The sequence below is a fragment of the Peribacillus sp. NPDC055009 genome, assembly GCF_053608705.1.
This window is the reverse complement of sequence record NZ_JBSGVZ010000019.1, coordinates 57,672-99,855: the sequence shown is the minus strand read 5'-3', so window position 1 is coordinate 99,855 and position 42,184 is coordinate 57,672. Positions and strand designations below refer to the sequence as shown.

Annotated in this window: 39 protein-coding genes, 9 tRNA genes and 1 rRNA gene (1 of these 49 running past the window's edge); 40 read left to right on the top strand and 9 right to left on the bottom strand. The window is 41.3% G+C overall.

Features of this window, described 5'->3' with window-relative positions:
- Positions 1-121 precede the first annotated feature (121 nt).
- From rrf to rocF, 11 genes are all read left to right on the top strand, one after another.
- Positions 122-237, top strand: a 5S ribosomal RNA gene (gene rrf / locus ACWF5P_RS22395).
- Between the two features lie 45 nt (positions 238-282).
- A tRNA-Asn gene (locus tag ACWF5P_RS22390) sits at positions 283-357 on the top strand.
- Between the two features lie 3 nt (positions 358-360).
- Positions 361-433 (top strand) — tRNA-Thr (locus tag ACWF5P_RS22385).
- A 31-nt stretch (positions 434-464) separates the two neighbouring features.
- A tRNA-Glu gene (locus ACWF5P_RS22380) sits at positions 465-539 on the top strand.
- 17 nt (positions 540-556) lie between these two features.
- Positions 557-632, top strand: a tRNA-Val gene (locus tag ACWF5P_RS22375).
- 15 nt (positions 633-647) lie between these two features.
- A tRNA-Thr gene (locus tag ACWF5P_RS22370) sits at positions 648-723 on the top strand.
- An 18-nt stretch (positions 724-741) separates the two neighbouring features.
- Positions 742-825 (top strand) — tRNA-Tyr (locus tag ACWF5P_RS22365).
- Between the two features lie 104 nt (positions 826-929).
- Positions 930-1,004, top strand: a tRNA-Gln gene (locus ACWF5P_RS22360).
- A 3-nt stretch (positions 1,005-1,007) separates the two neighbouring features.
- A tRNA-Gly gene (locus ACWF5P_RS22355) sits at positions 1,008-1,079 on the top strand.
- 21 nt (positions 1,080-1,100) lie between these two features.
- A tRNA-Ala gene (locus ACWF5P_RS22350) sits at positions 1,101-1,176 on the top strand.
- Between the two features lie 207 nt (positions 1,177-1,383).
- On the top strand, positions 1,384-2,286 hold the full coding sequence (gene rocF / locus ACWF5P_RS22345; RefSeq protein ID WP_101225658.1) for an arginase: 903 nt from the start codon (positions 1,384-1,386) through the stop codon (positions 2,284-2,286).
- Positions 2,287-2,423: 137 nt separating this feature from the next.
- Here rocF and ACWF5P_RS22340 read toward each other — a convergent pair whose 3' ends face one another.
- Entirely contained in the window at positions 2,424-2,609 is a 186-nt protein-coding gene (locus ACWF5P_RS22340) for an aspartyl-phosphate phosphatase Spo0E family protein (RefSeq protein WP_101225659.1), read from the bottom strand.
- Positions 2,610-2,781: 172 nt separating this feature from the next.
- Here ACWF5P_RS22340 and sigW point away from each other — a divergent pair, with 172 nt between their 5' ends.
- From sigW to ACWF5P_RS22305, 7 genes are all read left to right on the top strand, one after another.
- Positions 2,782-3,345: an RNA polymerase sigma factor SigW gene (gene sigW, locus ACWF5P_RS22335; protein ID WP_048685727.1), complete on the top strand. Its 564-nt coding sequence runs from the start codon at positions 2,782-2,784 to the stop codon at positions 3,343-3,345.
- A 16-nt stretch (positions 3,346-3,361) separates the two neighbouring features.
- Positions 3,362-3,985 (top strand): zf-HC2 domain-containing protein, encoded by a 624-nt coding sequence (locus ACWF5P_RS22330; RefSeq protein ID WP_452445307.1) that lies wholly within the window; start codon positions 3,362-3,364, stop codon positions 3,983-3,985.
- A 204-nt stretch (positions 3,986-4,189) separates the two neighbouring features.
- A complete protein-coding gene (gene cdaA, locus ACWF5P_RS22325) occupies positions 4,190-5,014 on the top strand; it encodes a diadenylate cyclase CdaA (protein WP_034304935.1) in 825 nt (274 codons plus the stop codon).
- Positions 5,007-6,371 (top strand): CdaR family protein, encoded by a 1,365-nt coding sequence (locus ACWF5P_RS22320; RefSeq protein ID WP_101225661.1) that lies wholly within the window; start codon positions 5,007-5,009, stop codon positions 6,369-6,371. Before cdaA ends, ACWF5P_RS22320 begins: the two co-directional genes overlap by 8 nt.
- 56 nt (positions 6,372-6,427) lie before the next feature.
- On the top strand, positions 6,428-7,777 hold the full coding sequence (gene glmM / locus ACWF5P_RS22315; protein ID WP_101225662.1) for a phosphoglucosamine mutase: 1,350 nt from the start codon (positions 6,428-6,430) through the stop codon (positions 7,775-7,777).
- A 464-nt stretch (positions 7,778-8,241) separates the two neighbouring features.
- Positions 8,242-10,044: a glutamine--fructose-6-phosphate transaminase (isomerizing) gene (gene glmS / locus ACWF5P_RS22310; protein ID WP_101225663.1), complete on the top strand. Its 1,803-nt coding sequence runs from the start codon at positions 8,242-8,244 to the stop codon at positions 10,042-10,044.
- 358 nt (positions 10,045-10,402) lie between these two features.
- Positions 10,403-10,774 (top strand): iron chaperone, encoded by a 372-nt coding sequence (locus ACWF5P_RS22305; RefSeq protein WP_230178737.1) that lies wholly within the window; start codon positions 10,403-10,405, stop codon positions 10,772-10,774.
- 138 nt (positions 10,775-10,912) lie between these two features.
- Here ACWF5P_RS22305 and ACWF5P_RS22300 read toward each other — a convergent pair whose 3' ends face one another.
- Genes ACWF5P_RS22300 through ACWF5P_RS22290 form a run of 3 tightly spaced genes read right to left on the bottom strand, consistent with a single transcriptional unit; the run spans position 10,913 to position 14,399 of the window.
- Entirely contained in the window at positions 10,913-11,947 is a 1,035-nt protein-coding gene (locus ACWF5P_RS22300) for a sensor histidine kinase (protein WP_452445306.1), read from the bottom strand.
- Positions 11,944-12,618: a response regulator gene (locus ACWF5P_RS22295; protein WP_434168260.1), complete on the bottom strand. Its 675-nt coding sequence runs from the start codon at positions 12,616-12,618 to the stop codon at positions 11,944-11,946. The genes ACWF5P_RS22300 and ACWF5P_RS22295 overlap by 4 nt, the downstream gene beginning before the upstream one ends.
- Before the next feature lie 23 nt (positions 12,619-12,641).
- Positions 12,642-14,399 carry an ABC transporter ATP-binding protein gene (locus tag ACWF5P_RS22290; RefSeq protein WP_452445305.1) on the bottom strand — a complete coding sequence of 586 codons (1,758 nt, stop codon included), beginning with the start codon at positions 14,397-14,399 and terminating at the stop codon, positions 12,642-12,644.
- Positions 14,400-14,781: 382 nt separating this feature from the next.
- Between ACWF5P_RS22290 and ACWF5P_RS22285 the strand changes: the two genes are divergently transcribed.
- The 17 genes from ACWF5P_RS22285 to ACWF5P_RS22205 all read left to right on the top strand — a co-directional run bounded on the left by ACWF5P_RS22285 (position 14,782) and on the right by ACWF5P_RS22205 (position 34,523).
- Entirely contained in the window at positions 14,782-15,480 is a 699-nt protein-coding gene (locus ACWF5P_RS22285) for a response regulator transcription factor (protein WP_452445304.1), read from the top strand.
- On the top strand, positions 15,473-16,561 hold the full coding sequence (locus tag ACWF5P_RS22280; protein WP_230178727.1) for a HAMP domain-containing sensor histidine kinase: 1,089 nt from the start codon (positions 15,473-15,475) through the stop codon (positions 16,559-16,561). Before ACWF5P_RS22285 ends, ACWF5P_RS22280 begins: the two co-directional genes overlap by 8 nt.
- Before the next feature lie 83 nt (positions 16,562-16,644).
- Positions 16,645-17,523 (top strand): M15 family metallopeptidase, encoded by an 879-nt coding sequence (locus ACWF5P_RS22275; RefSeq protein WP_452445303.1) that lies wholly within the window; start codon positions 16,645-16,647, stop codon positions 17,521-17,523.
- Positions 17,520-18,020, top strand: a complete 501-nt coding sequence (locus tag ACWF5P_RS22270) for a VanZ family protein (protein WP_230178723.1) — start codon at positions 17,520-17,522, stop codon at positions 18,018-18,020. The genes ACWF5P_RS22275 and ACWF5P_RS22270 overlap by 4 nt, the downstream gene beginning before the upstream one ends.
- Before the next feature lie 232 nt (positions 18,021-18,252).
- Positions 18,253-19,422 (top strand): ATP-grasp domain-containing protein, encoded by a 1,170-nt coding sequence (locus tag ACWF5P_RS22265; protein ID WP_452445302.1) that lies wholly within the window; start codon positions 18,253-18,255, stop codon positions 19,420-19,422.
- A gap of 13 nt (positions 19,423-19,435) precedes the next feature.
- A complete protein-coding gene (locus ACWF5P_RS22260) occupies positions 19,436-21,130 on the top strand; it encodes a methyl-accepting chemotaxis protein (RefSeq protein ID WP_452445301.1) in 1,695 nt (564 codons plus the stop codon).
- Positions 21,131-21,451: 321 nt separating this feature from the next.
- Positions 21,452-21,652 carry a cold-shock protein gene (locus tag ACWF5P_RS22255; RefSeq protein ID WP_034304915.1) on the top strand — a complete coding sequence of 67 codons (201 nt, stop codon included), beginning with the start codon at positions 21,452-21,454 and terminating at the stop codon, positions 21,650-21,652.
- Positions 21,653-22,133: 481 nt separating this feature from the next.
- Positions 22,134-22,505, top strand: coding sequence for an ArsR/SmtB family transcription factor (locus tag ACWF5P_RS22250; RefSeq protein WP_101225672.1), 372 nt, complete (start codon positions 22,134-22,136; stop codon positions 22,503-22,505).
- Positions 22,498-24,621 (top strand): heavy metal translocating P-type ATPase, encoded by a 2,124-nt coding sequence (locus ACWF5P_RS22245; protein ID WP_434168269.1) that lies wholly within the window; start codon positions 22,498-22,500, stop codon positions 24,619-24,621. The genes ACWF5P_RS22250 and ACWF5P_RS22245 overlap by 8 nt, the downstream gene beginning before the upstream one ends.
- Before the next feature lie 52 nt (positions 24,622-24,673).
- On the top strand, positions 24,674-24,823 hold the full coding sequence (locus tag ACWF5P_RS22240) for a hypothetical protein (protein ID WP_157831163.1): 150 nt from the start codon (positions 24,674-24,676) through the stop codon (positions 24,821-24,823).
- A 70-nt stretch (positions 24,824-24,893) separates the two neighbouring features.
- Entirely contained in the window at positions 24,894-26,159 is a 1,266-nt protein-coding gene (gene hflX, locus ACWF5P_RS22235) for a GTPase HflX (RefSeq protein ID WP_434168270.1), read from the top strand.
- A gap of 711 nt (positions 26,160-26,870) precedes the next feature.
- Entirely contained in the window at positions 26,871-28,229 is a 1,359-nt protein-coding gene (locus tag ACWF5P_RS22230; protein ID WP_452445308.1) for an NAD(P)-dependent oxidoreductase, read from the top strand.
- A gap of 26 nt (positions 28,230-28,255) precedes the next feature.
- The gene (gene preA / locus ACWF5P_RS22225) at positions 28,256-29,542 is read left to right on the top strand and encodes an NAD-dependent dihydropyrimidine dehydrogenase subunit PreA (protein WP_427575392.1); all 1,287 of its coding nucleotides are present in this window, start codon (positions 28,256-28,258) and stop codon (positions 29,540-29,542) included.
- 14 nt (positions 29,543-29,556) lie between these two features.
- Positions 29,557-30,975, top strand: a complete 1,419-nt coding sequence (gene hydA, locus ACWF5P_RS22220; protein ID WP_101225677.1) for a dihydropyrimidinase — start codon at positions 29,557-29,559, stop codon at positions 30,973-30,975.
- A 42-nt stretch (positions 30,976-31,017) separates the two neighbouring features.
- Positions 31,018-32,496: an NCS1 family transporter gene (locus tag ACWF5P_RS22215; RefSeq protein WP_101225678.1), complete on the top strand. Its 1,479-nt coding sequence runs from the start codon at positions 31,018-31,020 to the stop codon at positions 32,494-32,496.
- A 16-nt stretch (positions 32,497-32,512) separates the two neighbouring features.
- Positions 32,513-32,731 (top strand): hypothetical protein, encoded by a 219-nt coding sequence (locus tag ACWF5P_RS22210; RefSeq protein WP_101225679.1) that lies wholly within the window; start codon positions 32,513-32,515, stop codon positions 32,729-32,731.
- Positions 32,732-32,888: 157 nt separating this feature from the next.
- A complete protein-coding gene (locus ACWF5P_RS22205; protein ID WP_260359292.1) occupies positions 32,889-34,523 on the top strand; it encodes a PucR family transcriptional regulator in 1,635 nt (544 codons plus the stop codon).
- Positions 34,524-34,643: 120 nt separating this feature from the next.
- Here the strand turns inward: ACWF5P_RS22205 and yhfH (ACWF5P_RS22200) are convergent, their stop codons facing one another.
- Genes yhfH (ACWF5P_RS22200) through yhfH (ACWF5P_RS22180) form a run of 5 tightly spaced genes read right to left on the bottom strand, consistent with a single transcriptional unit; the run spans position 34,644 to position 35,462 of the window.
- Positions 34,644-34,784, bottom strand: a complete 141-nt coding sequence (gene yhfH, locus ACWF5P_RS22200; protein WP_072274044.1) for a protein YhfH — start codon at positions 34,782-34,784, stop codon at positions 34,644-34,646.
- A 28-nt stretch (positions 34,785-34,812) separates the two neighbouring features.
- On the bottom strand, positions 34,813-34,950 hold the full coding sequence (gene yhfH, locus ACWF5P_RS22195; protein WP_434168272.1) for a protein YhfH: 138 nt from the start codon (positions 34,948-34,950) through the stop codon (positions 34,813-34,815).
- Between the two features lie 29 nt (positions 34,951-34,979).
- Positions 34,980-35,117, bottom strand: coding sequence for a protein YhfH (gene yhfH, locus ACWF5P_RS22190; protein ID WP_082196596.1), 138 nt, complete (start codon positions 35,115-35,117; stop codon positions 34,980-34,982).
- 29 nt (positions 35,118-35,146) lie between these two features.
- Positions 35,147-35,284: a protein YhfH gene (yhfH, locus tag ACWF5P_RS22185; protein WP_082162914.1), complete on the bottom strand. Its 138-nt coding sequence runs from the start codon at positions 35,282-35,284 to the stop codon at positions 35,147-35,149.
- A 43-nt stretch (positions 35,285-35,327) separates the two neighbouring features.
- Positions 35,328-35,462: a protein YhfH gene (yhfH, locus tag ACWF5P_RS22180; protein WP_137017534.1), complete on the bottom strand. Its 135-nt coding sequence runs from the start codon at positions 35,460-35,462 to the stop codon at positions 35,328-35,330.
- 479 nt (positions 35,463-35,941) lie between these two features.
- On the opposite strand from yhfH (ACWF5P_RS22180), the gene ACWF5P_RS22175 reads away from it, so the two are divergent.
- The 5 genes from ACWF5P_RS22175 to ACWF5P_RS22155 all read left to right on the top strand — a co-directional run.
- Positions 35,942-36,832 (top strand): YegS/Rv2252/BmrU family lipid kinase, encoded by an 891-nt coding sequence (locus ACWF5P_RS22175; RefSeq protein WP_434168273.1) that lies wholly within the window; start codon positions 35,942-35,944, stop codon positions 36,830-36,832.
- A gap of 264 nt (positions 36,833-37,096) precedes the next feature.
- Positions 37,097-39,130 (top strand): Na+/H+ antiporter, encoded by a 2,034-nt coding sequence (locus ACWF5P_RS22170; RefSeq protein WP_260359294.1) that lies wholly within the window; start codon positions 37,097-37,099, stop codon positions 39,128-39,130.
- Between the two features lie 119 nt (positions 39,131-39,249).
- Positions 39,250-39,771 (top strand): GNAT family N-acetyltransferase, encoded by a 522-nt coding sequence (locus tag ACWF5P_RS22165; RefSeq protein ID WP_434168274.1) that lies wholly within the window; start codon positions 39,250-39,252, stop codon positions 39,769-39,771.
- 149 nt (positions 39,772-39,920) lie between these two features.
- On the top strand, positions 39,921-41,306 hold the full coding sequence (locus tag ACWF5P_RS22160; protein WP_434168275.1) for a protoporphyrinogen oxidase: 1,386 nt from the start codon (positions 39,921-39,923) through the stop codon (positions 41,304-41,306).
- A 662-nt stretch (positions 41,307-41,968) separates the two neighbouring features.
- Positions 41,969-42,184, top strand: partial view of a helix-turn-helix domain-containing protein gene (locus ACWF5P_RS22155; protein ID WP_260359297.1) — the start only. 327 nt of this gene lie beyond the right edge of the window; only the first 216 of its 543 coding nucleotides appear in the window; its start codon is at positions 41,969-41,971; the stop codon falls past the right edge of the window.

Genomic DNA, 42,184 nt, shown 5'->3' with positions numbered 1-42,184 from the left:
GCGACATGTGGAGCTGACTGATACTAATAGATCGAGGACTTAACCAACGCTTTTTAAAAAATGAAATACCTTCTTATTATCTAGTTTTGAAGGAATGAAAACTCTTCAAAAATGAATATAGTCTGGCAATGATGGCGAAGAGGTCACACCCGTACCCATTCCGAACACGGAAGTTAAGTTCTTCAGCGCCGATGGTAGTTGGGGGTTTCCCCCTGTGAGAGTAGGACGTTGCCAGGCTGTTCATTTAAATCTTCAAATGGGTTTTAGGAAACATTATATTATTCCGCAGTAGCTCAGTGGTAGAGCATTCGGCTGTTAACCGAACGGTCGTAGGTTCGAGTCCTACCTGCGGAGCCATATGCTTCCATAGCTCAGTAGGTAGAGCACTTCCATGGTAAGGAAGAGGTCAGCGGTTCGAATCCGCTTGGGAGCTTCCCAATCTATCTATGAACACAAAACAGTTCGGCCCGTTGGTCAAGCGGTTAAGACACCGCCCTTTCACGGCGGTAACACGGGTTCGAATCCCGTACGGGTCACCATTTTAAATCATTAATCCGGAGGATTAGCTCAGCTGGGAGAGCATCTGCCTTACAAGCAGAGGGTCGGCGGTTCGATCCCGTCATCCTCCACCATTTTATTCTTTACTTGCCGGTGTAGCTCAACTGGTAGAGCAACTGACTTGTAATCAGTAGGTTGGGGGTTCAAGTCCTCTTGCCGGCACCACTTACAACCATATATTGCGGAGGGGTAGCGAAGTGGCTAAACGCGGCGGACTGTAAATCCGCTCCTTTGGGTTCGGCAGTTCGAATCTGCCCCCCTCCACCATTTTAATAAAATCCTGTGGATCAGTTATATATTCTCTATATTGGGGAATTATATGATTACCACCTTTTTATTTTGTTGAATATTAATTATTGCATATCATATATTGGGCTATAGCCAAGCGGTAAGGCAACGGATTTTGATTCCGTCATGCGAAGGTTCGATCCCTTCTAGCCCAGCCATTTGCGGAAGTAGTTCAGTGGTAGAATACAACCTTGCCAAGGTTGGGGTCGCGGGTTCGAATCCCGTCTTCCGCTTAATATATTTCATATCCCTTAGGGGCCTTAGCTCAGCTGGGAGAGCGCCTGCCTTGCACGCAGGAGGTCAGCGGTTCGATCCCGCTAGGCTCCACCATCAACTACATACACCAAAACTTACGTCTTAAGCCAAAAATGGTTTAAGACTTTTTTTTGTTTAAGGCTAGTTGGGTATACTAATCCCAGGAAAGATCGTTTTTCACCAAAAACATATGTGATAGGAAAACGTGCATCTTTATACATGGAAATGTCGAGTTGAACCAACCGGCATATACGATATAAAATGGTGGAAAGGGGGAATTGTATGTCTATTCAGAAAATTTCCGTCATCGGGTTGCCTATGGACCTTGGTCAAGCAAGGCGAGGGGTGGATATGGGACCTAGTGCCATTCGCTGCGCAGAGATTGTCGAGCGGCTTGAAAGATTGAATATAGAAGTAGAGGATTTAGGAGATATAATTGTGGGGCGTCCTGAAAGTGCAGATGAGCCTGGGACAAATCTAAAAAACTTACAGCTTGTAGCAAAGGGTAACACCCTGCTTGCAACAAAAGTTGATGAAATAATAGAAGGAGGCTCCTTTCCGCTTGTATTGGGAGGAGACCATTCGATAGCCATAGGTACACTGGCAGGAGTCGCAAAGCATTATGAAAAATTAGGCGTGATTTGGTACGACGCACACGGGGATTTAAATACGGAAGATACTTCACCATCCGGGAATATACACGGTATGCCCCTGGCTGTCAGTATCGGGCTTGGACATCCGGACCTAATCAATATCCATGGTTTTGCTCCAAAAGTGAAACCGGAAAACATCGTAATAATTGGGGCAAGGTCATTGGATGAAGGAGAAAAAGAACTTATCCGTGAGAAAGGGATTAAGGTATTCACGATGCATGAGATTGACCGTTTGGGAATGACACGGGTCATGGAAGAATGCATTGATTACCTAAGGGAAAGAACGGATGGCGTCCACCTTTCATTGGATTTGGATGGAGTTGACCCAGCAGATGCACCCGGAGTGGGCACACCGGTGATTGGTGGTATAAGCTATCGGGAAAGTCATTTGGCCATGGAAATGCTTGCGGAATCCAACTTGATTACATCAGCTGAATTCGTAGAGGTGAATCCCATTTTAGATGAGCGAAATAAGACGGCGATCGTTGCCGTGGCCCTAATGGGTTCCCTATTTGGAGAAAAATTATTATAACTGAAAATTAAAAGAAACAGTAACCGGCTTGTAATGGGTTACTGTTTTTTATATGCTAGAAGACGTAGGTTTATTTTCCAGGGTGTATGTAACAGGAACATAGTTATAGATAGATGGTTGCAATCGTATATCCGTGTTCACTTTAGAGCACTTCTGTCTGTGGGATCTCCATTTTTAGTTAAATGGATGTATTGGATGATTAAAGAATCCAGTTTGCTGCTAACTTCAACAACCTCATTATCCACCATCGAAGAACGGGAAGCCAAAAACATCATCTTCTGTCTGTATTGTTCAATATGGTCTAAAATTTGTTCAGCAGTCATATAGAGAATCACTCCCTTGAATTTTACAATTTCTTACTATATAGCCCTGTTTTTTTTTTCTTAAACATAAAATGTAAAACTTTGTTAAAATTAATGTATTAAATTTTTGAAACCTTTTAGCTTACGATTCGTAGTAATCGTATAGCCGCATGAGCGGGGGTAATACCGGAAAATGGATGCACTCATTAAAGAGAGAATTAATCAAGTATTAAAGGGAGACCATAATGCATTTGGGGAAATTGTCGAAATTTACAAGGACAAAGTTTTCCAAATATGTTTCAGGATGCTCGGAAACAGGCAAGAAGCAGAAGATTTGGCGCAAGAGGCCTTTGTAAGGGCCTACGTGAATATTCGGAGTTTCAATATAACAATGAAATTTTCTACATGGTTATATAGGATTGCGACCAATCTTTGTATTGACCGGCTTCGCAAGAAAAAACCGGACTACTATCTAGATGCAGAGGTGGCAGGAACAGAGGGATTGAATATGTATTCCCAAATTGCATCGGATATGGCGAAACCCGAGGAAGAAGTTGAATCTTTAGAACTGCAGGAAACGATTCAAGTGGAAATAATGAAATTGCCCGAGAAATACCGATCGGTAATAGTATTGAAGTATATTGAAGAGCTATCACTAAAGGAAATCAGTGAAATACTCGATTTGCCGGTCGGTACGGTTAAGACGAGGATACATCGCGGTCGGGAAGCCTTGCGTAAACAACTACGCCATTTATAAAAAGAAGGTGAGAAAAATGAACTGCCATGAGGAAATCATTGAATATATGCATGATTATTTAGATGAGGACATCAAACCGGAGCATAAAGAGGTTTTACGGGAGCACTTGAATAACTGTGCTGAATGCCGGGATTACTTTCATGAAATGAAAAAGGCGGTCGCTCTTGTACAAAGCACTTCCCATATAAAGGCCCCGGATGACTTTACATCAAAGGTTATGGCTCAATTGCCAAAGGAAACGAAAACAACAGGTGCCAAACGTTGGTTCAAAAGCCATCCCTTCATGACAGCGGCAGCGATGTTCATCATATTGATGACAGGATCTGTTTTTTCGACTTATAATCAGGACGAACATTTTTCAGTATCAAAGCAGCCTAACTTAGTGGTCGATGGTGAAACGGTGATTGTGCCTGAGGGTGAGACAATCAAGGGAAATGTGGTAGTTCAAAATGGTAACATTCAAATAGATGGTGAAGTAGAGGGAGATGTAACAGTCATAAATGGGCATAAATATATGTCTAAGGCAGGGAATGTGACTGGGAGCATCCATGTTATTGACCAAGCTTTTGAGTGGATGTGGTATAAAGTAAAGGACACTGCAACCTCGTTGGTTCCTGCTAAAGATGAGAATAGGGAATAGAAGCTGGGTGAGGGCACCGTTTTTCATTTAAGGTGACTTCGCCCAGCTTTATTTTTTGGGGGACCATTATTCATGGTTCTTTTTTCCTGTGTAAATTTCTCACACTAGTTTTTAGATGTATCATTTAAAAAATGGTATACTATTAAGGTTATCGTATAAAGATTGTAATTGGTATTTGGAGTAATACTGACTGGAGGAAACAACATGTCTTTAACCAATTTGACTGTTTGGGACTATGTAGTAAATTTCATTGATATTCTCCTTGTATGGTTTGTGATATATAAATTGTTAACTATTATTCGAGGCACGAAGGCTATTCAGCTGCTAAAAGGAATTTTTGTAATTGTCATTGTAAAAAGCTTAAGCAACCTGTTTGGTTTCAATACACTCGGATGGTTAATGGCACAAGTCATGAATTGGGGAGTATTGGCGATTCTCGTCATTTTTCAACCTGAACTGAGAAGGGCACTTGAACAATTAGGACGCGGGAAGCTCTTTGCAAGGGGCACCGTTCCAGAAGAGAATCAGCAAGAGCGTTTAGTCGAGGAAATCCTAAAGGCGTCCACCTATATGGCAAAAAGGCGTATAGGAGCCTTGATTACGATAGAAAAAGGTACGGAGCTTGGGGATTATGTTGAAACGGGGATACCCCTGAAATCCTACATTTCTTCAGAACTGCTCATTAATATCTTCATCCCTAATACGCCGCTCCATGATGGCGCAGTTATTTTGCAAAATAACCAGGTGGCGGCTGCGGCCTGCTATTTGCCATTATCAGAGAGTCCATTCATATCAAAGGAACTTGGTACACGGCATAGGGCAGCCATAGGCATGAGTGAAGTTACGGATAGTCTTACGATTGTCGTTTCAGAAGAAACGGGAGGAATATCCGTCACTAAAAACGGGGAACTTTACCGGGATTTGAATCAAGAATCATTTAGGGCCATGCTTACAAGTGAACTGGTAGTGGAAAACATCAAATCAACTTCCTCAAGCATCTTTAACTGGAGGGGGAAAAAGAATGGATAAATTCACCAATAGCGCTTGGTTTATGAGAATCGTAGCTTTCGCCTTGGCAGCACTTTTGTTCATTTCCATTAACTTTGAGATGGAGTCGGATAAAAAATCGCTTGGTTTATCGACAGCCCCTGAAATCAGTACGGAGACCATCGAAAATGTACCGGTTGAAGTGTACTATGACCGTGAGAATCTAGTGGTGAGCGGAGTGCCGGAGACGGTTGATGTTACGCTTAAGGGAGCAAAAAGCCTCTTGATAAATGCGAAAAATCAAAGGGACTTTAAAGTGTATGTAGACCTTTCCGATCCTGCAATCTCAATGGGGGACAGAACTGTCACATTTAAAATAAGTGAGTTGAATGAAAAGTTAGTGGCGACGATCGATCCGGAATATGCCGAAGTCAACGTTCAGGAACGGGTGACGAAGGAATTCTCCGTTGAAGCCGAGTATAATAGCTCTTTACTTGAAGAGGGTTATACCGCTGGTCAGCCAACAGTCAGCCCGAAAACTGTCAAAATTACGGGTGCTAAAGATGCGATTGAACAAATTTCGTATGTAAAGGCAAACCTTGAAATAAGTAAGGGGCTTAGCGAAACGGTGAACGCCAAGGCTACCGTTAAAGCCCTGGACAGAGACTTGAATAAGCTGGATGTGACGATCGAGCCATCTTCAGTTGCCGTTTCCTTAAAAGTGAGCATTCCTTCCAAGACGGTTTCGATAGAACCGAAGCAAACTGGCAAGACAAAGGATGGCATCAGGATCACAAGTATGAGTGTCGACCCAAAAGAGGTCACCTTATTCGGTTCGGAATCGGAACTGGAGAAAATAGATGAAATAAATCTTCCTGTAAATATCTCGAAAATCGATGGTGATACAGAATTGGAACTCGATCTTAATAAACCGGAAAGTGTACAAAAAATGTCCTTGGGTAAGGCAAAGGTCAAGATTCGCACCGAGAAAGTTGATGTGGATGAAGAGAGTTCAGAGCCAGTCGTAGAAGAGGAAGAACCTGAAACTGAACAAAAACAAGAAGAGCCAGTAGTCGAAAAAGAAGAAGAAAAAGAAAAAGATGAAACGGCTGCCGTTGAGTCCAAAACTTTCAACAATATACAAATTGTGCCTGTGGGCATACAGGATGGCCAAAATGCCGAATTGGAATCCGATGTAACTAGCATCACTTTGCTTGGTGAGGCGGATGATTTGAAGAAAATAACTAAAGACGACATTAATCTTACAGTAGATGTGAGTAATTTAGATGAAGGTACGCATGATGTGGATTTGGCGGTATCAGTGCCTGAGGGAATGGAATGGGAACTGGATTCTGAAACGATCTCGGTCACCATCACACAAAAAGACGAAGAGACATGACCTTGCTTTAACAACATCATTTAATTCAGTAACGATTCGAAGAAGGAGCGATAAAGATGGGTAAATATTTTGGAACAGACGGAGTAAGGGGTATAGCGAATAGCGAATTAACACCGGAGTTGGCATTTAAACTAGGCCGTTTTGGTGGCTATGTTCTTACTAGAAATACAGAAAAACCCAAAGTGCTGATAGGGCGCGATACTCGTATTTCAGGTGAAATGCTGGAAGGTGCGCTTGTTGCCGGTCTTTTATCCATTGGGGCTGAAGTGATGCGCCTTGGGGTCATTTCGACACCGGGAGTTGCCTATTTAACAAAGGCCTTAAGTGCTGAAGCAGGTGTCATGATCTCCGCTTCGCATAATCCGGTAGCGGATAATGGCATTAAATTCTTTGGACCGGATGGGTTTAAGTTATCCGATGACCAAGAAGCGGAAATTGAAGCACTATTAGATATGGAAAAGGATGAACTTCCACGCCCGGTTGGCGGAGATTTAGGCCATTTGAACGATTATTTCGAAGGAGGGCAAAAGTATCTCCAGTACTTGAAACAATCAGTGGATGAAGACTTTACAGGCATTCATGTTGCTCTTGATTGTGCACATGGGGCGACATCTGCCTTGGCCATGCACCTGTTTGCAGATCTTGATGCAGACATCTCTACTATGGGGGCATCGCCAAATGGATTGAACATTAATGATAAGGTAGGTTCCACCCACCCTGAAGCACTTGCTGAATTCTTAAAAGAAAAAGGTGCGGATGTTGGACTTGCTTTCGATGGTGACGGAGACCGTGTCATTGCCATAGATGAAAAAGGAAATATCGTGGACGGCGACCAAATCATGTACATCTGTGCTAAATACTTGAAAGAAAATAACCGTCTGAAACAGGGAACAGTGGTTTCTACGATCATGAGCAACCTTGGTTTTTATAAAGGTCTTGAAGAGCATGGCATACAAAGCGCCCAGACGGCAGTGGGTGATCGCTATGTGGTCGAGGAGATGCGAAAAGGCGGCTATAACCTTGGCGGTGAACAATCCGGACATATCATCTTCCTGGACTATAACACGACAGGTGATGGCTTATTGACGGGTCTACAGCTTGTGAACATCATGAGCGATACCCAAAAAACCTTATCGGAGCTTGCTGGCGAGATGAAGAAATATCCACAAACGCTGATCAATGTCAGAGTTACCGATAAACACGCTGTAACCGATAATGAAAAGGTACAGGAAGTCATCAAGGCTGTTGAAGGGGAAATGAACGGAAATGGCCGTATTTTGGTGAGACCATCCGGTACTGAACCGCTAGTCCGTGTTATGGCTGAAGCACCGACAGTTGAGGAATGCACTAATTATGTAGATCGCATCGTCGCAGTTGTAAGAGCGGAAATGGGAATAAACGAATAACCAATCCTATGCATAAAAGGAACTAAATTTCCTTTTATGCATATTTTTATAAAGAAGTTCTTTTTCGCAGGTCTTGGTAATAAAGAATTGACCTATGTCCCTTATTTAAGGTATGATTATCCTGATTTACAACTCATTTTCTTGAAAATGGTTGTTTTAAAAAGGAGGGTAGGCAAGGAGAAACGGATTCACAAAAGCGCCTGAACTAAGTCTGGACGAGAAATGGCTTAGTTGACGAGGAGGAGGTTTATCGAATGATCGGCGGATACCTCCCGGCTGAAGTGCACAGCCGCAATAATTCCAATCTTAAAACAGTAGGGCAACTTACTGCACAAAGGGTTGGAAATGCACAATGGGAAAAAGTGCTTTAGGGCATTTCCTTTATAAAAATATATTAGAGATGAGGGGGCAGGGATGCCCCCGTGCATTCCTGTTCCCTCGAATCGGTTGGAGGAACAGAAATTATGTGTGGAATTGTTGGATATATTGGACTTAACGATGCAAAGGAAATTTTATTAAAAGGTCTTGAAAAACTTGAATATCGCGGTTATGACTCTTCAGGGATTGCTGTGAGAAATGAAGCAGGCGTGACAATCTTTAAGGAAAAGGGAAGAATCGCGGACTTACGAGCAGCCGTGGATGATAATACTATGGCACAAACCGGAATTGGACATACGCGCTGGGCCACCCATGGTGTGCCAAGCCGTGAAAATGCCCATCCACACCAAAGTAATTCAGGTCGATTGACTTTAGTTCATAATGGGGTCATTGAAAACTATGCGATTCTAAAACGTGAATATTTGAAGGATGTTGCCTTTAAAAGTGAAACGGATACGGAAGTCATCGTTCAACTGATAGAGAAGTTCGTGAACGAGGGCATGGAAGTGGAAGAGGCGTTCCGTCAAACACTCACTCTATTAGAGGGTTCATATGCAATTGCCCTATTGGATGCTGAAAATGATGAAACCATCTTAGTCGCAAAAAATAAAAGCCCGCTGCTGATCGGCGTCGGAAAAGACTTTAACGTTGTCGCTTCGGATGCAATGGCGATGCTGCAAGTCACAGATCAATTCCTTGAACTGATGGATAAGGAAATGGTTATCGTGACAAATGAAAAGGTAACGATCAAGAACCTTTCCAACGAAGAAGTCATGCGTGCTCCATACACTGCTGAACTGGATGCAAGTGATATTGAAAAAGGTACGTATCCTCACTATATGCTCAAGGAAGTCGACGAGCAGCCAGCTGTAATACGTAAAATCATTCAAGCATACCAAAATGAAGAAGGTAAACTTGCAATCGATTATAATATTACTGAAGCCGTAAGTGAGGCTGACCGTATTTATATCATCGCTTGCGGAACCAGCTATCATGCTGGGTTGATTGGTAAGCAATTCATCGAAAAAATGACTGAAATTCCGGTTGAGGTACATGTGGCATCGGAGTTCACTTACAATATGCCGTTATTATCAAAAAAACCGTTATTCATCTTCATTTCACAAAGTGGTGAAACTGCAGATAGCCGTGCCGTATTAGTGTCCATCAAAGCGCTTGGTCATAAAGCCCTGACCATCACGAACGTACCTGGCTCTACATTGTCACGTGAAGCGGATTATACGCTCTTGCTGCATGCTGGCCCAGAAATTGCCGTTGCCTCTACAAAGGCATACACAGCTCAAGTTGCGGTCTTATCCATCCTGGCAAATGTAACTGGCCAATTCCGTAACATGGAGTATGGTTTCGACCTTGTAAAAGAGCTTGGAATCGTAGCGACTGCAATGGAAGCCCTATGTGATTCGAAAGAAGAGATGGAAGAAATTGCTCGTGAATATTTGTCCGTTACGAGAAACTGCTTCTTCATCGGCCGTTCCCTTGACTACTATGTCGTTCTTGAAGGGGCCCTTAAGCTGAAGGAAATTTCATACATCCAGGCTGAAGGCTTTGCTGGCGGAGAACTTAAACATGGAACGATCGCCTTGATTGAAGAAGGTACACCTGTCATAGCACTTGCTACGCAAGCAGGCGTCAACCTAAGCATCCGTGGTAATGTGAAGGAAGTGGTTGCCCGTGGCGCAAACCCTTGCATCATTTCCATGAAGGGGCTTGAAGAAGAGGATGACCGTTTCGTCATCCCGGAAGTGAATGAACTATTAACACCCCTTATCTCTGTTATCCCGCTGCAGCTCATTGCTTACTACGCAGCCTTGCACCGCGAATGTGACGTGGATAAACCGCGTAACCTTGCGAAAAGTGTAACGGTTGAGTAAGTTACAATGAATGCAATGTAGATCTAAATAAAGTTCAACTGTTTATAAAAAGTTGCGAAGCTTTACCCCTTTGGCTATGATTAGCCAAAGGGGTATTTTTAATGTCCAAAACAACGAGAACCTCTCAAGCTGACAAGCGGTTTAAAGCATGCCAAGGAATAGGAAAAGGTGTGCAGTGACAATAAAGTTGTTTAATGCAATCTATCAAATCCATCGGTAGGTAATAACGGCATCCAATAGAGCAATGTTAATGATCTTCCTATGGTGCATTGTTGAAAGAAACCCGTATTGGCATTAAATTTAGGCGATGTTGAAAATGAAGTCTTCATAAAAATTTTTTAATTTAGGGGAGAATGACATGGAAGTCTTTGCAGAATTTTTAGCGAATATTGATAACCCGCAACATAGGGAACGAACGGAAGAGGTCTTGGCTTGGGTAACTAAGAAGTTTCCAAATCTAATGCCGAAAATTGCGTGGAATCAGCCTATGTTTACCGATCATGACACATATATTATTGGCTTTAGCGTAGCCAAACATCATATGGCTGTTGCCCCTGAAAAGGCAGGGATCGATCATTTCTCTGATGAAATCGTGCAGGCTGGCTATGATCACACCAAGCAGCTGGTACGTATCAAGTGGGACAGCCCGGTTGATTACTCATTACTTGAAAAAATGATCGAGTTTAATATTTTTGATAAGGCAGACTGTTCAACTTTTTGGCGGAAATAATAAATTGGATTATTAAGGGTGAAATTAATTTTAATCAAACTTTATACTAAACCATCAAATAGTAATAAAAAACAGCTGCCATTGCAGCTATTTTTTATTACTATGGATTTAAAATAAACTTCAAAATCACAAAGTCCTTCACGAAATAGGAAGCAGAATGGTGAAGGTCGTTCCCTTTTCGAGTTCACTTTTCACGGATATGGTCCCTTCATGCATCTCTATAATTCTTTTCACGATGGATAGGCCTAGACCGCTGCCGCTTTTTGAGCGGTCCCTTGCCAGGTCGGCTTTATAGAATCGCTCGAATATATGGAACTGGTCCGTTTCGGAAATGCCGATTCCATTGTCGGATATCGTTATGGATGCCAGGCTATCAATCTGTTGTAATCGAATCGTGATCTTTCCGCGATGGCGGGTGAATTTGATACTATTGTGTATTAAATTTGTCCATACTTGGCTCATTAAATCCTGGTCTGCAACTATTGGTACTTTTTCTAAGGATATATCCAATTCGAGTTCTTTTTCCAACCAAGCGGGTTCACAAGCCAAAATAATGGTTCGTATTTGCTGATCCACCCTGAAATTTGTCCTTTCAAAAGGATGATGCTCGGATTCAAGGGATGTAAGCTTTAGAAGGTTATCACTTAATTTAGATAATCTCCTGCTCTCTGTCTCTATTATATGAAGATAATGATTTCGTTCTTCGGGTGTCAGCTTATTAAATTGAAGAGCTTGGGCAAATCCTACAATGGAGGTAAGGGGCGACTGTATTTCGTGTGAGACGTTAGAGATGAATTCCTGCCGCATTTCTTCCATTTGCTTCAATTGCTTGGCCATGTGATTGAAGTGGTTAATGATATCCGTCATTTCGTTTTTCTTTTCCATTTTAAAATCCAATTGTACATTATAATCGCCATTTGCTATTTTCCTTAAGGCATCTATGATCTCGAGGTAAATATTTACCCGTTTATTGTGATGGATAGCGCGGATAAGATAACCGATGGATATCATGATTGCGATGCTTGTCATGATAGTGGCCAGAAACCGAACATAATCGGTTAACCTTAAGGGCAATAGTTCAATGATATAATATCCGGCGGAAAAGCAAATTGAAATAAACGTAACAAAAAACAGCGTGCCAAACATTTGTTTGAAAAATCGATTGCTTCTCATCTTGTTATCTCCAAGCGGTAGCCCAATCCCCAAATCGTTTTAATCCGGAAGGGGAATTCCGATTCTGGAAACCGTTCTCGCACTCTTTTAATATGAACATCGACAGTTCGTTCATCACCTTCATAATCATAGCCCCAAATGTCTTCGATAAGATCTTCCCTGGAAAAAGTTTTTCCAGGATAGCTTGCTAATTTAAACAACAATTCGAATTCTTTTAAGGGAATCGTATATTCCAGTTCTTTGAATGAAATTTCATGTGTGTTGCGATTCATCTTTAATTCGCCGATATTTAATGTTTGTGAAATAGTGATTTTATAGCGTTTTAGTAATGCCTTTATTCTCAGAACCAATTCGATCGGTTCAAATGGCTTTACAAGATAATCATCTGCCCCAAGCCCGAAACCTTTTACTTTCTGTGTTGTTTCCCCTTTTGCAGTCAGCATTAAAATGGGGATATCACTAAATTCCCGTAACTCCTTGCATAATTGCCATCCATCCATGTTAGGCATCATAATGTCGATGACTGCCAAATCGATTTTCGCTTTCTCCATTACTTTCAATGCTTGCAGTCCGTCTGAGGCCTCATATAGATCGAAGCCTTCTTTTCTTAACAACAGGTTTATAAGTTCGCGAATATGTGCATCATCATCGACTATCAATATTTTTGTCATCCTTCTTCTTTCCTTTCGGTGAATTAGGCCAGTTCAAGTTTGTTTAACTGCTGTTCAGCGAATTCGCGATATAATGAGTGCGTTTTATATAGCTCCTTATGTGTTCCGCTGCCCGTTATTTTCCCTTTTTCCAGAAAGATGATTTGATCTGAACCAACAACGGTCGATAGGCGGTGAGCAATGACTATTGTTGTTCGGCCTTTCATTAAATCATTCAATGCCTGTTGAACCACTTTTTCTGATTTGCTGTCCAGGCTGGAAGTAGCTTCATCAAGCATTAATATTTTGGGGTTTCTTAAAAATGCACGAGCGATCGCGATTCTTTGTCTTTGACCGCCTGATAATTTCATGCCCCTTTCACCAACCTCTGTATCATATCCGTTCGGCAGATCAGAAATGAACTGATCTGCATACGCCATTTTAGCCACTTGATTTAATTCTTCATCCGTTATATCCCGCTCGATACCATAACAAATATTATCTCGAATTGTACCTGATACAATCGGGCTTTCTTGTGAAACATATCCAATCTGGCTTCTCCATGAAAGGAGTGTGAAATCATTTATGTTTTCCCCGCCTATGGATATGGACCCTTGCTGTGGTTTGTAGAAACGCTCGAATAATGAAAAAAGGGTCGTTTTTCCGCTGCCGCTTGGGCCGACAATTGCAGTGACCTTTCCGGCTTCAACGTTAAAGCTTATATCTTTAAGTACCTGTTCTCCATTATTATAACTATAGTTCAGGTTCTCCACGCTGATTGATTGACCTATATTTTGAACTGGCTTCATTGCATCTTCTTCCTCCACTGAATCCAGAATGGAAATGATGCGCTCTGTTGCACCCGTTGCTTTTTGGAATTGTGTAAAGAAACTGGCTAATTGAGCCATTGGCATGATTATTTGGAAAAGATACATGATGAATGCAACTAGAGCTCCAGCTGTCAGAGCTCCTGAAGAAACGCGCATTCCCCCATAACCTAAAATCAGCACGAGTAATGCCATCATGACAAAACTCATTAGCGGCGCAATCAACGCTTGGATTTTTGCCTCTTTTAATCCGAATTGAAATAATTTATGGATGCCCTTTTTTCCATTTTGATATTCCAAAGCTTCTGCATTCGAAGCTTTAACAAGGCGTATTTCCGTTAGCACCTGCTGAAGGACTGCGGTGAAGCTTGCTGTCTCGTCCTGCATTCCTTTTGAAATTTTATGCATTTTTTTCCCTAATGGCATTAATATCAAAACAGAGAGCGGAATTGCAGTGAACATCAATAATGTCATTTTCCAATCCAGAACGAATAACACGATCATGGAGCCTACGATGGAAATGATTCCAGTAACGAAATTTGAGAGGTGTTCAGAGATTAATCCCTTCACTACTGTTGTATCATTTGTCATTCGGCTGACTGTTTCTCCCGATGGATGTTCATCAAAATAACTCACGGGTAATACGAGTAATTTTTTCCATAGTTGATCGCGGATACCGGCCACTACAGATTGACCGATCCGATTTAATAAATAGATGGAAAATCCACTGGCCAATGCTTGAACGATGATGGCAAGCACGAGAAGTGTGATCCGTTCAGTGCTTAGTGAACTGATTGAAAAATCATTAATTAGATTTTTTGTGAATAGAGGGACCATTAAACCTACACCTGTTGTACCTAGGCTTAATGCTAATGCTAGCCCTATCATTAGTTTAGAAGGCTTCGTTTGTTGAACCAACCGAATGAACTGGCGCCATCCTTTTTGATTTTTTGCTTCTGACATATGTAAATACATCCTTTCTTGGTTTTCATTACAGAGAAGTATATAAAAAAGTTGTGAATTGAATATGAACTACTCTTAGTTATTCCACGAAAATTCTGGTGAACCTTTTCTTTCTATTTTTCTTCAATACTACCGTCACTGTTCTCTGAATGAAAAAGTTTTAAAAATATGAAATGTTAAAGCTGATCAGTAGTGTGTGGCTTTTTCTTCTTAAGATACTATAAAAAAATTGGCCTGAAATATTCAGGGGACTAAGAAGGTAAAGGTATATGAAATTCATGGTTAATGGCAAGGCATATCAGTTATAATGGATCACCAGTAGCAATTTGGAAAATCGGAATGGAATGGAGTACAATTATAGAAATGGGAATATGTAAAAGGGAGTAAGATACAGATGAATCGGATTACCATATTGATAGCTGATGTTGAGGTGGAAATTGCTGACCTGGTCGCTTTGCATTTGGAGAAAGAGGGATATAACTATATCAAGGTATCGGATGGGAAAGAGGCCATTCGTGTTATTAGCGATCAGAAGATAGATTTGGCCATCTTGGATATCATGATGCCGGAGTTGAATGGCTATGAAGTTACCCGTCAAATTAGAGAGAAATATCAAATGCCTATCATTTTTCTTAGTGCAAAAAGTTCCGATCTGGATAAAATCTCCGGATTGGTGATGGGGGCGGACGATTATATGACCAAGCCTTTCAACCCAATGGAATTGGTCGCACGAGTGAATGCGCAATTGCGACGGGCAATGCAGTTGAATAAAGCCTCAAACGAAAACGAATCTATATTGGAAGTCGGCGGTTTGACCATTTATCCGGATCAGCGCAAAGTGATACTATATGATGAAGTCATCGAACTAACTCCGAAGGAATTCGATATTTTGGTTCTCTTAGCCGGTCATTCCCAAAAAGTATATAGTGCGGAAAGTATTTTTCAGAATGTATGGGGCGAAGCGTATTATGAAATGGGCAATAATACTGTCATGGTTCATATTCGTACGCTAAGGAAAAAGCTTGGCGAGGATAAAAATAAAAACAAGTTCATTACGACAGTTTGGGGAGTGGGATATAAATTCAATGGCTGACATGTTACGAAGCTTCCGGGCTAAAATGATTGTATTGCTTGCATTGAGTATGTTGATAGCCGGAACCATTACCTTCCTGATATATAAAAGCCTTCAACTTTATTATCATACGAATGTAAAGGTCGAAGATCCATTGTTCCGTTTGCGTTTGATCATGAATATATATGGAGATCTAAACTTCTTTTTAATCATTTTTATCCCACTTTCGATACTATTCTTCTTTTTTCTTACTAAACCTTATGCGACATACTTTAATAAGATTTCCAATGGAATCAATGATCTCGCAAATGGTGACTTTAAAAGCAGAGTCGACATCTTATCAAAAGATGAGTTCCAGGATATAGCGGAAGATATTAACCGGGCTAGTGAGAAATTACAAGAAGCCGTAGAAAGAGGCGATTTTGCAGAAAGCAGTAAGGATCAATTGGTTCTGAACTTGGCCCATGATTTACGTACACCTCTAACTTCCGTTTTGGGATATTTGGACTTTATCCTTCGAGAAGAAGATTTACCTGCAGAACGAATCAGGCATTTTACGAAGATTGCTTATACGAAATCCCAACGTTTAGAGAAACTTATTGATGAACTTTTTGAAATAACCAGAATGAACTATGGCATGCTTCCATTAGAGAAAAAATCCCTCAACTTAAGTGAATTGCTCATTCAATTAAGTGAAGAACTATATCCACTCTTCGAAAAAAACCACTTGAGTGCAAGATTGACTCTTCCATCGCATTTAGATATTTCAGGTGATGGCGACCTATTGGCACGTGTATTCGAAAACTTATTGACCAATGCCGTACGTTATGGAAACGATGGACAGTTCGTGGATATCCTTGGTTTCACTGATAAAGGGGAGGTTGTGGTGCAAGTTATCAACTATGGAACTTGTATACCTGAGGAAGAACTACCTTATGTTTTTGATATGTTCTATACAAATGATAAGGCGCGGTCCCATAAAGATGGAAGCACAGGTCTCGGTTTATTCATCGCAAAAAATATTGTCGAACAGCATAATGGAACGATATCCGTTAAAAGCGATTCTATACAGACTCTATTTGAAGTGCGATTACCGCAGTGATTTAAGAAAAATTTTATTATTACCCCACTCTTTTTTTAAACTATTTTTCCTAACCTATAGAAAGAAGGTAAGGAGGACTGTTCATGAAGAAGTGGGTTTTTTTGTTTGTTTTATTTTTGCTGTTTGCACGTGAAGTAAACGAATATAAATCTGACGGTGATTTTCAAATTATTGATGAAAGACATGGTCTAAGGGTTCCGAAGGAAAGTGTAACGTTAGAAATAGCTAAGGATCAGGTTTACCAAGGGAATTTGTTATTGGTCAATAAGGAACATCCTGTACAACGGGGAGGGATCAAATCTGATGTGGTTAATCTATTTCAACACAAAGAACTAATAGATGGATATGGTCTGTTGGACAAAAGGATTCGCCTGTCACAGGGTGTGGCAGAGAAATTCTTGAAAATGGTTCGTGCAGCTGAAAAAGATAATGTCCGTCATTTCATGATTAGCAGCGGGTATCGGAATGAAGAGGAGCAAAGTCAGCTCTATCAAGAAAAGGGGTCTGCATTTGCTTTACCAGCTGGTTATAGTGAGCACAACTTAGGGCTATCACTTGATATAGGTTCCACCTTATCAGGTATGAATGAAGCCCCGGAAGGAAGGTGGCTGCAAAAGAATGCTTCGAAATACGGTTTTATTTTACGTTATCCGGAAAATAAAAAGGCTATTACAGGAATTGAATATGAGCCATGGCATTTCCGCTATGTCGGTCTTCCCCATAGTAGAATCATGCAGAAAAAGAATTTTACTTTGGAAGAATACCTTACTTATATAAAAGCGAAAAAGAAAATTGGGGGAACCATAATGGGTGTGGAATATGAAGTCACTTATTATCCTGTATCCTCAAAAAAGACGGTTAAGGTACAGGCCAACGCGTATGAAGTATCTGGAGATAATATGGGTGGAGTCATCGTGACTGCTTTTTCTTCTGTGCATCCACGTGATGGGCAAGAGAAATGAAGAAAATAATAATACAGGATATCATTATTCCAGCTTTGTTTGCTAGTTATATATTTTTGCTAATCAAAGTCATTTTATTTAAGTTTGGCCATATTGATATAACTTTTCTTCTGGAACAGCTTCAAAGTAATCTAAAAAACCCAGCAAATATGAAGGATAGATTATTATTGTTCGGTAATTTAATGCCGCTTAATGAAATAGTGACTGCTGTCCAAAATAGTACATATCACAATATATTCAATTTGCTAGGAAACATCGCATTATTCATTCCTTTTGGTATATTTCTACCCCTCGTTATTGGAAAGGGATATATAAATCTAAAGAGGGCATGCTGTATTTCCATTATAGTAAGTCTTTGTTTCGAAGTCGCTCAGGCTGTCTTTAATATCGGCATCTTTGATGTGGATGATCTTCTATTAAATACGTTTGGCGGAATGCTAGGGTATGCCCTATTCAAGTTAAACATCAAATCGAAAAACCATCAAGTATTATTGTAGATGTACAAGAATGAAGGAGTTCCTTTAACATGAGCATAGGAAAAAAGAGAGCCCGGGGCTAGATCCGGGCTTTTCCCTTGTCCTCAAATAATTTTCAACTTATGTCGAATAGGTAAAAAGATATAGTGATATTTTGATTTTTAATAATAAATACCTATATAAGCTAAAAACTTACCGGTTTTAACCGATTAAATATGGAGATACAAAAAACAGTATAAGTTAGGTGGAAAAAATGATTATTTTGAATGAGTCCATTGTGTCGCCAATTCTTCTAAAGGTGTTAGAGGAAAAGCAGATTCCAGTGCTGGAACAAGGGCAATGGGGAGACACATTAACATCAGAAAAGCTAAACATTCAAAAGGATACAGAATTTTTCAAGTCCATGGAAATGGACAAAAGAATTCTTACAAACTCTGAAAATGGCATAACATTATTAGGGCATTATCAACCGAATAGCAATGAATACATTTGGTCAAAGTTATTGAAGGATAAGAGTCAGGTACGAAATTTGACGAAATCTTTATATCCTGATTTCTATTTCCAAGATATTGATTTATCCATTATAAGTGACCTGGATAAAAATCAAATACCGTTTCCGGTAGTTATCAAACCCAATATTGGCTATTCAAGTGTAGGGGTGCACAAAGTCAAGAATGAGCAGGATTGGGATATAGCCGTGAACCAGCTTAAAGCGGATTTACTTCATTCGGATGGATTATATGATTCAGAGGTGATCGGTTCCCAGACCGTTTTAATAGAAGAGTGGATTCAGGGTGAAGAGTATGCGATTGATGGTTATTACAATCAAGATGGTGAACCGGTCATTTTGAATGTCTTTAAGCGACTATTCAGGGATGATTACGATACTTCCGATCGAATTTATTATACTTCGAAGTTGGCCATTAATGAAATCTATCATGATGCACTGAAGTTCATGAGGAATATCCAAACGGTCCTTCCACTAAGGAATTACCCGGTACACTTTGAAATTCGCAAAAAAGGAAATCGGGTGATACCCATCGAAATCAATCCCTTGCGTTTTGCCGGGGCGGGTACAACGGATCTAGGTTACCATGCCTATGGAATGAATATGTATGAACACTATTTTTCTGGAACGAAACCGGATTGGAATCGGATATTGGAAGAGATGGACGATCATATATATAGCTTTTTCTTTGCAGAGGTTCCACTGGAAATAAATCTGGAAGATGTTGCGCGTATTGATCATGAAGGACTTCGTCATGAATTCGAACATGTTTTGGAATATAGGCAGCTTCCTTTCCCAAATGACCGGAGCATGGCCATCATCTTTTATAGAAGTGAGGATTTGAATAAAAATCTCCGATTGCTTCATTTGGATTTAATACCATATTTGACTATAAAACACCTGGTTTTCAACTAAGGGGGACATGGAAATGAGATTTTCAAAGCTGAATCCTAAAAAATCTCTATTGGCAAAACTATTCTTGTTTTATATTATTCCTTTCGTACTTTTCGCAGGGGCCATGGGCCTTTGCTTTTCCTATATTACTAATAAAATGATCAATGAGAATGTCCTTCCGCAATTCGATGATCGTCTTTCTGAAAATGCCCACAGTTTGGCAGCAAGCCTCAATCCCACTTTGATAAACAAGGCTTCGGTACGGGGAGAAGAGATTAAGCGTGAGTTGGATGCCTTTGTTAAAGATAAAAAGGGAATCGAATATGTTTATGTTTTGAAGCGGGAGAACGATGCCGACATGATCGTAGCCCTGAACGGCAGCGAGGACTACATGGTGGAATCCCCCTTCACGCCGGAACAGGCAAAATCGATAGATGGAAAAAAAGATGTATTAAGTGAAATATATAAAGATAAGTGGGGTACACACAAGTCATACTTTACGCCAATCGATGGAACGGATGCGATTGTCGGAATCGATATGGATGCAAAATTCATTGATGAATTGAAAAGTACAATGATATTCTATAATATCTTATTTCTGGCAAGTGCCATTATATTAGGTGTGTTATGCGCCGTTGTCATCAGGAAAAAGATTTCGGGACCCGTCAATGAACTTGTTGGTTACACGAATGAAATGGCAAAAGGGGACTTAAGTAAATCGATTCCCGTTGTCAGACGGGATGAGATTGGCGATCTGTCAAGTGGATTTGAAGATATGAGATTAAGTTTGGCGCATATTATCCAGAATGTCCGTGAACATGCCCAAACGATGAATCAAACGACAGTGTCCATTCAGCAATCCTTTGAAGAGATGGTGGAATCCTATGGCCAGATAGTGACGGGGACAACGGAAGAAGCAAAAGCTTCGGAAGAACGTGCCCATCATATTGACCGAATTTCCAATATGATCAGTGACTTATCGGATACAATTCGTTTTATGAACGAGCAAACGAATGAAATGAATGAATTTACGATGCATACGAATACACTTGCTGAACAAGGAAGTAAGCAAGTGCAAGATGTAACGGGCCAGATGGATAAAATCATGGAAAACGGCCAAGCGAATAAAGCCAATTTGGTGAGCCTGGAAGAGGATGTAGTGAAGATAAATGAAGTGATTGGTCTAATTAGGGTGATTGCTTCTCAAACGAACCTGCTATCCCTGAATGCTTCCATTGAAGCGGCACGGGCTGGGGATGCGGGCAGAGGGTTTGCCGTAGTCGCTCAAGAGGTGCAAAAATTGGCTGTGCAAACAGATGAATCCATCGATATCATTTCAGAATCCATTATGCGGATTAATGAACAAACAGCCAAAGTCATCCAAAATAATGATGAGAGTTTTCAGGATATATTAAATGGTGTTTCCTTAGTGGAAAACAATGGCGAGATTTTCAATAAGATATTTGAATCCGTAGAGAAATTGGTGAAAGGCACGGAACAATTAGCCGCCCATTCGAAAAAAATCAATGAGTCTTCGGATGAAAGCCTGGCATCCATTCAGGAAATTGCAGCAATTTCAGAAGAAGGAGTCGCAACGACGGAGCAAATCTCGGCAGCTGCCATTCAACAAAGTACCATAATGACTGGATTGAAGGAGCAAAATCAAGATTTAGCAAATGAATCGGCGATTTTAGAAGAAATGGTAGAAAAGTTCATTACCGAAAAATAAATATTTGATGTAATCATCTACAAAAACCTTTCGTTATAACGAGAGGTTTTTGTTTGGATGAATGCATGTAAGAGTTCATGTGTAATAGATAGAGTCACTTTCGTTACTGCTTATTTTTTCATCGAATTGAGAGAGTATTAAAAATTGCTGGAAAAAAGTTTAACCAAACCATTTGCAATCGCTACCATTTAATGTTATGCTTAGTCTTAATTATTTTTGTTCGGTACTAAGGATACTAAAAGTACTACTTTTCGTTTTCGATGATGACTTAGAGCAAGGATAGTAATACATTGTGCTTAGATGCACTAGGAGGCAACAACAATGGAACAAGGTAAAGTAAAATGGTTTAACGCAGAAAAAGGTTTTGGATTCATCGAACGCGAAAACGGAGACGACGTATTCGTACATTTCTCAGCTATCCAAAGCGAAGGTTTCAAATCTTTAGACGAAGGTCAAGAAGTTACTTTTGAAGTAGAACAAGGTCAACGCGGACCTCAAGCTTCTAACGTTCAAAAAGCATAATTTCAAAAACAAAAAAGACGGATCCTTGTTATAGGGTCTGTCTTTTTTTGTTTTGTGAAAATACATAACAAAAAACCCTGCTCAACGATGAGCAGGGTAAATGGTACAAGTAAAGTAAAACGCTTAAAAAGGTTTGACTAAGTATATCATAGTTTTTCTAAAAAATACTAAATTAAATATATTATACTTATCAAGGTACCGATAGGTAATTACTGAAATCATTGGATTGAAGGGGGTAAAGGAATTTATTCCGCTTCTTTTTTTTGCCTGAATATAGGAAAGGGGACATCTCAGCAAAATTCCAGGGGAGCCACTCCGATGTGAAACAAAAAAACGATGGCCCACATATAAAGACATAAGGGCACTTTCATTAACTTTGGGAAGGAGAAAAGATTCTTATACATTCAAACATAGATTTGAATATTCAGGGAATTGTGTTATATTATAATCAAACGAATATTTGAATGAGAGGTGTGAGAAGATGACGGAACTGAAAGATATATGTGATGTTCACCTGCATGATGAAGTGAAGGTTAACCGCATTCAAGTAGAAATGGGCCAGGTGGATATATCCAGCATGTCGAAGCTGTTTAAAGTTATAGGCGATGAAAATAGGGCGAAGATAGCTTATGCACTCTGCACGGACGAGGAATTGTGTGTGTGCGATCTGGCCAATATCATTGGTGCTTCGATGGCAACAACGTCACATCATCTTCGGACCCTTTATAAACACGCAATCGTAAAATACCGAAAAGAAGGAAAGCTGGCTTTTTATTCTTTAGATGATCACCATATAAAGCAATTGATTCTGATTGCGTTAGAACATCAGCAGGAGGTAAGGGTCGATGGCTGAGTCCCCAATGAAAACATATCGTATCCAGGGTCTATCCTGCACGAATTGTGCGGCTAAATTTGAGAACAATGTCCGTGAACTAGAGGGAGTGAATGATGCCAAAATCAACTTTGGGGCGTCGAAGATTTCGGTACAGGGCAGCGCAACCATTGAAGAGATTGAAAAGGCGGGAGCCTTTGATAACCTGAAGATCCGCGGTGAACAGGAACTGGTAACGCAAAAGGAACCATTTTGGAAGCAAAAAGAAAATATTAAAGTGGTGTTTTCGGTTATCCTATTGCTGGCCAGCTGGATATTGGATAATCGATATGCTGATGGAAGCATCATGCCGGTAATCGGTTATGCAGCTGCGATCATAGTTGGAGGATATTCATTATTTTTCAATGGATTGAAAAACCTTGTAAGGCTTCGCTTTGATATGCACACCCTTATGACGGTTGCCATCATCGGAGCGGCCGTGCTTGGTGAATGGGGCGAGGGAGCTACCGTCGTCATTCTATTTGCGATAAGTGAGGCATTGGAAAAATATTCGATGGATAAAGCACGTAATTCCATCGAATCATTAATGAACATCGCACCTAAAGAAGCCTTGATCCTTAGAGGGCATCACGAAATGATGGTTGGGGTTGATGAGATTGAAGTGGGCGACATCATGATCGTTAAACCGGGTCAAAAGCTTGCAATGGATGGCCGGATCATGAAAGGGGCCTCGACACTTAATCAAGCAGCCATTACTGGGGAATCCGAGCCGGTTTTTAAAACGGTTGAGGGTGAAGTGTTTGCCGGAACCTTAAATGGTGAAGGGCTGCTCGAAGTGGAGGTCACGAAGCGAGTCGAGGATACGACGATTGCAAAAATCATCCATCTTGTTGAAGAAGCACAGGCCGAAAAAGCCCCATCCCAAGCCTTCGTGGATAAATTCGCAAAATTCTATACGCCGGCCATCATGCTCATTGCCTTGGCCATTGCCGTATTACCCCCGATTGTGATGAACGGGGATTGGAGTGAATGGATTTACCGGGGATTGGCTGTACTGGTTGTCGGCTGTCCTTGTGCTTTGGTCATTTCCACTCCCATCGCCATCGTGACAGCTATCGGAAATGCTGCGAAACATGGTGTGCTGATTAAAGGCGGGGTCCATTTGGAGGAAGCAGGAGCCTTAAAGGCGATCGCGTTTGACAAAACGGGTACTTTAACAAAGGGCGTACCTGAAGTGACTGATTTCAAGTTGTTATCTGATGTGTTGAATGAACAGGATGTGCTGGCTATCGCTGCTGCTTTAGAAAGCAGATCACAGCACCCCCTTGCCACGGCCATTCTTCAAAAGGCGGAAAACCACGATGTGGACTATCATTCTTTATTGGTAGAGGATTTTACTGCTATCACCGGTAAAGGCATAAAGGGGAAAATCAATCAAGAAATCTATTACATTGGTAAGCCCCATCTTTTTGAAGAAGAGCCAGGTATAGTGTTCTCTGAGGATGTGCTTAAATTAATCAGCGGCTTTCAAAATACAGGGAAAACGGTGATGGTGCTTGGTGATCAAGTAAAGCTGCTGGCACTGATCGCAGTGTCAGATGAAATAAGGGAAAGCAGTAAGGAAGCGATTCGGAAACTGCATGAATTGGGCATTGAAAAAACGATCATGCTGACTGGCGATAATATCGGAACAGCTAAAGCAATTGGAGCGGCAGCCGGCGTTCATGAGATTGAGGCGGAGCTATTGCCGCAGGATAAATTGAACATGATCAAACGATGGAAACAAAAATATGATCGAGTGGCCATGGTAGGCGATGGTGTCAATGATGCTCCGGCCTTGGCAGCTTCCACGGTAGGAATTGCAATGGGCGGGGCGGGCACGGATACGGCCCTTGAAACTGCCGATATCGCCTTAATGGGTGATGACTTATCGAAGCTGCCTTATACAATCCGCTTAAGCCGCAAAACATTAAAAATCATAAAGCAGAACATCACGTTTTCATTGGTGATTAAAATCCTGGCCTTATTATTGATAGCGCCGGGCTGGTTAACACTTTGGATGGCGATTTTTGCCGACATGGGTGCGACGTTATTAGTGACCTTGAACAGTCTTAGGTTGTTGAGAATAAAAGAATAGAATAATAAAAGCTCCCTGGCGCATCTTAAGGTGCACCAGGGAGCTTTTATTTATGAACTTTCCAATTGTTTCATGTGAAACTTTGAAAAAAGCAGTCGGTCCTCTTATTTTTTTGTTGAAAGTAAAAGGAGGTTCAATGAAGAATATTGCTTTGGCAGCAATCGTTATGCAGGCGATGTCTGGTATGCTACAATGTGGCTGACTTTTAGGCAGCATGATAGGTTTGTTTAAGTATAATATAGGGAGTAAGGTATGTACGGAAAGGATTTGAAATGATGGAAATACAGCAAAGGGCTATCTTGGTTGGAGTTAATCTCAACGGTTCAAGGGATTTTGAGTATTCGATGGAGGAATTGGCCAATTTAACGGAAGCATGTGAGGTAGAGGTTGCAGGGACCATCACACAAAATTTGCATCGGGTGAACTCATCACATTTTATCGGTACCGGGAAAATCGAGGAAGTAAAAAATCTCGTTGAGTATAAAGAAGCTAATGTCGTCATTTTTAATGATCAGCTCTCCCCTTCGCAACTTCGCAATCTGGAGAGGGACATGGATTGCAAGGTGATTGACCGGACAATCTTGATTCTGGACATCTTCGCGCATCGGGCGAAAACGAAGGAAGCACAGCTTCAGGTAGAAGTGGCGAAGCTGCAGTATATGCTCCCGCGTCTTGTAGGTTTGAGGGAGTCATTAGGGCGTCAGAGTGGCGGGGTCGGTACAAACAAGGGTGCAGGTGAAAAGCAGTTGGAGCTTGACCGCAGGAGAATCGAGGAAAATATAAGTGTATTGAATAAGGAACTGGAAGACCTTGTTGCACACCGGCAAACGCAGAGGAAACAGCGGAAAAAGAATGCCATCCCTGTCGTATCCTTGGTCGGCTATACCAATGCAGGTAAATCTTCGATCATGAATGCTTTGATCGAAATGTTCCATCCAACAGCAGAGAAGCAGGTGTTTGAGAAGGATATGCTGTTCGCTACGCTTGAAACATCCGTCCGAAACATTCCGCTGCCGGATAATAAGGAATTTTTATTGACTGATACGGTGGGATTTGTGTCTAAATTGCCCCATCATCTCGTAAAAGCATTCCGATCAACACTAGAAGAAGTGGTGGAAGCGGATCTGTTGATCCATGTTGTCGACTTTTCCAATCCAAACCATGAGCAGCAAATAGAGATAACGGATAAGACTTTAAATGAGATAGGCATTAAAGGGATTCCGACGATTTTTGCCTATAACAAAGCGGACCTTACCGATTTGGAAATCCCTAAGGTGAATCGTGACTCTGTATATATGTCAGCAAAAAACAAAGTCGGCATCGAGGAATTGATCGATCAAATTCGCCAGCGTATTTTTGTCGACTATACTCACTGTGAAATGCTGATTCCATATGATCAAGGGCAGCTGGTTTCCTATTTCAATGAAAATGGTCACATAACGGAAACTGAATATGAGGCAAATGGATATCGAATAAAGCTTGAGTGCAAGAAAACGGATTATGAGAAATATAAACGATACGTTATTCATCCGGAATGAGCCTGCCTGTTGATAAATTGTTAACGGTTTGTTGATAAGTGGAAAAGTTGATTTCCGTATGTGGATAACTTTTGTTAAAATGCTTCTGTTCCGCAAAAACAAAGAGAATATCACCATATAATATGTGAATAAGTTGTGGATAAAAGTGAAAAGACCCAGGAAACCTTGAATTGAGTTTCTGGGCTTTTTTTTATGTGGACAAATTGTTGATAAGTAGGTTTTGGAACAAATCATCCAAATAATATCAGGAAGTATGATGAAACGTAAGTTTGAATGTAGAAAAATGACGATGTTTATCATTTATTGTTAGGAAATATAACATGAATATTACATATTGCATATCTAGCATCTGGAAATACTTTACACTTTGTATAATGTAACTTGCTTTTCAACATTATAAAATAAAGAATACTCAATTCTCTGATTTATCATCAGGTTTTGATTTTTTAAGATTAGTAGGGGGGGCTTTTTGTGTTAGAAGGAAGCAGGGATAGAGGAGTGACCAGTGAGAGAATGATAGAAAATAATAAACAAAACGAGAGAATTTTGGCTGGGAAATCGCCATGACTTGTTAGTTGAATAAATTGACGGAAACCATGTTGGCAATCATTTCAATCGTTTAAATATGAGGACAGTAGAGAGAAATGCATGCAATTCCTCCCTTTTTATTTTTCAAAAATAAATGTTTGGAAGGAGAAATAGTGGATGAGTATGACGAGCCCGTTAAAAGGTGGTCTAGAGATTAACTTTCAGGAAGCGGAGAGGGGTTTATCCCCAAGGGAAGCTTTGGAAGAATCGAATCGATGTTTATACTGCTATGATGCCCCATGTATCCAAGCCTGTCCGACGGGAATAGATATTCCAGGTTTTATTAAGAAGATAGCTTCAGGTAATTTTAAAGGGTCGGCCAAGACGATCATGACTGCCAATCCTGTCGGTGCCAGCTGTGCTCGGGTATGTCCGACTGAAGAGTTATGTGAGGGAGCATGTGTCCTGAACCACTCTACAAAGCCAATCATGATTGGCAATCTCCAGCGTTATTCCACAGATTGGGCCATCCAAAATAAACAAGCCCTATTCAAGGCCGGGAAGAAGAATGGCAAAAAAGTTGCCATTGTAGGAAGCGGTCCCGCGGGTTTGTCTGCAGCAAGGGAGTTAGCCTTGCTTGGCTACAGTGTAACCATTTTCGAAGCTGAAAAGAATCCAGGCGGATTAAATACTTACGGGATTGTATCGTTCCGTTTGCCTCAGAGCATTTCTTATTGGGAAGTTGAACAAGTAAAGAGTTTGGATGTTGATATTAAAACGAATACACGGGTCGGAGTGGATGTTTCCGCAAATCAGCTGACTGCCGACTATGATGCGGTCATTTTAGCTATCGGCATGTCCGATGTCCCTAAGCTTGGAATTGAAGGGGAGGATTTGGCAGAAGTTTATGATGCAATCGATTTCGTAAAAGCAACGAAAACAGGAGCAATCACTAATAAATTCATTGGGAAGAAGATGGCGGTGATTGGAGCTGGAAACACGGCGATCGATGCCGCAACCTGTTCTGTACGCCTGGGCGCCGAACAGGTGAGCATTATTTATCGTCGTACCCAAAAGGAAATGACAGCCTATGATTTTGAATATGAGTTTGCCAAACAAGAAGGTGTCGGGTTTCACTGGCTGACTGCACCCTCCAGGATCCTCTCGGATGAAAGAGGTCAGGTTACGGGCATCGAGTGCGTGAAGATGGTGCTTAGCGAGGCAGGGGAAGATGGGCGGCGCCGTCCAGTCCAAATTCCCGGGTCGGAGTTCGTCATACCGGTCGATGGGGTAATTCGTGCTATAGGCCAATCCAGATATATAGGATTGATTGAACAGTTCGGCATTGAACATGATGATGGTGTCGTTACATTGGATGGTGATTCCTATAAGACATCGCATGAAAAGATCTTTGCGTGCGGTGACGTGATCTTCGGAAAAGGCCAAGGTGAGGCAATGGTTGTTTCAGCTGCCCAGCAAGGGAAAAAGACAGCCTATGAAATTGACTCGATTTTGAATTGCGAAGCGGTGGATATTGCTTAATAACTATGAAAAATAGGAGGCTTATCATGGCTGATTTATCAATTGATCTTGCAGGTATTAAATCTCCCAATCCTTTTTGGCTTGCTTCAGCACCACCTACTAATTCAGGTTATCAAGTCCAGCGCGCATTTGAAGCTGGCTGGGGAGGAGCCGTTTGGAAGACATTGGGTGATCCCATCCTGAATGTCTCATCACGTTTTGCAGCGGTCAGCTTTAATGGACAGAGAGTTGCCGGGTTCAACAATATAGAATTGATTACGGATCGTCCGCTTGAAGTGAATCTTAAAGAAATATATGAAACGAAGAAAAGGTTCCCTGATCATGCAATCATTGCATCGGTGATGGTGGAGCCGCAACAGGAAAAGTGGCATGAAATCATCAAGCGCATAGAAGATGTAGGGGTCGATGGTTACGAGTTGAACTTTGGCTGCCCGCACGGTATGGCAGAGCGTGGGATGGGAGCTGCTTCGGGACAGGTTCCTGAACTTGTGGAAAAGCAAACATACTGGGCCAAGGAAGCTGCATCCAAACCCGTCATCGTCAAGCTTACACCGAATATAACCGACATTACGGTTACGGCTGAAGCGGCGGTGCGCGGCGGTGCGGATGCAATAAGCATGATCAATACGATCAACAGCTTGGCAGGAGTGGATATCCATTCATGGAATACGATTCCCCATGTTGGCGGCAAGGGGGCTCACGGAGGGTATTGTGGTCCCGCTGTGAAGCCGATCGCTTTGAATATGGTGGCAGAGTGTGCAAGGAATAATAAGATCAATGTTCCCATTTCTGGAATAGGCGGCATTTCAAATTGGCAGGATACGGTGGAATTTTTATTGATGGGTTCGACTGGCGTGCAAATTTGTACGGCTGCCATGCATCACGGTTTTAGAATAGTAGAAGACTTGATTGATGGACTTTCCAATTACCTTGATGAAAAAGGGATATCCTCCGTGATGGATATTGTCGGTAAGTCCGTACCGCGCTATTCCGACTGGGGGAATTTAGATCTTAATTATAAGGTCGTTGCGCGCATTAATAATGATGTGTGCATTAACTGCAATAAATGCCATATTGCATGTGAAGATACTTCTCATCAATGTATAGATATGTTCAAGGACACGTCAGGCAGCTCCTTTTTGAGAGTGCGCGAAGAAGATTGCGTAGGCTGTAATCTATGCTCGATCGTCTGTCCGGCCGATGGGGCGATCGATATGATCGAATTGACAAATGAATTACCGCCAATGACGTGGAATGAACGCCAATCGTTCCTTGGGGGCATAAGCAGTGAAAGTGTTGATTTCGTAAAATGATGGAGGGTTCTAATATGAAGAAGATCATTAAAAATGGAACGATTGCAACGGCTGCAGATACGTATCAAGCCGATATATTGATTGAAAATGAGAAGATTGCAATGATTGGCAAGGACCTCCCGGCTGAGGGGGCTGAAATCATTGATGCAAAAGGCGCTTATATTTTTCCGGGGGGCATTGATCCGCATACACATCTCGATATGCCGTTTGGCGGGACAACGACAAAGGATGATTATGAAACGGGGACGATTGCCGCTGCATATGGAGGCACGACAACGATCATCGACTTTTGTTTGACCGAAAAAGGGGTGCCGTTAAAGAAAGCGATAGAAACATGGCATGAAAAGGCCACTGGAAAAGCGGCCATAGATTACGGTTTCCATTTAATGATCAGTGAGATTAACGATGATGTATTGGCTGAGCTGCCGAGCATCATCGATAATGAAGGGATTTCTTCCTTTAAAGTGTTCATGGCTTACAAGAATGTTTTTCAGGCTGATGATGCCACGCTATACCGCACTCTGTTGCAAGCAAAGGAACTTGGGGCACTTGTCATGGTTCATGCTGAAAATGGCGATGTCATCGATTATCTTACGAAGCAGGCGCTGGCTGAAGGTAACACCGATCCAATTTACCATGCATTAACAAGGCCTCCAGAGCTTGAAGGGGAAGCAACTGGACGGGCTGCCAAACTTACGGAAATGGCAAATGGCCAGCTCTATGTCGTTCATGTCACCTGTGAAGATGCGGTTGAAAAGATTACTGAGGCAAGAAATAAAGGGGTGGATATTTGGGGGGAGACTTGTCCGCAATATCTGGTTCTTGACCAATCTTATCTTGAAAAGCCCCATTTCGAGGGGTCTAAATATGTATGGTCCCCGCCGTTAAGGGAGAAGAAAAACCAGGAAGTGCTATGGAATGCTTTGAAAACGGGCCAGCTGCAAACGATCGGCTCCGATCAATGCTCTTTTGATTTTAAGGGACAGAAGGAACTTGGACGTGAAGATTTCACGAAAATACCGAACGGCGGGCCAACGATTGAGGATCGCATGAGTATCCTCTTTTCTGAAGGGGTCATGAAAGAGCGTATTACCTTGAATCAATTCGTCGACATGACATCCACGCGTGCCGCCAAGCTATTTGGATTATTCCCGAAGAAAGGTACGATAGCGGTAGGTTCGGATGCTGATATTGTCATTTTTGACCCGAAAGTTGAAAGAGCCATTTCTGCAGAAACCCATCACATGGCTGTAGATTATAATGCTTTTGAAGGTATGGGAATTACAGGTGAACCGGTGTCCGTTTTATCGAGAGGTCAATTCGTCATTAAAGACAAACAATTTGTAGGCGAAGCTGGAAAAGGGCAATTCCTGAAACGGGCAAAATATAATGCGGCGCTGAAGCCGGATACAGGGAAAAAGCTTACAGTCTAACTTTGGTAAGGAATCTTGCAAATTAAATTAGGGGGATTTTCTATGAGTGAGAAGAAAGATTATTTAAAGTCTCCCGATTTGCTGCCTATACCTCATAGTGAGAAAAACATAAGTGCAGCCGGATTTGGTTTCATTTGGGTGGGCATGGCTGTAGTATTGGCTGCCTTCGCAATCGGTGGGAACGGTGTCCAAAGTTTATCCTTAGGCTGGGTCGTTCTTGCAACGGTCATTGCCTGTGTGGTTCTCGGCTTTTTGATGACAATGACAGGGGATATAGGTGTTGAACATGGAATATCATTCCCTGTTTATATGAGGGCGCCGTTCGGTACGATTGGCACCCACATCCCTTCGGTTGTACGCGGTTTTGTAGCGTCATGCTGGTTCGGCTTAAATACTTACTTTGGAGCCACTGCAATGAACGCTATCTTCACAACCCTTTTTGATTTTGATAATTGGTTTATCTGCTTCCTCATTTTTGCCGTTTTACAATTAGTCAACACGGCAATGGGAATAAAGTCGATAGAACGATTCGCCGACTTGGCGGCGCCCGTCATCATTTTAATTTCCGGCTGGATGTATTTCACCCTATCCGATCAGGCTGTAGCCCAAGGAAGAGATGTATGGTCCTGGATTGAAAGTCCGGTCACTGGCGGGGCCGCCGCAACGGCTTTCATGGTCGTCATTATGGCAAATATGGGATTTTGGGGCACGTTGACTGCAGATATGCCAACGCTTTCCCGCTATATTAAGGCACCAAAAAATGAAAAAAATTGGTTCAAGCGCAATAAGGGGCAAATAATTGGGAATATTATCACCTATCCCATCACTCAGACGTTCATGGTGATTATCGGGGCGGTTTCTTATATGGCTGTTTCCAATTATGATCCTGTAGTTGCCATACAGGGATCAGCAAGTGGAATTGCCCTCGGCGTCCTTTTGATCATGATCGTATTTGCTCAATGGTCGACGAATACTACGGCCAATGTCATTCCCGCAGCTACCATTTTCTCCAATGTCATGGGTCCTAAAATGCCATTTTGGGCGGGAGTCGTTGTAGCGGGGGTGATTGGGATAGTAGTTCAGCCATGGAGCCTGTTCGGCATCATAATAGAAGTTTTATTAATAATAGGCGGAATCCTGGCATCCATTGTCGGCATCCTGGTAGCGGATTACTATTTCCTTCGTAAACGGAGAGTGAATGTACAAGAACTCTATGAAAGTGAAGGCCAGTATAAATACTTGAATGGAGTGAATTGGGCAGGAATCATTTCTTGGGTGATTGGAGGAATCGGTGCAACGATTTTTTCAAATTATTCGTTTATTATTGGCTTTCTTCTCGGCGGTGCAAGTTATTTTATATTAGCTAAGTATTGGTGGTTCAAGCGATATGAACAAGCTGAAATCATTGATCCGAGCGATGAGAAATATTTAGGCATTTCCGTCGGCAGGGATTGGATAATTGGGAAAGGTCCAGAACTTGAGGAAGAGATGGCTTTTACGACCGGCAAGGAGAACGTTTGAAAAAGGGGGAATGGAAATGTCCGAATATCAAGACTATCGCTTAGAAAGGGAACAAATCGATTTTTTACTTGAAAGAGGATATCGAATCACCCGGGTTTCCGAAAGTTTAAGTGGAGCCTTTCTCGATTTTGAACTGATTGAAGGAACGAAGCAGGAATGGAAGCAATTGAACATCAAAACCCCGGAAGGAAGGAAATACTTCTCTACATTGCTTTTCAAAAAAAAATTGAATTGAAATCGTCATGTACCGGGCCTATTCCTTACGAATGGGCCCTTTTTGTTCGAGTTTTTTGTAGAATTTTGACGTTAGATTTTCTGACAAGTGTCTGGAGATTTAAGGGTTGTCCGTTTATAATAGATTTTAAAGCAGTTTTATAAAAGGATGTGGCTGGATGAATACATCGATTACAATCGAGGAAATTCTAACACGCAAGCATTTTGATCTGACGGATATAATTGCAGGTAGAAGTGGGATAAAGCGTCAAGTGAAGTGGGTCCACTGCATGGAAGTCACACAAATCAGCCATTTGTTAAATGGAAACGAACTGATACTGACTACCGGTTTAGGGTGGAAAGACTGCGATGACACATTTCTATCCTACTTAAGACAGTTAATTGAATGCGATGCAGCTGGACTCTGTATAGAGATTGGCGCCAACACCATGGCAGTGCCGCAATGTGCCATCGATCTCGCAAATGAACGGCAATTCCCTATCATCCTATTTCATGAAGAAGTCCCTTTCGTAGAAATCACGCAGGATATACATTCCCTTATCATCAATAAACAATATCAGATGATCTCCAACTTAGAAAGCTACTCCCAGCAGTTAAATAAAAATCTCCTCGAAATTGACCATTATGAACCAATTCTAAAATTTCTCCACAGCTATTTAAATGTACAGGTTATTCTTATCTTTAATGAAAATGATATAGCCAGCTTTCCAAAAATAAAGAAAAAAACAACCTATCAAATGGTGGCGGACATATACGAAGAGAAGCGGAACATGGATAAAACCGTTCTTGGACAGCCGATTCGAGTGCTTGGTGAAAATTATGCTGAATTGCTCATATGCAGCAACGGCAGAGAGTTGACTGATTTTGATTCACTGATTTTGGATCGAACGGCTACCGCATTGGCACAGCATCTATTAAGGGAGTTATATATTGAAGAAAAGAAAATGTCGGAAGAAAGTATATGGCTTACAAATTGGATTGAAGGTGAATATAGTGACGAAGCAATCCGGGAGAGGCTTTCCTATATTGATCCGAAAATGCATTTGGATGGCGGAATTGTTTGCATTTGCAAACAACACCCAAAGTATAATAAAAACTCCGCAAAATTAGATGGAACCTATTTTAAGATAATGTTTAGAACTGTTTTTGAACAGTACGGCTTTCAGATATTTTCCATGGAAATACATCAGCATCTTGTTTTTATTTTAGGTGATAATCGTTCATCTGAAGATTGGAAATCAAGGGTTACAAGCGCGGTGGATCGAATCATGAAAATGGATGTAAGCGGGCGTAATCGTATGGGTCTGCTTTCCATTGGGTTTGGTAAGCATGTTCAAAGGTTAAGTGAGATTTATAAAAGTTATGAAACGGCCCGTGAAACTTTGCTGCTTCAGGATACGTTACCAGAGGATAACAGGAGCATCTTTTATCAGGACTTACATATGCATCGCATGATATCGCTCATAAATAAGCATGGTAATCTGGAGGAAACAGTGTACGAATATTTAGGTCCTGTCATTGAATATGACAAGCAAAACAATGGTGAGTTAATGCCTACCTTAAAGACCTACCTTGCCTGTAACGGTTCTAAACAGGAAACGTCGAAACAACTATTCATTGTCCGGCAAACGCTATATCATAGACTTGAAAAATTGGAGAAACTGCTAGGTTCTGATTTTATGCGTTCAGATAAGCGTCTGGGCCTTGAATTCATGATTTTTGCATTGGACTTCTTACAATACAGCAGCAGGAAGATCAGAGGGAAATATGTAGACAAATATATTGGAAGATAAGTAAGACTAAAGGGTGTCCCAAGGACATCCTTTTTTGAATGCAAGGAAAGGGAGGCAGAAAACAAGGTAAATGCTGACATCAAAATGGCTTATATAGCATCTTGATGTCAGCATCTTATATTAATATTCATCTTTTTTGGAAAGGCAGCGGTCACATTCCAAGAGGTAGGATTCAGCTTGTTCAATGATATGGGTCCCGCATTCCGTACATTGTTTAGGCGGCAGTGTCCTGAAGAATTCCAATGGGTTTTTAGTTTGCATGATGATTCCTCCTTATGATTTGGTTTAATCAGTCTTCGTGTTTGGAAAGGCAGTGGTCACACTCCATCAAGTAAGATTCAGCTTGTTCAGTGATATGGGTTCCGCATTCCGTACATTGTTTAGGCGACAGTGTCCTGAAGAATTCCAATGGGTTTTTGGTTTGCATGATGATTCCTCCTTTTTGATATGGTTTAATCAGTCTTCACGTTTGGAAAGGCAGTGGTCACATTCCATTAAGTAGGATTCAGCTTGTTCAGTGATATGGGTTCCGCATTCCGTACATTGTTTAGGCGGCAGTGTCCTGAAGAATTCCAGTGGATTTATAGTTTGCATGATGGTTCCTCCTTTTTGATTTGGTTTAATCAGTCTTCGCGTCTGGAAAGGCAGCGGTCACATTCCATTAAGTAGGATTCAGCATGCTCGATAATATGGTCACCGCACTCGGGGCAATGTTTAGCAGGGATATTGTTAAAAAACTCAATGGATTTTTTCATTTGCATGATGATTTCCTCCTTTTAATGTTAGATATATTTTCCGATCGCCTTATTCTTCACGTTTGGAAAGGCAGCGATCGCATTCCATCAGATAGGAATCTGAGTGGTCCACATGTGTTTCACCACATTCCGGGCAATGTTTAAATGAATCGATTATGAGTAAATCTGATTGATTTGCTTGCATGTCTCGCTCCCCTTCTTTATAGTACAGTTTTTGTTGTTTGCTTGTTGTTATAATACAGTATATACCCGAATTTGGAAAATGTATAGGTATTTTACAGAAAATTTGAAATTTTTTTCGCTGATTGTCTAAAAACCCTATAGGTAAGGGAATTATCATCTGTTTATTTTTGAATTTACCTTCATGGCAAGTAGGAAATGGAAGAAATGACGCTTTTTATAAAACGAAAAAACAAAGAGGGAACGAAACGGACAGACAATTTCTAATGTGTTGTGATAGGCATTAATGTAACAGATGAGAAACAGGAAAATCAGTGATCAATGAATGCCTGTTTCACAGTCGATATAACATATAAGAGCTTGTTCTAAAATTTCAGCAAAATTCAAGCAGCAGCGATTATGTGTAAGTTCCTGTCTGTGTGGTTTTAATACAACAGTAAAGAGGTAACTTGCTAGTAGAGGTACAAAAATGGGAGGTAGCATATGTCGAAAGCGATGATTATCGTCAATCCATCTTCAGGTAAGGAAAAAGCAGGAAAGATTTTGCCGAAAGCGGAAAAGGCACTTGGTGAAATTTTTGATGAGGTATGCGTTCGTAAAACGGAAGGAGAGGGGGATGCTACGGGTTTTGCTAAGGAGGCCTGTGCAGAAATGTTCGATGCTGTCATTTCCATGGGTGGGGATGGAACGGTGAACGAAATAGTGAATGGTTTGGGCGAGCAGCAGCATCGGCCTACTTTCGGAATCATTCCACTAGGAACCATCAATGATTTTGCTAGATCTTTGGGAATACCATTGAATCCCAATGCTGCCATCGAGATTTTGAAGGATATGAATATTAAGGAATCGGACATAGGGAAGATCAATGACCGTTACTTCATGAATGTGTTGGCAGTTGGGGCAATCGCAGAGGCCACCTATAATGTTACCGTTGAACAAAAAACCCGTCTTGGTTCTTTTGCATATTTCATTGAAGGAGCAAAAGCGATCATTAAAAAGACTCCGTTTCCTTTAACGGTTGAACATGATCAGGGAAAGTGGATGGGCGAGGCTCATTTACTAATTGCAACAATGACTAACTCTGTCGGCGGTTTCGAACAACTTGCACCAGAGGCGGAAGTGAATGATGGAAAGCTGCACACATTCATCATTAAGGATTTATCTCTTCCTCTCATCGTCAAGATCATTCCCAGTTTGATTAGGGGGGAGATCATGGGGAATGACGAAGTTGAATATATTAAAACATCCAAGCTCCATTTAACTACTTCAGATGATCTTGCAGTCAATATCGATGGAGATGAAGGCATTCTTCTTCCTTTCCAGGCAAATGTACTGCACAAACATCTCCGTCTCTTTGTCCCGGGAACTAAATAGCTTGTTATGTGGGTTCATTGTCTTACTGGGAAAAGCTGATCATGGGTTAGCCAATCAGCTTTTTTTTCTATGCGGTTACCCAAGGTTTATTGATGGAGTGGTTTGCGGTGTTCATCGTGCACAACGTAAGCTCCTTCGCTTTTATAAAACGTATCATTATTCAGGGGGATTCCAGGTTAGAATAGTTAATGCATGAATGACTGGGTATAAATATGTTACGCTTATAGTTATGATTATAGATGAGAGAGGAAGTTTGATGTTTGTATGGAGTTTTTTCTTGTTATATTAGCGCTTCTTATATTGATTGGAGTGTCTAATGTAATTAACCATTTTATACCTTTTATACCTGTACCATTAATACAAATAGCACTGGGTGTCATATTGGCACTTTTACCCCTGGGTATGCATGTTGAGATGGAGACGGAATTATTTTTGCTATTATTCATCGCACCCCTATTATTCAATGATGGCAAAAATGTACCACGAACAGCACTATGGAAGTTGAGAGCACCCATTTTGATGCTTGCACTAGGCCTGGTATTCATAACGGTTTGGGCAGGCGGGTATTTAATTAATTGGATGATCCCTTCGATACCATTGCCGGCAGCGTTCGCTTTAGCGGCCATTTTGTCACCTACGGATGTAGTGGCAGTAAGCGCTTTGGCGAGTCGAGTCAAGTTACCGAAGAGCATCATGCACCTTCTCGAAGGCGAAGGGCTAATGAATGATGCCTCAGGTTTAGTTGCCTTTAAGTTTGCCGTTGCAGCTACAGTCACTGGTGTTTTCTCCCTAGTCGACGCAACCTTCAGTTTCATATGGATTGCAATTGGTGGGTTTGTAGGTGGAGCGATACTAGCTTTCATCATTATCAGGCTTCGTGTATTTCTTCGCCGTTTAGGGATGGAAGACGTCACGATGCATATGCTGATCCAAATCCTAACTCCTTTTATTATTTTCCTCGCTGTGGAACATTTCCACCTTTCTGGGATTTTAGCAGTCGTGGCTGGGGGAATTGTCCATGCCATTGAACGAGATCGGGAAATATCACCAACTGTAGAACTTCAAGTCGTTTCAAAGAGTACATGGTCCGTCATTTTATATGTATTGAATGGCCTTGTATTCGTTTTGCTTGGCTTGCAAATCCCAAGCGTTGCGAAAACTATCTTTCAAGATCCAGCCTTCAATAATGGACAAGTGATCCTTTATATCGTGATCATTACACTTTTCCTCTTCGCTTTACGATTCATTTGGCTTACGGCTGCCTGGTCGATTGGCTGGATGACGAAAAAAGCGGGAGCCCAAAAACCAGACTTCAAAGCTGCTGGAATCATTACCATTTCCGGTGTTCGCGGAGCTGTAACCTTAGCAGGTTCATTCTCGATTCCATATGTGTTGGCAGATGGAAGTCCTTTTCCTGAGCGTTCGTTAATCATTTTCATTGCAGCAGGTGTCATATTGCTGACACTGATTGTTGCGAGTGTATTTCTTCCAATCGTGGCAAGGTCAGAAGAAGAGGAAGTGGTGGACAAGCAGTCTGACAAAACGAAAGCTGCTGCCATTCACTCACATCAAGCCGCTATTCGGGTGATTGAGTCCCAAATGACAGATGAAAACCGGGAAGCGGCTTTATCGATCATTTCCAGGTACTGTACCAAGATCAATGAACTGTCCTATGTAGAACAGGAGAAAGAACCGGCGGCATTAAGGGAAGAAGAGAAGGATCTTCGCTTCAAGGCCCTTGAAGCAGAGCAAAGATTCTTGGATAAACTTATTAAGGATGAAAAAGTGGACCGGGAAACGGCGTATATATGCAAGGAATACATCCAGCGTATGGAAGGTGCGGTAACAAATCGACTGAAGTTCCGCTTTTTCAGGTCAGTAACGCTGTTCAGAAGAAGTATGCTGAGGGTTTTAAAATTATTTTTCCCTAATAAAAGTGAAATAAGAAAAATCAATCTTGAGAGATTGGAAAAGGTCAGGGATCTTAAAATCAGGATGTATAAAGCTGCCATCCAAGAGATACAAGCCGGAATTACATCCGATAATCATAAGACATCCTCGATGATCATAGACGAGTATAAAGTGTTGATTTTAAAATGCAAACGTGAAAATAGAGGCCGTACCCCGAGTAAAATGGTCGAATATGAAAGAGAGCTGTTCTATAAAGCGATCCAGGCAGAACGGGACGAAGTGCAGGATATGTTTGAAAAACGACAAATCTCCCGTGATGTTGCCAACATACTCCGCCAGCAAATCAATTTACGGGAAGCACTGACAATCAATGAAAATACACACTGATTAACAAAAGGAGCACTGCCGATAAATTCGGCAGTGCTCCTTACGGTTTGTGAAGGAAATATCGGAAGGGGCATCGAATCATTAATGTATCCAATAATTGATGAAAGAGGCTGTACTTAATGGAAATGGAAATCGAGACCATCACCTTAACGCCTTATTTACCGGAACATCTTCACCAGCTTTCCCAGTTTTATTTACCGGGTACACAAACCCCTTTTTCCGCTTTGCCGGAAGAGTCACTTAAATATTGCCGGGAAGATTGCGACAGGCACCCTATTGTAATATTGGCCGATGGTACCCCTGTTGGCTTTTTCGTTTTACACATTGGCGAAAACATCGCCCTTTTCACCAGCGATGAAAAAGCGATATTACTCCGTGGATTACTTGTTGATCAAAAACATCAGGGCAAAGGGATTGCGAAGAAGGCCTTGCAAATCCTGCCGGAATTCGCAAAAGGGATTTTTCCAAACAAGGATTCGATCATTCTGGCAGTGGACGCCATGAACGTGATTGCAAAAACGCTTTATGCAAAAGTGGGGTATCAGGATACAGGGATTCAAAAAGAAGGCAGATGCGGGTTGATGGAAATAATGGAGTATAGATTAGATTACGATGAACAAGGATATGGAGTAAGGGATTAGACTTTTCCAAAAGGAGAGGTCTTTTTTTGTCCAATTTGTTACAGGTTTCATTATTAAACCCGTGATTTAGAAGGGCTGCTTTTAATAATCCCGCTGCCTTATGTTACACTTTACTTAATGCAAAATTCGTTAATCGAGGTGTAGTCCTAATGAAAACAGTCGTAGTCGTAGGTGGGGGCATTACCGGTTTATCAACCATGTATTATTTACAAAAAACAGTTAAAGCGAGGAGTCTCCCGGTACGATTGATATTAATAGAAGGAAATGAAGAGCTTGGCGGTAAAATAAGGACTGTGCACGAAGGACCTTTTAAAATTGAAGCGGGTGCTGATTCGATTGTCGCCAGGAAACAAAATATACAACCATTTCTTAAAGAATTGAACCTGGAGGATCAGGTTGTCTATAATGCGACGGGAAAGTCATTCATCCATACAGACGGGATGCTAAAGGGAATCCCCGAAGATGCCCTTTTTGGAATACCAATGAGCCTGGAGTCGCTGGCGAAAAGTGATCTGGTTTCTGCCCAAGGCAAGGTTGACGCTTTAAAGGATTTCTATACAAAAAATGAGACCTTTACGAAAAATGACTCCATCGGCTTATTTCTTGAAAGCTTCTTAGGCAAGGAATTGGTGCAAAAGCAGATATCGCCTGTCCTTTCGGGTGTTTACTCAGGAAAATTAAATGAATTGACCATTGCCAAAACACTGCCAGAGATGCTGGATTATAAAAATCAATATGGCAGTATAATACGAGGTCTTTCGGAAAATAAGCAGAAATACCAAAGCAAGGGAAATAAGAAGTTCCTTTCGTTTAAAAATGGCTTATCAACATTGGTTGAACGAATTGAGGAAAGCCTCGATATGGTCGAGATTTTAAAAGGGGTCCGTGTAAATGAAATTGGAAGAAATGATGAGGGGTATATCATTTCATTGGCAAACGGTGAAACGTTCGAAACGGACTTTATCGTGTTGAGTACACCGCATACCGTTGCCCAGAAATTATTGGGAGATCGGGAGCTGGATGAGGACTTCGACAGCTTGATCAATAGTTCGATGATTAGCGTTTATCTTGGGTTCGATATCCCGGACAGCATGCTTCCTAAAGACGGGACAGGTTTCATTGCAGGTGATAATAGTGATTTGATCTGCAATGCATGTACTTGGACAAGCCGGAAATGGGAGCATACTTCTGAAAACAGTCAGCTTTTGGTAAGGCTTTTTTATAAAAGCTCAAGTCCGGACTATGAACGATTACGGTCCCTTACTAACCAGGAATTGATCACCGTGGCTTTATGCGACATTAAAAACAGTCTAAGTATTTCTGGCAATCCAATTACGAGTGAAGTGACGAAATGGCATGAAAATATGCCGAACTACCATATTAAACATCCTCAAATCGTTCAATCCCTGGAGGAGAAAATCTCCGAGAATTATCCGAATGTTTTACTTGCGGGCTGTTCATACAATGGTGTCGGAATCCCGGATTGTATTGCTGATGGGGAAAAGAAAGCACAAGAAATATGTCTGAAGTTGTAAAGAGGGGACTGCCAGATGGCGGTCTCAGACTGTAGATAAACTCGAGGGAAATTGAGTGTTTGTAAAATTGGAACGTTGATTTCCACTCCAGGCACTCGCTTGCCGGGGTCTCCCCTGGACGCGCTTTTCCCGCAGGAGTCTCGTACCTTACGCTCCAATCAACTTTATTTTCCCTTTTAATTAGAACCCTTTTGCCTAGTTTTAAAATTAAGGTGATAAAAATACTTTCTAAAACATTTCCGCTAAATCCTTGAAATGATTACTTTAGATCAATTGATCAATAGAACGATTTTGTAATCGTCACGATTGTAACACCAGGTATGATAATAATATCCTAGAGTCTCTTTGAAAACGTGATTAGAAGAGGCCACAAACATATTTGAGGATCTTTTTTTAGTACAATGTACGGAAAGAAGATCATCAAAAAAATGGAAGATTCACGAGAGGTTACCTATTCTCTATACCTGATTCATTTCATTTCCAATAGTAAATCATAATGGACTGCCAGGTGGCAGTCCATTTTTTATGCATGCTGGAAATTCCGTTTGAAGTTTCCGGCATTTCCTGTATAATGATATCCGTAAAATTAAACTGAAAGTTTACTTATATAAAACTTTATCTACTGTGTGTTTACTATAAGTAAACTGTTGAGGGTAAATATGATGCAAATTGGAAAAAAAATAAAGAACCTTCGCTTGAAAAAAGGATTGACCCAGGAAGAATTGGGGGAAAGAACGGATTTAAGCAAAGGATATATTTCACAGTTGGAAAGGGATCTTAGTTCCCCATCAATTGAAACTCTTTTCAATATTTTAGAAGTGCTTGGCTGCACGCCGAAGCAATTCTTCGATGAAGAGGATCAAGTCCAAAAGGTAGTG

Bases quoted from the DNA above. Each gene is read 5' to 3' on its own strand.
- rocF (WP_101225658.1), top strand. From the start codon at position 1,384: ATGTCTATTCAGAAAATTTCCGTCATCGGGTTGCCTATGGACCTTGGT.
- ACWF5P_RS22340 (WP_101225659.1), bottom strand. From the start codon at position 2,609: ATGACTGCTGAACAAATTTTAGACCATATTGAACAATACAGACAGAAG.
- sigW (WP_048685727.1), top strand. From the start codon at position 2,782: ATGGATGCACTCATTAAAGAGAGAATTAATCAAGTATTAAAGGGAGAC.
- ACWF5P_RS22330 (WP_452445307.1), top strand. From the start codon at position 3,362: ATGAACTGCCATGAGGAAATCATTGAATATATGCATGATTATTTAGAT.
- cdaA (WP_034304935.1), top strand. From the start codon at position 4,190: ATGTCTTTAACCAATTTGACTGTTTGGGACTATGTAGTAAATTTCATT.
- ACWF5P_RS22320 (WP_101225661.1), top strand. From the start codon at position 5,007: ATGGATAAATTCACCAATAGCGCTTGGTTTATGAGAATCGTAGCTTTC.
- glmM (WP_101225662.1), top strand. From the start codon at position 6,428: ATGGGTAAATATTTTGGAACAGACGGAGTAAGGGGTATAGCGAATAGC.
- glmS (WP_101225663.1), top strand. From the start codon at position 8,242: ATGTGTGGAATTGTTGGATATATTGGACTTAACGATGCAAAGGAAATT.
- ACWF5P_RS22305 (WP_230178737.1), top strand. From the start codon at position 10,403: ATGGAAGTCTTTGCAGAATTTTTAGCGAATATTGATAACCCGCAACAT.
- ACWF5P_RS22300 (WP_452445306.1), bottom strand. From the start codon at position 11,947: ATGAGAAGCAATCGATTTTTCAAACAAATGTTTGGCACGCTGTTTTTT.
- ACWF5P_RS22295 (WP_434168260.1), bottom strand. From the start codon at position 12,618: ATGACAAAAATATTGATAGTCGATGATGATGCACATATTCGCGAACTT.
- ACWF5P_RS22290 (WP_452445305.1), bottom strand. From the start codon at position 14,399: ATGTATTTACATATGTCAGAAGCAAAAAATCAAAAAGGATGGCGCCAG.
- ACWF5P_RS22285 (WP_452445304.1), top strand. From the start codon at position 14,782: ATGAATCGGATTACCATATTGATAGCTGATGTTGAGGTGGAAATTGCT.
- ACWF5P_RS22280 (WP_230178727.1), top strand. From the start codon at position 15,473: ATGGCTGACATGTTACGAAGCTTCCGGGCTAAAATGATTGTATTGCTT.
- ACWF5P_RS22275 (WP_452445303.1), top strand. From the start codon at position 16,645: ATGAAGAAGTGGGTTTTTTTGTTTGTTTTATTTTTGCTGTTTGCACGT.
- ACWF5P_RS22270 (WP_230178723.1), top strand. From the start codon at position 17,520: ATGAAGAAAATAATAATACAGGATATCATTATTCCAGCTTTGTTTGCT.
- ACWF5P_RS22265 (WP_452445302.1), top strand. From the start codon at position 18,253: ATGATTATTTTGAATGAGTCCATTGTGTCGCCAATTCTTCTAAAGGTG.
- ACWF5P_RS22260 (WP_452445301.1), top strand. From the start codon at position 19,436: ATGAGATTTTCAAAGCTGAATCCTAAAAAATCTCTATTGGCAAAACTA.
- ACWF5P_RS22255 (WP_034304915.1), top strand. From the start codon at position 21,452: ATGGAACAAGGTAAAGTAAAATGGTTTAACGCAGAAAAAGGTTTTGGA.
- ACWF5P_RS22250 (WP_101225672.1), top strand. From the start codon at position 22,134: ATGACGGAACTGAAAGATATATGTGATGTTCACCTGCATGATGAAGTG.
- ACWF5P_RS22245 (WP_434168269.1), top strand. From the start codon at position 22,498: ATGGCTGAGTCCCCAATGAAAACATATCGTATCCAGGGTCTATCCTGC.
- ACWF5P_RS22240 (WP_157831163.1), top strand. From the start codon at position 24,674: ATGAACTTTCCAATTGTTTCATGTGAAACTTTGAAAAAAGCAGTCGGT.
- hflX (WP_434168270.1), top strand. From the start codon at position 24,894: ATGATGGAAATACAGCAAAGGGCTATCTTGGTTGGAGTTAATCTCAAC.
- ACWF5P_RS22230 (WP_452445308.1), top strand. From the start codon at position 26,871: ATGACGAGCCCGTTAAAAGGTGGTCTAGAGATTAACTTTCAGGAAGCG.
- preA (WP_427575392.1), top strand. From the start codon at position 28,256: ATGGCTGATTTATCAATTGATCTTGCAGGTATTAAATCTCCCAATCCT.
- hydA (WP_101225677.1), top strand. From the start codon at position 29,557: ATGAAGAAGATCATTAAAAATGGAACGATTGCAACGGCTGCAGATACG.
- ACWF5P_RS22215 (WP_101225678.1), top strand. From the start codon at position 31,018: ATGAGTGAGAAGAAAGATTATTTAAAGTCTCCCGATTTGCTGCCTATA.
- ACWF5P_RS22210 (WP_101225679.1), top strand. From the start codon at position 32,513: ATGTCCGAATATCAAGACTATCGCTTAGAAAGGGAACAAATCGATTTT.
- ACWF5P_RS22205 (WP_260359292.1), top strand. From the start codon at position 32,889: ATGAATACATCGATTACAATCGAGGAAATTCTAACACGCAAGCATTTT.
- yhfH (WP_072274044.1), bottom strand. From the start codon at position 34,784: ATGCAAACTAAAAACCCATTGGAATTCTTCAGGACACTGCCGCCTAAA.
- yhfH (WP_434168272.1), bottom strand. From the start codon at position 34,950: ATGCAAACCAAAAACCCATTGGAATTCTTCAGGACACTGTCGCCTAAA.
- yhfH (WP_082196596.1), bottom strand. From the start codon at position 35,117: ATGCAAACTATAAATCCACTGGAATTCTTCAGGACACTGCCGCCTAAA.
- yhfH (WP_082162914.1), bottom strand. From the start codon at position 35,284: ATGCAAATGAAAAAATCCATTGAGTTTTTTAACAATATCCCTGCTAAA.
- yhfH (WP_137017534.1), bottom strand. From the start codon at position 35,462: ATGCAAGCAAATCAATCAGATTTACTCATAATCGATTCATTTAAACAT.
- ACWF5P_RS22175 (WP_434168273.1), top strand. From the start codon at position 35,942: ATGTCGAAAGCGATGATTATCGTCAATCCATCTTCAGGTAAGGAAAAA.
- ACWF5P_RS22170 (WP_260359294.1), top strand. From the start codon at position 37,097: ATGGAGTTTTTTCTTGTTATATTAGCGCTTCTTATATTGATTGGAGTG.
- ACWF5P_RS22165 (WP_434168274.1), top strand. From the start codon at position 39,250: ATGGAAATGGAAATCGAGACCATCACCTTAACGCCTTATTTACCGGAA.
- ACWF5P_RS22160 (WP_434168275.1), top strand. From the start codon at position 39,921: ATGAAAACAGTCGTAGTCGTAGGTGGGGGCATTACCGGTTTATCAACC.